The sequence below is a fragment of the Shewanella aquimarina genome (assembly GCF_023349185.1).
GTDB lineage: Bacteria > Pseudomonadota > Gammaproteobacteria > Enterobacterales > Shewanellaceae > Shewanella > Shewanella aquimarina.
Genome location: NZ_JAKIKY010000012.1, coordinates 115344 through 159170 on the forward strand (window position 1 = coordinate 115344; position 43827 = coordinate 159170).

General features: G+C 55.2%; 46 protein-coding genes (1 of these 46 cut by a window edge). 30 read left to right on the forward strand and 16 right to left on the reverse strand.

What is annotated here, in order from left to right:
• The 10 genes from gspE to L2731_RS15225 all read left to right on the forward strand — a co-directional run.
• Positions 1-1163, forward strand: partial view of a type II secretion system ATPase GspE gene (gspE, locus tag L2731_RS15180; protein ID WP_239853579.1) — the 3' portion only. 406 nt of this gene lie to the left of the window's left edge; only the last 1163 of its 1569 coding nucleotides appear in the window; its start codon lies off the left edge, out of view; its stop codon occupies positions 1161-1163.
• A 2-nt stretch (positions 1164-1165) separates the two neighbouring features.
• A complete protein-coding gene (gene gspF, locus L2731_RS15185) occupies positions 1166-2386 on the forward strand; it encodes a type II secretion system inner membrane protein GspF (protein WP_041508815.1) in 1221 nt (406 codons plus the stop codon).
• A 71-nt stretch (positions 2387-2457) separates the two neighbouring features.
• Complete coding sequence (gene gspG / locus L2731_RS15190) at positions 2458-2892, forward strand: type II secretion system major pseudopilin GspG (protein ID WP_041508816.1); 435 nt, start codon at positions 2458-2460, stop codon at positions 2890-2892.
• Between the two features lie 20 nt (positions 2893-2912).
• Positions 2913-3494 carry a type II secretion system minor pseudopilin GspH gene (gspH, locus tag L2731_RS15195; RefSeq protein WP_239853577.1) on the forward strand — a complete coding sequence of 194 codons (582 nt, stop codon included), beginning with the start codon at positions 2913-2915 and terminating at the stop codon, positions 3492-3494.
• Positions 3487-3891 (forward strand): type II secretion system minor pseudopilin GspI, encoded by a 405-nt coding sequence (gene gspI, locus L2731_RS15200; protein ID WP_239853575.1) that lies wholly within the window; start codon positions 3487-3489, stop codon positions 3889-3891. The genes gspH and gspI overlap by 8 nt, the downstream gene beginning before the upstream one ends.
• Positions 3872-4621 carry a type II secretion system minor pseudopilin GspJ gene (gene gspJ, locus L2731_RS15205; RefSeq protein WP_249254058.1) on the forward strand — a complete coding sequence of 250 codons (750 nt, stop codon included), beginning with the start codon at positions 3872-3874 and terminating at the stop codon, positions 4619-4621. The genes gspI and gspJ overlap by 20 nt, the downstream gene beginning before the upstream one ends.
• Positions 4614-5612 carry a type II secretion system minor pseudopilin GspK gene (gene gspK, locus L2731_RS15210; protein ID WP_249254060.1) on the forward strand — a complete coding sequence of 333 codons (999 nt, stop codon included), beginning with the start codon at positions 4614-4616 and terminating at the stop codon, positions 5610-5612. The genes gspJ and gspK overlap by 8 nt, the downstream gene beginning before the upstream one ends.
• A gap of 84 nt (positions 5613-5696) precedes the next feature.
• A complete protein-coding gene (gene gspL, locus L2731_RS15215) occupies positions 5697-6887 on the forward strand; it encodes a type II secretion system protein GspL (RefSeq protein WP_249254062.1) in 1191 nt (396 codons plus the stop codon).
• A 1-nt stretch (position 6888) separates the two neighbouring features.
• Positions 6889-7365 carry a type II secretion system protein M gene (locus L2731_RS15220; RefSeq protein ID WP_041508821.1) on the forward strand — a complete coding sequence of 159 codons (477 nt, stop codon included), beginning with the start codon at positions 6889-6891 and terminating at the stop codon, positions 7363-7365.
• 20 nt (positions 7366-7385) lie between these two features.
• Positions 7386-8147 (forward strand): type II secretion system protein N, encoded by a 762-nt coding sequence (locus L2731_RS15225; protein ID WP_249254064.1) that lies wholly within the window; start codon positions 7386-7388, stop codon positions 8145-8147.
• Positions 8148-8225: 78 nt separating this feature from the next.
• Here L2731_RS15225 and L2731_RS15230 read toward each other — a convergent pair whose 3' ends face one another.
• Positions 8226-8516 (reverse strand): DUF1145 domain-containing protein, encoded by a 291-nt coding sequence (locus tag L2731_RS15230; RefSeq protein WP_249254066.1) that lies wholly within the window; start codon positions 8514-8516, stop codon positions 8226-8228.
• Positions 8516-9103, reverse strand: a complete 588-nt coding sequence (gene rsmD, locus L2731_RS15235) for a 16S rRNA (guanine(966)-N(2))-methyltransferase RsmD (RefSeq protein ID WP_249254068.1) — start codon at positions 9101-9103, stop codon at positions 8516-8518. Before rsmD ends, L2731_RS15230 begins: the two co-directional genes overlap by 1 nt.
• A 239-nt stretch (positions 9104-9342) precedes the next feature.
• Here rsmD and ftsY point away from each other — a divergent pair, with 239 nt between their 5' ends.
• From ftsY to rpoH, 4 genes are all read left to right on the forward strand, one after another.
• Positions 9343-10890, forward strand: coding sequence for a signal recognition particle-docking protein FtsY (gene ftsY, locus L2731_RS15240; protein WP_249254071.1), 1548 nt, complete (start codon positions 9343-9345; stop codon positions 10888-10890).
• Positions 10891-10973: 83 nt separating this feature from the next.
• Positions 10974-11675 (forward strand): cell division ATP-binding protein FtsE, encoded by a 702-nt coding sequence (ftsE, locus tag L2731_RS15245; protein ID WP_220079350.1) that lies wholly within the window; start codon positions 10974-10976, stop codon positions 11673-11675.
• 14 nt (positions 11676-11689) lie between these two features.
• Entirely contained in the window at positions 11690-12655 is a 966-nt protein-coding gene (gene ftsX / locus L2731_RS15250; RefSeq protein WP_041508827.1) for a permease-like cell division protein FtsX, read from the forward strand.
• Positions 12656-12887: 232 nt separating this feature from the next.
• Entirely contained in the window at positions 12888-13745 is an 858-nt protein-coding gene (gene rpoH, locus L2731_RS15255) for an RNA polymerase sigma factor RpoH (RefSeq protein ID WP_041508828.1), read from the forward strand.
• Positions 13746-13785: 40 nt separating this feature from the next.
• On the opposite strand, the gene menE is transcribed toward rpoH, so the two are convergent.
• The 5 genes from menE to L2731_RS15280 form a co-directional block, all read right to left on the reverse strand.
• Positions 13786-15216 carry an o-succinylbenzoate--CoA ligase gene (gene menE / locus L2731_RS15260; RefSeq protein WP_415837040.1) on the reverse strand — a complete coding sequence of 477 codons (1431 nt, stop codon included), beginning with the start codon at positions 15214-15216 and terminating at the stop codon, positions 13786-13788.
• Positions 15217-15257: 41 nt separating this feature from the next.
• Positions 15258-16316 carry an o-succinylbenzoate synthase gene (gene menC / locus L2731_RS15265; RefSeq protein ID WP_249254077.1) on the reverse strand — a complete coding sequence of 353 codons (1059 nt, stop codon included), beginning with the start codon at positions 16314-16316 and terminating at the stop codon, positions 15258-15260.
• Positions 16313-17098, reverse strand: a complete 786-nt coding sequence (menH, locus tag L2731_RS15270) for a 2-succinyl-6-hydroxy-2,4-cyclohexadiene-1-carboxylate synthase (RefSeq protein WP_249254079.1) — start codon at positions 17096-17098, stop codon at positions 16313-16315. The genes menC and menH overlap by 4 nt, the downstream gene beginning before the upstream one ends.
• A complete protein-coding gene (gene menD / locus L2731_RS15275) occupies positions 17098-18801 on the reverse strand; it encodes a 2-succinyl-5-enolpyruvyl-6-hydroxy-3-cyclohexene-1-carboxylic-acid synthase (protein ID WP_249254081.1) in 1704 nt (567 codons plus the stop codon). The genes menH and menD overlap by 1 nt, the downstream gene beginning before the upstream one ends.
• A gap of 122 nt (positions 18802-18923) precedes the next feature.
• Positions 18924-19352: an Lrp/AsnC family transcriptional regulator gene (locus L2731_RS15280; RefSeq protein WP_041508831.1), complete on the reverse strand. Its 429-nt coding sequence runs from the start codon at positions 19350-19352 to the stop codon at positions 18924-18926.
• Positions 19353-19520: 168 nt separating this feature from the next.
• Between L2731_RS15280 and yjeH the strand changes: the two genes are divergently transcribed.
• Positions 19521-20780, forward strand: a complete 1260-nt coding sequence (yjeH, locus tag L2731_RS15285; protein WP_239853533.1) for an L-methionine/branched-chain amino acid transporter — start codon at positions 19521-19523, stop codon at positions 20778-20780.
• Between the two features lie 77 nt (positions 20781-20857).
• Here yjeH and L2731_RS15290 read toward each other — a convergent pair whose 3' ends face one another.
• Complete coding sequence (locus L2731_RS15290) at positions 20858-21478, reverse strand: energy transducer TonB (protein WP_249254083.1); 621 nt, start codon at positions 21476-21478, stop codon at positions 20858-20860.
• Between the two features lie 267 nt (positions 21479-21745).
• Between L2731_RS15290 and L2731_RS15295 the strand changes: the two genes are divergently transcribed.
• Entirely contained in the window at positions 21746-22459 is a 714-nt protein-coding gene (locus L2731_RS15295; protein WP_249254085.1) for a class I SAM-dependent methyltransferase, read from the forward strand.
• Positions 22460-22551: 92 nt separating this feature from the next.
• Here the strand turns inward: L2731_RS15295 and L2731_RS15300 are convergent, their stop codons facing one another.
• Positions 22552-23004 (reverse strand): tellurite resistance TerB family protein, encoded by a 453-nt coding sequence (locus L2731_RS15300; protein ID WP_041508834.1) that lies wholly within the window; start codon positions 23002-23004, stop codon positions 22552-22554.
• Positions 23005-23095: 91 nt separating this feature from the next.
• Positions 23096-23614, reverse strand: a complete 519-nt coding sequence (locus L2731_RS15305; protein WP_249254088.1) for a DUF2780 domain-containing protein — start codon at positions 23612-23614, stop codon at positions 23096-23098.
• A 164-nt stretch (positions 23615-23778) separates the two neighbouring features.
• On the opposite strand from L2731_RS15305, the gene L2731_RS15310 reads away from it, so the two are divergent.
• The 3 genes from L2731_RS15310 to L2731_RS15320 all read left to right on the forward strand — a co-directional run bounded on the left by L2731_RS15310 (position 23779) and on the right by L2731_RS15320 (position 27335).
• Entirely contained in the window at positions 23779-24492 is a 714-nt protein-coding gene (locus L2731_RS15310; RefSeq protein WP_239853527.1) for a hypothetical protein, read from the forward strand.
• Positions 24493-24538: 46 nt separating this feature from the next.
• Entirely contained in the window at positions 24539-25957 is a 1419-nt protein-coding gene (locus L2731_RS15315; RefSeq protein ID WP_249254090.1) for a tetratricopeptide repeat protein, read from the forward strand.
• 139 nt (positions 25958-26096) lie between these two features.
• Positions 26097-27335 (forward strand): hypothetical protein, encoded by a 1239-nt coding sequence (locus L2731_RS15320; protein ID WP_249254092.1) that lies wholly within the window; start codon positions 26097-26099, stop codon positions 27333-27335.
• Here L2731_RS15320 and L2731_RS15325 read toward each other — a convergent pair.
• The gene (locus L2731_RS15325) at positions 27325-27675 is read right to left on the reverse strand and encodes a hypothetical protein (protein WP_249254094.1); all 351 of its coding nucleotides are present in this window, start codon (positions 27673-27675) and stop codon (positions 27325-27327) included. The two genes, L2731_RS15320 and L2731_RS15325, sit on opposite strands and share 11 nt — an antisense overlap.
• Positions 27676-27853: 178 nt before the next feature.
• Positions 27854-28846 carry a LysR substrate-binding domain-containing protein gene (locus L2731_RS15330; protein ID WP_249254096.1) on the reverse strand — a complete coding sequence of 331 codons (993 nt, stop codon included), beginning with the start codon at positions 28844-28846 and terminating at the stop codon, positions 27854-27856.
• Positions 28847-28957: 111 nt separating this feature from the next.
• On the opposite strand from L2731_RS15330, the gene L2731_RS15335 reads away from it, so the two are divergent.
• Entirely contained in the window at positions 28958-30160 is a 1203-nt protein-coding gene (locus tag L2731_RS15335; RefSeq protein WP_249254098.1) for a multidrug effflux MFS transporter, read from the forward strand.
• 173 nt (positions 30161-30333) lie between these two features.
• Positions 30334-30936, forward strand: a complete 603-nt coding sequence (locus L2731_RS15340; RefSeq protein ID WP_249254100.1) for a tRNA-uridine aminocarboxypropyltransferase — start codon at positions 30334-30336, stop codon at positions 30934-30936.
• Between the two features lie 188 nt (positions 30937-31124).
• On the opposite strand, the gene L2731_RS15345 is transcribed toward L2731_RS15340, so the two are convergent.
• Complete coding sequence (locus L2731_RS15345; protein ID WP_239853514.1) at positions 31125-33230, reverse strand: putative bifunctional diguanylate cyclase/phosphodiesterase; 2106 nt, start codon at positions 33228-33230, stop codon at positions 31125-31127.
• Between the two features lie 267 nt (positions 33231-33497).
• Here L2731_RS15345 and L2731_RS15350 point away from each other — a divergent pair, with 267 nt between their 5' ends.
• Both L2731_RS15350 and L2731_RS15355 read left to right on the forward strand, forming a co-directional pair.
• Positions 33498-33845 (forward strand): hypothetical protein, encoded by a 348-nt coding sequence (locus L2731_RS15350; RefSeq protein ID WP_249254102.1) that lies wholly within the window; start codon positions 33498-33500, stop codon positions 33843-33845.
• Positions 33846-33856: 11 nt separating this feature from the next.
• Positions 33857-34507, forward strand: coding sequence for a class I SAM-dependent methyltransferase (locus tag L2731_RS15355; RefSeq protein ID WP_249254104.1), 651 nt, complete (start codon positions 33857-33859; stop codon positions 34505-34507).
• On the opposite strand, the gene L2731_RS15360 is transcribed toward L2731_RS15355, so the two are convergent.
• Positions 34497-35207 (reverse strand): flagellar brake domain-containing protein, encoded by a 711-nt coding sequence (locus tag L2731_RS15360; protein ID WP_249254106.1) that lies wholly within the window; start codon positions 35205-35207, stop codon positions 34497-34499. The two genes, L2731_RS15355 and L2731_RS15360, sit on opposite strands and share 11 nt — an antisense overlap.
• Before the next feature lie 217 nt (positions 35208-35424).
• Between L2731_RS15360 and L2731_RS15365 the strand changes: the two genes are divergently transcribed.
• The 4 genes from L2731_RS15365 (at position 35425) to L2731_RS15380 (ending at position 39434) form a co-directional block, all read left to right on the forward strand.
• Positions 35425-36756, forward strand: a complete 1332-nt coding sequence (locus L2731_RS15365; protein ID WP_239853507.1) for a M16 family metallopeptidase — start codon at positions 35425-35427, stop codon at positions 36754-36756.
• Between the two features lie 53 nt (positions 36757-36809).
• Positions 36810-38201: a M16 family metallopeptidase gene (locus tag L2731_RS15370; RefSeq protein WP_415837041.1), complete on the forward strand. Its 1392-nt coding sequence runs from the start codon at positions 36810-36812 to the stop codon at positions 38199-38201.
• Positions 38202-38374: 173 nt separating this feature from the next.
• Complete coding sequence (locus tag L2731_RS15375) at positions 38375-38941, forward strand: hypothetical protein (protein ID WP_249254110.1); 567 nt, start codon at positions 38375-38377, stop codon at positions 38939-38941.
• Positions 38925-39434: a hypothetical protein gene (locus L2731_RS15380; RefSeq protein ID WP_249254112.1), complete on the forward strand. Its 510-nt coding sequence runs from the start codon at positions 38925-38927 to the stop codon at positions 39432-39434. The genes L2731_RS15375 and L2731_RS15380 overlap by 17 nt, the downstream gene beginning before the upstream one ends.
• Before the next feature lie 52 nt (positions 39435-39486).
• On the opposite strand, the gene L2731_RS15385 is transcribed toward L2731_RS15380, so the two are convergent.
• Complete coding sequence (locus L2731_RS15385; RefSeq protein ID WP_249254114.1) at positions 39487-40515, reverse strand: GGDEF domain-containing protein; 1029 nt, start codon at positions 40513-40515, stop codon at positions 39487-39489.
• 190 nt (positions 40516-40705) lie between these two features.
• Positions 40706-41170 carry a tRNA (uridine(34)/cytosine(34)/5-carboxymethylaminomethyluridine(34)-2'-O)-methyltransferase TrmL gene (trmL, locus tag L2731_RS15390; RefSeq protein ID WP_249254116.1) on the reverse strand — a complete coding sequence of 155 codons (465 nt, stop codon included), beginning with the start codon at positions 41168-41170 and terminating at the stop codon, positions 40706-40708.
• Between the two features lie 289 nt (positions 41171-41459).
• Between trmL and L2731_RS15395 the strand changes: the two genes are divergently transcribed.
• The 3 genes from L2731_RS15395 to L2731_RS15405 all read left to right on the forward strand — a co-directional run bounded on the left by L2731_RS15395 (position 41460) and on the right by L2731_RS15405 (position 43569).
• Complete coding sequence (locus L2731_RS15395) at positions 41460-42011, forward strand: GNAT family N-acetyltransferase (protein WP_249254118.1); 552 nt, start codon at positions 41460-41462, stop codon at positions 42009-42011.
• Positions 42012-42431: 420 nt separating this feature from the next.
• Positions 42432-43025, forward strand: a complete 594-nt coding sequence (locus L2731_RS15400) for a cysteine dioxygenase family protein (RefSeq protein WP_249254120.1) — start codon at positions 42432-42434, stop codon at positions 43023-43025.
• 151 nt (positions 43026-43176) lie between these two features.
• Positions 43177-43569, forward strand: a complete 393-nt coding sequence (locus L2731_RS15405; RefSeq protein ID WP_249254122.1) for a hypothetical protein — start codon at positions 43177-43179, stop codon at positions 43567-43569.
• Positions 43570-43827 lie beyond the last annotated feature (258 nt).

Genomic DNA, 43827 nt, shown 5'->3' on the forward strand with positions numbered 1-43827 from the left:
GGGACGACGATGCGCCTATCATCAAGCTGATCAATGCCCTCTTGTCCGAGGCGATCAAAGAGGAAGCCTCTGATATCCATATCGAGACCTATGAGAAGCAGCTGGTGGTGCGTTTCCGCGTCGACGGTGTGCTCAAAGAGGTGCTCAAGCCGAATCGCAAGCTCTCGTCGCTACTGGTTTCGCGTATCAAGGTAATGGCGCGTCTGGATATCGCCGAGAAGCGTGTGCCGCAAGATGGCCGTATCTCCCTGCGTATCGCCGGTCGTGCGGTCGATGTGCGTGTGTCCACCATGCCATCTAGCCATGGCGAGCGCGTGGTACTGCGTCTGCTGGATAAGAACGCCGGTAATCTAGATCTTAAACAGCTGGGGATGACTGACACCATACGCGAACAGTTCGATGAGCTGATCCGTAAGCCTCACGGTATTATTTTGGTGACCGGTCCTACCGGTTCGGGTAAGAGTACTACCCTGTACGCGGGTCTTACCGAGATCAACGCCATCGACACCAACATTCTGACCGTCGAAGACCCGATCGAATATGAATTGCCTGGCATAGGCCAGACCCAGGTGAATACAAAGGTCGACATGACCTTCGCCCGTGGCCTGAGAGCCATTCTACGTCAAGACCCTGACGTGGTGATGATAGGTGAGATCCGTGACCTTGAAACGGCGCAGATCGCGGTGCAGGCTTCACTTACTGGTCACTTGGTGATCTCGACCCTGCACACCAACACCGCCTCGGGCGCCATTACCCGTCTGCAAGACATGGGGGTTGAGCCCTTCCTAGTCTCCTCGAGTCTGCTGGGGGTGCTGGCACAGCGCCTGATCCGTACCCTGTGTCCTCAGTGTAAGACGGAACACACGCCAGACTTGCGTGAGCGAGAGCTGCTGGGGATCAGCGAAGACGATCCGCGCACCATCTACCGCGCGACAGGTTGTGCTGCTTGTGGTCACAACGGTTACCGTGGCCGTACCGGTATCCACGAGCTACTGCTGGTGGATGACTATGTTCGTGAGCTTATCCATACCGGACGCGGCGAGCTGGCCATCGAGAAGCATATTCGTAAGACGGTACCTAGCATTCGCCATGACGGCATGATTAAAGTCCTCGACGGGGTGACTACCCTGGAAGAAGTGCTGCGCGTCACTCGCGAGGAGTAGCCATGCCAGCATTTGAGTACAAGGCGTTAAACGCCCAGGGCAAACAGCAGAAAGGGGTTGTCGAAGCCGACACGGCGCGTCATGCCAGGGGCCAACTGCGTGAGCAGCGTCTGATGCCGCTGGAGATCACCCCAGTAGTCGAGAAGGAAGCCAAGGCGAAGAGCGGTGGTTTCAGCTTCAAGCGTGGCATCTCGGTTGCCGAACTGGCACTGATCACCCGTCAGATAGCGACTCTCGTGGCCGCAGGTTTGCCGGTGGAGGAGGCGCTCAAGGCCGTAGGTCAGCAGTGTGAGAAGGACAGGCTTGCCAGCATGGTGATGGCGGTTCGCTCGCGCGTGGTCGAGGGTTACAGCCTGGCCGACTCGATGGCGGAATTTCCCCATATTTTCGACGATCTCTATCGCGCCATGGTGGCTTCGGGCGAGAAGTCGGGCCATCTCGAGATAGTGCTTAACCGCCTCGCCGACTATACCGAGCGTCGTCAGCAGCTAAAGACCAAGATGACCCAGGCGATGATCTACCCCATAGTGCTGACGCTGGTTGCCATCAGCGTTATTGCCATCTTGCTGGCCGCCGTGGTGCCTCAGGTGGTGGGTCAGTTCGAGCATATGGGCCAGGAACTGCCCTGGACGACACAGTTTTTGATCGCCTCATCGGATTTTGTTCGCGACTATGGCCTTATCGTCATGGGTATCATCATAGTCCTGGTGGTCGGTGCCAAGCAGCTACTGCGCAGCGCGGCCAATCGGATGAAGTTCGACACGGCAATACTCAAGATGCCGGTTGTCGGACGGGTGAGTAAGGGACTTAATACGGCGCGATTTGCGCGCACCTTGAGTATCTTGACCGCCAGTTCGGTTCCGCTACTCGATGCCATGCGTATCGCCAGCGAGGTCTTGATGAATGTCAGGGTGCGGGCGGCGGTTGAGGAGGCCACCGCCAGGGTACGTGAAGGCACGAGTCTAGGCGCGGCGCTCGCCAATACTAAACTTTTTCCCCCTATGATGCTCTATATGATCACCTCGGGTGAAAAGAGCGGTCAGCTTGAGCAGATGCTAGAGCGCGCCGCCGACAACCAAGACAGAGAATTTGAGTCTAATGTCAACATCGCCCTGGGGGTGTTCGAGCCTATGCTGGTGGTCAGCATGGCGGCCGTGGTCCTGTTTATCGTCCTGGCGATTCTGCAGCCGATCTTAGAACTCAACAACATGATTAGTGGTTAACGTCCAAGCGTTAACTACCAACAGCCGTCCTAACTCCAGACGTTAGGGTATTTTTTATAGAGGAAGTATTAATGCAAGCAAGAAACAAGCAAAAAGGTTTTACCCTACTGGAAGTCATGGTGGTTATCGTTATCTTAGGGATCCTTGCTTCCATGGTTGTACCTAACCTTATGGGCAACAAAGATAAAGCCGACATCCAAAAGGCGGTATCTGACATTGTTGCACTGGAAAATGCCTTAGACATGTATCGTCTGGACAACAGCGTCTACCCGACGACAGAGCAGGGACTGGAAGCCCTGGTACAGAAGCCAACTATCTCACCCGAGCCACGCAACTACCGTGCCGATGGCTACGTGAAGCGTCTGCCACAGGATCCATGGCGTAACGATTACCTGCTATTGAGCCCGGGTGAGCAGGGTAAGATCGACATCTTCAGTGCTGGTCCTGACGGTCAGCCGGGTACCGAAGACGATATCGGTAACTGGAACCTGCAAGATTACCAATAAGCCTTAGGTCGAGTCTGTCTATGCGTGGCGTTCGCCAATTTGGTTTCACCCTGCTAGAGGTCCTGCTGGTCGTCTTGCTGATGGGATTGGCTGCCGCCGCGGTGACTTATACTACCAGCGGCGCCGATCAGCATAAGGCGCTGGAGCGTACGGCGCGACAGTTTATGGCGGCGACCGAGCTGGTGTTGGATGAGACCATACTCAGCGGTCATTTCATCGGTATCGTCATCGATGAGAAGCACTATGAGTTCGTTTATTACGATGAAGGCAAATGGAAGCCACTGCAGCAAGATCGCCTGCTGGCGGCCAAAGAGATGGAACCTGGAGTCGAGATGCATCTGGTGCTCGATGGTTTGCCTTTAATCCAAGAAGATGAAGAAGATGATGAGTCCTGGTTCGACGAGCCGCTCATCGAGCGCAGTGAAGATGAGAAGAAAAAGTTTCCCGAGCCTCAGGTGATGCTGTTTCCCAGCGGCGAGATGAGCGCCTTCGAGCTGACCTTCGTCGGTAAGGATGAGCGAGGCCAGGAAATAGAGGCCCTGGTGGTGGGTGATGCCTTGGGGCGTCTGACCCTGGGCAGAGAGGATGGATTCGATGAGTAAGCCCAGGCTAGGCCCGAGTATCAAGGCCAGAGGCCGCAGCGCAGGTATGACGCTGCTTGAGGTGATCGTTGCCCTCATGGTGTTTGCCATCGCCGCCGTCTCCATCACTAAGAGTCTGGGTGAGCAGATGGCCAATATGCCGATACTCGAGGAGCGCACCCTGGCACAGTGGGTGGCCAGCAATCAGATGGTGGACGCCCGCCTGGAGAAGAAGTTTCCCGACCTTGGCCGTAAAGATGGCAGCGTCGAGCTGGCGGGAAAAGAGTGGTATTGGCGCAAAGAGGTGGTGAAAACCACAGATGATAATTTTCGCATGATACGCATCAGTGTCAGTGACGATGATCGCTACCAACGCGTCATCGCCCAGGTGAGTAGCTATGTCCTTAAAGAAGAATAAGACTACTCGCGGTTTTACCCTGCTGGAGATGCTGATCGCCATCGCCATCTTTGCCATGTTGGGTCTGGCGGCCAATGCCGTGCTCAGCACTGTGATGAAAAACGATGAGGTCACCGCCGAGTTTGCCCAGCGGCTGAAGTCGCTGCAACAAGGATTCGGGGCTTTAGAGCGAGATTTTGGCCAGATGGTGGCCCGCACCCCACGCCTGTTGGAAGGCGGACGGGGCTCGACCGTGATTCAAACCGGTAAAGATATGTTCGACTCTGAGTCGGAGGCCATCGTCTTCTATCGCATCGGCTGGCTGAATCCCGATGGCTTGTTGCCGCGGGGCAGTCTGCAATCTGTGGCCTATGTGGTGCAGGAAAATAACCTGGAGCGTTGGTATTTTCCCTATCCCGAACCGGAATTTGGCGCCGAGCCGATCAAGACTGTGGTGATTAAGAATGTCCTCTCGGTGGAGTATTCCTTCTATGTAGAGGACAAGTGGGAGCGTAAGTTTGACGCTACCAGCCTGCCCAAGGCGATTGCCATGGCCGTTGAGGTGGAAGGTCTGGGCAAGGTGCAGCGCAAGTTCCTGTTACCGCTAGGGGCAACGCTTAGCAAAGATAATTCGGGTAACAATAACGGCAACAATAACAACGGCAACAATAACGGCAACAACTCGGGCGGTAATAATACTGGTGGCAACAACAGTGGCGGCTCCGGTGGCAAGGAAGATGGCGATGAATAACCTGCCAGGAAAGCAGCGTGGCGTGGCGCTGATCGTCGTTTTGCTGATTGTGGCGATGATCGCCATCATTGCCACTAACATCAATAGCCGCAACCAGATATCTGTGCGTCGCACTATTAACTTGGCGCAGTATGATCAAGCCTATTGGTATGCGATATCGGCCGAAGAGCTGGTCAAGAAGGTGCTTAAGCAAGATTTAGACGATGCCGATGATGGCAAGGTGCATCGGCAACAATATTGGGCTCAGGCCGATGTGGTATTTCCGGCAGAGCAGGGGGAGATAGGTGGTCGAATCAGCGACCTGCAGGCCTGTTTTAACCTTAATGCCCTGGCTATTGAGACCACAGTGGTGGAAAACGGCCAACCTAAGCTGCCATTGGCGGCGATACAGTTTAAGGGGCTGCTGGTTGCGCTGGGGATGGATGATTTCTCCGCCGAGCGTCTGACCCATACGCTGAAAGATTATATCGATGAGGACACGGTCGCCAGCCCCTTCGGCGCCGAAGATGCCGACTATGAGTCGCGAACCGTGCCCTATCGCGCCGCTAACACCTTGATGAGTCATCGCAGCGAGCTGCGGGCGGTGATCGGCTTTAGTCAGGAGGTCTACCTTAAGTTGGCCCCCTATATCTGCGTCATCCCCGGCTATGATCGCCAGGTGTTGAACGTCAATACCATAGAGGTGGAGCAGGCGGCGCTGCTGGCGGGTATGTTTGATAATAAGATCAGCGTGGGCGAGGCCGAGAGCATCATTAATCAGCGTCCTGGCGATGGCTATGACAGCATGGAAGACTTCTGGTCCAATGGCTCCATCTCAGGTCTGCGTCAGCAAAAGAACCTGGAATCGAGCTTTAGCCTCAAGAGTAAGTATTTTCTGTTAGAGGCGGGTGCTAAGGTTGATAGTGCCACCTTTAGGGTGCAAAGTGTATTACGTGTGGGCGGTAACAACCAGCTGGACGTCTTGACCCGTCAATATGGCGGCCAAAAATAATCACTTAGGTGGGCCATGCTCGTCTAGGCTAATAAAAGGACAAGCTCATCGAGAGCAACTTCATGAGACTTGTGGAGAAAGACATTGAGTGAAAGATTATTTATCCGATTAGGAAGAAGCGCGGAGCAGAGCTGCTCCTGGCTGGTATGGTCGGAACAAGAGCAGGAGATCATCGCCTCGGGAGAGCTGAGCGACGCCCAGGGGCTGTCGACGCTGACCGAGCGCGCCGGTAACCGTCCGGTAGATATTCTGGTGCCCGCCTCTGCCATTACCCTCACCTCGGTGGAGCTGCCGGAGAAGGGCCAGCGTCAGGCGCTGAAGGCGTTGCCTTTCATGCTGGAAGAGAGTCTGGCCGAGAATGTCGATGAACTGCATTTTGTCCCGGGTCCGCGCAGCGGCGAGTCTCTTAGCGTTGCCGTGGTGGCCCACGAACAGATGCAGACCTGGCTCTCCTGGTTGAGTGAGGCTGGCATCAAGGCGCGTCAATTGGTGCCCGACTGTCTGGCCCTGCCACTGCAGGAATGTCAGTGGGCGGCGATGAAGTTTGGCCCGGATTACCTGCTGCGTACCAGCGCAGGTAGCGGTGTCAGCCTGGATGCCAGCTGGTTCCAGGCCGCCCTGCCTAAGCTTGCGGAGGGGCAGGAAGAGACGCCTATCACCCTGGCCAGTTATAGCGACATGGATATTCAAGGCGTCGAGGTGAAGCCTCAGCCGCTGGATCTGCCTATGCTGGTGTTGGCTAAGGGGATCCTTAACGCACCGTTAAACCTACTCAGTGGTATCTATACCCCTAAGCGTGAATACAGCAAGCATCTGCTACTGTGGCGTAATGCCGCCATGGTTATCTTGGTGGCCCTGGTGCTGGCCTTGGTGAACAAGGGACTCAACATTCATCAGATGAACGTCGAGCGCGAAGGCTTGCAGCAGCAGACGGGTGAGATCTTCAAACTGGTGATGGGCAGCTCGCGCATGGTCAACGTGCGCTCGCAGATGCAGAGTCAGCTGCGCACCCTGCAAGGGGCTGGCGGTGGCATGGCCTTCTTTACCATGCTGGACGATCTCGCCGAAGGTTTCGCTAAGGTGCCGCAACTTAAGCCGACCAGCCTGCGTTTCGACAGTGGCCGTAACGAGCTGCGCATGCAGATCACCGCCAAGAGCTATGCCCAGATCGAACAGTTTAAGGAGCTGATCTCGCCTAATTTCCAGGTGGATTCCGGCGCCATGAACAGCGGCGAGGATGAAGTGACCAGTACCTTAACCCTGAGGAGCAAGTAAGATGGACAACATTAAGACGTGGTGGAATGGCTTAGTGTTGCGCGAGCAGCAGCTCGTGGCGGCTTGCGCCATAGTGTTGGGGGTCGGCATCCTCTATTGGGGGATCTGGACACCGATCAGTCAGGCTGAGGCCGATGCACGGCGCAACCTGACTGCCCAGGAAAGTACACTCAATTATGTGAAGCAGACTGCCAACAAGATCGCCGGTCTTAAGCAGGCCGGTGGTAAGAAGGGCTTCTCAGGCAGCCTCAGCACTGTGGTGACTCAGAGTGCCAAAAGCTATGGCCTGGAAATCACCCGCATGCAGCCACAGGGTAACAAGATCCAGGTGTGGATGGACGAGGTGCCCTTCGATTCACTTCTGGATTATCTGAGCGACCTGGTGCAGCAGAAGGGTCTCTCCCTGGATAATCTCGATCTGGCCGATGGTGAGGCCGAGGGCTTCGTCAAAGTACGTCGCATCCAGTTCTCGCAGTAACTAAGTAGTAAGGGTTTTTTGTGGGTCTAGTGAAAAAAATTGTTATCGGCGTTTTCGTCTATCTGGTGTTTCTGATCGCCCTGTTTCCGGCGAGTCTGGCGGTTAAGTTGGCCCCCTTGCCTAAGCAAGTCAGTGTTTCGGGGATCTCGGGCACCATCTGGTCCGGTGAAATAGACACCTTAATGCTGCAAAAGCGTCGCCTGGAGCAGGTGAGCTGGCAATTGAGCCCTTGGGGGCTACTGACGGGCAAAGCTAATATCGACTTCGTGGTGGGCAGCCGTGCTACCGCAGTTAACGGTAAGGGATTCGTCAGTCTCTCTATGTCTGGCATCGATGCCAGCGGCGTGCGTTTCGACGCGCCGAGCGAGTTCCTGGTGGGCAATACACGTCTGCCGTTTCGTACTCAGGTGGGGGGCAACTTCAGCCTGATGCTGCAAGACCTGGAGCAGGGCGTGCCTTGGTGTCAGCAGCTTACGGGTAAACTCTTTGCCCAGCAGCTGCAGGTGAACAATCAGTTCGGCAAGTATCCTCTGGGGGATGTCGCCGTGGCGCTGAGCTGTGTCGATGGCAACATCAAGGTGCAGACGGATGACAGCATGAACGCCTTAGGCCTCAGTGGCCATGCGCTGCTTAAGGCCGACAAGCTGGTGCAGGTCACCGCCAAGATCAAAGAAACTCAGGCCCAGCCCGACGATCTTAAGCAGGCGCTAAGCTTCCTCGGTAAGCGCGACAGCCAGGGCTACTACCCGATCAATTATCAGGGACGGGTTCCCGGCCTCTAGTGGTTGAGATTAAGATACAAAAAAGCCCCTTTATGGGGCTTTTTTAATGCCTGCTTCTCTTTAGCAAAAGACCAGCGTTTAGGCCTGATTGTCGGTGACGCCTTGCTGCATAACGCGCTGGCGATATTCCAGCAGACTGAATACACCGAAGAGCATGACATTCAGGTACTGGCGGAAACCTAGGGTCATCAGTGGCTTAAACAGGGTGCGGAAGATCAGCGTCTGCAGGCCGTGCATCACCAGGGTGATCGCCAGCAGTAGGGTCAACAGCATGCCTATGTTGCCTTCCGCTGGCGCAAATAGGTTGTAGATCATGACGGCCCAGGCAAATAGGGTGATCGCCTTGCCGATAAGAATCACCAATTTCATTAATCTGTCTCCGTGTGTTCGACTCGATACAGGCGATAGGTCACCTGACCGGCTTGTTTCTCTTTCAGTGGCATCCAGCCGCTGGGCAAGCCGAGGGGCGGATGCTCTTTCTCTGTCTCCACATAGACCAGAGCATCCTGATTGAGCCAGCCTTGGGCGACCAGCGCATCGATACAAGCCTGGGCGAGCCCTTTGCGAAACGGTGGATCGATAAAGACGACATCGAAGCCCTCGGCGGGTGGCGTCTTGAGCTGCACTAGGGTGTCGCCCTGAACTACATCGGCGCAGTCGCACTTGAGGGTAGCGAGGTTTTGTTTGAGCTGCTTGGCCGCGCTGGCCTGTAGCTCAAATACCTTGGCGTACTTGGCATAGCGAGAGAGCGCCTCGAAGCACAGGGCACCACTGCCGCCGAAGCAGTCGAGCACGCGGGCACCTGGAAGATCGCCTGCGATCCAGTTAAACAAAGTTTCCCTGACTCTGTCCGTGGTGGGCCTTAGCCCCTCGAGATCATGTATCGGCAGTTTTCTAGAGCGCCATTGTCCGGCGATGATCCTTACCTGTCCGCTTGCGGGTCGATTTCTTGCCATTTTCTACCTGTATTGTGTGGATTCATTTAGCGGAATTTGGCCTGACCAGATTAAGTGTTAGACTGTTGCGCTAAATTGAGGTCGCTATTTTAACGTAAAGCATCAGAAAAAGGTGCAAAGCCCAGGGCATTAACGAAAAAAATGCCGTGTTTTTCTGCGTCGTTAGCTTGTTATAATGACGAGCGCAGCATGACTTTATAGCGAATTTTGAATCAGTTAATTGAGTACTGGTATTACACATGGCAAAAAAAGGTTTTTTTTCTTGGTTCCGCAAAGATAAATCTAAGCAGGAAGCGGCGGCACCAGAAGTAGAAGTTTCGACTCAGGCAGATGCCGAACAGGCTAACGTCGAAGAAGAGAATGTACGGTTGGCTGCCGAGCAAGCAGAGCAGGAGCATTTAGCTGCGGAACAAGCTGAGCAGCAACGCATCGCAGAGGAGCAGACTCGTGTCGAAGCAGAGAATGCCCGTCTGGCAGCAGAGCAGGCAGAGCAAGAACGCCTGGCCGCCGAACAGGCCCGTCTCGAAGCAGAGAGTGAGCGTTTAGCTGCGGAACAAGCTGAGCAAGAGCGTCTAGCCGAGGAGCAGGCCCGCGTCGAGGCTGAAAATGCCCGTCTTGCTGCCGAAAAGGCAGAGCAGGAACGCCTAGCTGCGGAACAAGCTGAGCGGGAGCGTCTAGCCGAAGAACAGGCCCGCGTCGAAGCTGAGAATGCCCGTCTTGCTGCCGAACAGGCCGAGCAAGAGCGTTTAGCTGCCGAGCAGGCAGAGCAGGAGCGTCTAGCGGCTGAGCAAGCAGAACAGACAGGGCAAGAGGAGCAGGTTGAACAACAGCCCGAGCCGCAGCAGAAGCCGACCAAAGAGGGCTTCTTTGCCCGTCTGAAACGTGGACTGAAACGTACCAGCGAAAATATCGGTAGCGGTTTCATCGGTCTGTTTAAGGGTAAGAAGATCGATGATGAGCTGTTCGAAGAGTTGGAAGAGCAGTTGCTGATCGCCGATGTGGGGGTGGAAACCACCAGTCGCCTGATCGCCAGCCTGACAGAGCAGGCGAGTCGCAAGCAGCTTAAAGATGGCGAGGCACTCTACGAGCTGATGCGTGAAGAGATGCAGAAGACCCTGGAGCCGGTGAGCATCCCTCTGGTACCTGAAAATAGCGATGGCCCCTTCGTTATCCTCATGGTCGGTGTCAACGGCGTGGGTAAGACCACCACTATCGGTAAGCTGGCCAAGCAGTATCAAGCACAAGGTAAGTCGGTGATGTTGGCGGCGGGTGATACCTTCCGCGCGGCGGCCGTCGAGCAGCTACAGGTTTGGGGTCAGCGCAACGACATTCCGGTTATCGCCCAGCACACAGGCGCCGATAGCGCCTCGGTACTCTTCGATGCACTGCAGGCGGCGCGTGCCCGTAAGATAGACATCTTGATCGCCGATACAGCGGGACGCCTGCAGAACAAGGCTCACCTGATGGATGAGCTGAAGAAAGTGGTGCGGGTGATGAAGAAGCAAGACGAGAGCGCCCCTCACGAGGTGATGTTGACCCTGGATGCGAGTACGGGTCAGAATGCCATTAGCCAGGCGCAGCTGTTCAAAGAGGCGGTTGGCGTCACGGGTATCACCATGAGCAAGCTCGATGGCACGGCCAAGGGCGGTGTGATCTTCGCCATTGCAGATAAATTTGGCATACCAATTAGACACATAGGTGTCGGTGAGCAGATCGACGATCTAAGAACTTTCGATGCGAAAGACTTTATCGACGCCCTGTTCAGCCATGAGGATGAGGCCAAGTAGCAAACGGCTAGGCGTAAAGCCAGGGCCAGTCGAATTCGGCTGGTCCATCAAAACACTATTGCAGCATCTAAGATTGGGTACTTATGATTCGATTTGAGCAGGTTAGCAAGGTTTATCCCGGTGGTCAGAAGGCCCTCACCGATGTGAGTTTTCATTTGAAACGCGGTGAGATGGCGTTTTTAACCGGCCACTCCGGGGCGGGCAAGAGTACCCTGCTTAAGTTGATCACTGTGATCGAACGGGCCAATGCCGGTCGTGTCGCCATCAATGGCCATGACATCGCCAACATCAGACCCAAGGATGTACCCTTCCTGCGCCGTGATATCGGCATGATCTTCCAAAACCATCACCTACTGATGGACCGCAGCGTCTTCGACAATATAGCCTTGCCGCTGGTTATCGAGGGTTTCGCCCTGCATGAGATCAAGAAGCGTGTGCTGGCGGCGCTGGATATGGTGGGCCTGTATGGCAAGGAGCGTCATTATCCCATCATGTTGTCTGGTGGTGAACAGCAACGGGTGGGGATCGCCCGCGCCATTGTTAACAAGCCGCCGCTGTTGCTGGCCGACGAGCCCACGGGTAACCTGGATCCTAAGTTGTCCATGGATATCCTGCGCCTGTTTGAAACCTTTAACGATGCCGGCACGACCGTGTTGATCGCCACCCACGATCTGGGACTCATTGCCAGAATGCGTTATCGCACCCTGACCCTGAAACAGGGCCGTATCCTGGGTGGTGACGAGCTGGCGAGCACTCACACTACTGCCAGTGCCTTCGGCCAATAATTGAGGAGAGTCAGATGAGTCAGCAACCTCAATTGGTGCGCAGTAAATTACCCATCAGCGGCCGCATAGTGATGTTTTTTATTCGTCATATTCAACATGCCATGGGCAGCATGGGGGAGTTGTGGCGCAATCCGGTTTCTTCCCTGATGACCATGGCCGTGCTTGGGGTCAGCCTGAGCCTGCCAGCGGCCCTGCAGGTACTGGTGAAGAACGCCGAGACAATTACCCAATCCTGGAACAGCGCCGCCGAGATCTCCCTGTTTATCGATGAGGGGCGCAGCGAGCGCAGTATTCAAAGCCTCATCAGCCGGATTAGTGCCTATTCTGAAGTGAGTGCGGTCAGCTATATCGACCGCGATAAGGCCTTGGAAGAGTTCCAGCGCCTCTCAGGTTTTGGCGAGGCACTGGCCTACCTGGATGAAAACCCGTTGCCGGCGGTGATTACTGTGACCCCAAGTATCAAGTATGCCAGCCCTAACGGTGCCCGCGAGCTGCTGAAGAAGCTGGAGCTCGAGCCTGAGGTGAGTTTTGGCCGCCTGGATATCGAGTGGCTGGAACGTCTGCAGGCCGTTGTGAGGCTGCTGGAGCGTACCGTGATGGCCATCGCCGCCTTGTTGGTGTTGGCCGTGGTGCTGGTGATCGGCAACACCATACGCTTGGCCATCATGAACCGCCGCACCGAGATCGAGGTGATGAAGCTGGTGGGCGCCACCGAGAGCTTTATTCAGCGCCCCTTCCTCTATACCGGGATCTGGTTCGGGGTAATTGGCGGCATTCTGGCCTGGGTGATCATCAATCTGTTGGTCTGGTATCTCGACGGTGCCTTGGCGAGTCTGTTGGGCCTCTATGGCAGCACGCTGGAGATGCAGTCGCTGACATTGGTGGAGCTTGGCGAACTGATTCTGTTGGCCTCGTTTCTTGGCTGGCTGGGCTCCTATCTCTCGGTGCGCCAACACCTGCGGGCGATAGAACCTTCCTAGTCGACACCGGGGTTTTTATGAACTAATTTTCACTTGCACTGTCTATAGAATCGGGTGAAATTAAACCCTGTTCAGCTTCGAGTGTTGACATAGACTGTCAGATAGTTAATAGTTCATCAGCTTGTCCCTGGGCGTAAATTCCTTTCCAAAGACTCCCACGGAATGCCGTTTTCAAGCGGCGCAGAGCACTCAAAGCGTTAAATTTAAGCAAGATAAGAAGTTAGGAGCGTTAATGACAAGTCAAACGCAATCAATGGCACTAATGGTACCTCAAAGCAGCAGTAGCTTAGAGGCTTATATCCATTCTGCGCACAACATTCCAATGTTGGAGGCGAATGAGGAGTATGAGCTGGCGAAACGTCTGCAGGAGACCGGTGACATTCAGGCTGCGAAGCAGTTGATTATGTCTCATCTTCGTTTCGTTATTCATGTCGCCAAAGGTTACGCGGGTTATGGTCTGCCACAGGCGGATCTCATCCAAGAGGGGAACATTGGTCTGATGAAGGCGGTAAAACGCTTTGATCCCGACGTGGGTGTACGTCTTGTCTCGTTTGCCGTGCATTGGATTAAGGCCGAGATCCACGAATACGTGCTGAAAAACTGGCGTATCGTTAAGGTAGCGACCACCAAGGCGCAGCGTAAACTGTTCTTCAATCTTCGTAAGGCCAAGAAGCGTCTCGGTTGGTTTAGCGACGAAGAGGTGACCATGGTTGCCGAAAACCTTGGCGTCTCGAAGAGCGATGTGACCGAGATGGAATCACGCATGGCGGCGCAGGACCCAGCCTTCGATCTGGCCAGTGACAACGATGACGACCAGGATTATGCACCTGTGCATTACCTCGAAGATCATTCGTCGGATATTGCCTCTCAGGTCGAAAACGACAACTTCGAAGCCGATAACCAAACCCGTCTTCTGGCGGCCATCAAGACCCTTGATGAGCGTAGCCAGCATATTCTACAGGCGCGTTGGTTGGACGAAGAGAAGACCACGCTGCAAGAGCTGGCGGCAACCTATCAAGTCTCTGCCGAACGTATCAGGCAGCTCGAGAAGAATGCCATGAACAAGCTCAAGGGCCGCATGGAAATGTAACGCGCCTAGCTCTTAGGTCAATGCAAAGAAAAACCTGCTATCAAGCAGGTTTTTTTATGGCTAATTTATGTTGCTTGGCTACCGCCTGGATCACCTGCTTGCGTGCTAACTTGAGTCCGGTCTGCTCGACCTCGGGCCAGGGGATATAGCGTCGTGGTCGTTTAAAGCGGGCGATAGTCTGGCAGAGAAATCCATCGAGCACCTCGGGTGACGCGACTTCCCCCTTGATGATGGCCGCCGGCAGCAGGCCGAACTCCTCATCGGCTACGCCGAACACCAGCGCCTCTTCTATTCCGGGATAGCTTCTTAGCAGCGCCTCTATCTCCTCGGGTTGGATGTTCTCACCGCCGCAGATAAACATGTTGTCTGTGCGTCCCAGAATGAGCAGCTCGCCTTCAGGCGTTAACCTGCCGCGATCTTGAGTGCAGAACCAACCCTCTTCATCCAGTGGCCTGGTGATCTCATGGGGAGACTTATCGCTCAGGTAGCCGAGAAACAGGGTCTCGCCACGCACATAGATCACCTCATCGACAATTTTTAGCTGACGCCCAGGCAGAGGCATGCCGCAGCTGCCCTGAGCGTTGGCCCTGGCCGTGGTGATCTGAGAGCTCATCTCCGTCATGCCATAGCTGGTAAAGGCGGGAATTCCCATAGGCACCAGGCGCTCGATCAGCCGCTCATCTATGGCGCCGCCACCCAGAAGCAGCGCCTTGAGGCCCTTTAGTGTCTCGGGGGCGTCGTTAAGCAATCTCACAAGTTGGGTGGCCACCAGAGAGAGGTGGGTCAGGGGAATCGCCTTGAGTTGCTCCGCCTGTGAAAGTCTTGGTGCTGGCAGGGTCAGGGCTGCGCCAGCCAAGGCGCAGCGATTGACTATCGCCAGGCCGCCGATGTGAAACAGCGGCAGGGAAAGCAGCCAGTTGTCCCCTCGATGTAAGGGGATCTTCTGGGTCGAGCCTAGGGCGCTGGCGATATGATTGTTTAGGCAGTGAACGGCCGCCTTGGGCATGCCGCTACTGCCCGAGGTGAGTATGATGTTGCAGGGCCGCGCCGTGTCTATCTTGATTGCTTCTGTTTTGGTTGCTTTCTTGCTATCGCGCGTCTTGGTGAGTGGCGCCTTGGCATCTAAGGTCAGCGTCAGGCCAGGCTCAGGAAGCAAGTCTTGATAGGCCTCGCCAGCCCAGAAATAGTTGAAATCGTAGCGCTCGGCCAACCTGGCTATCTGCGCCCTGGGGAATCTGGGATTTAACGGACAGAAGATGGCGCCGAGCTCGATACAGGCCCAGTAGAGGATCACCAGTGCCAGAGAGTTCTGGTCGATGCAGGCCATCTTGTCGCCAGGTCTTACCCCTAGGCTATCTAGCTGCTGCGAGCATTGTTTTACCCTTCGAGCCAGCTGAGCATAGTCGATGGCGCAGTACTCGCCATCATGCCAGTGATGCAGTGCGATTTGTGCTGGTGCCTGAGTTGCCATCAGGTGCAGCGGTGAGGTGTCTATGCTTTCCTGGCTGTGTTTCAAACCGCCTCCCGGGCGACCTGCTTCAGGCAGATCAGGTTTTCCAGGGTCAGGCAGCGGTTCTTGCCGGTCGACACCAGCAGATCGGCGCTAAAGGCGCTTAAGGTGTCCAGCCCCGGTACCTCATCTGGCGTTAGGGCCTCGCACAGATCCCTCAGGGCATTGATGCCGAGGCTGGCTTCCAGGCTGGCGCTGAGGATCACCCTGACCCCAGCCTCATGGGCCTGCTGAGTCATGGCCTGTAGGTCTGGTAGCGAGCCTAAGATCATCGGCTTGACGATAAGGGCGGTGAGACCTGGTGCCATGGTAAATCGATAGTCAGGATGGTTCAGGCTCTCATCCAAGGCAAAGCCCACACCTAAGGCCCGGTACAGGGCGGAGTTGTCGCCAGAGTCTTGGCAAGGCTCCTCGACATATTCGATCGCCTCTAGCGGCAGACAGGCGAAGAAATCGATGGCCGCTTCTAGGCTGAAACAGCGATTGGCGTCCAACCTAAGCTTGAGATCTGGGCGGCGCGCCAGGATACGGTGGATCATGGCGATCTCCTGGGCCATGGAGGTCTGTCCCACCTTGACCTTTACCGCGTGTACCGTGTCATCTAGGCCATCGATGCGGGCATCCAACGCCTGAGGCGCCTCATCCTGCGCCTGATAGATGAGGGGGATGGTTCGCGCTTGCTGTCTGGCGGCGGGCAATCGTCCCGAGAGTCTTGCATGAAGCAGCGACAGGCCAAAGGCCAGCGAGGGCAGCTTGGTCGCCTGGGCAGAGGTCACCAAGGTGTCGACAGCCTCGCCGACCAGGGTGTCTAACAGGGGGAGCAGCTCGTCGATCACCTGAGTCAGCGACTCCTGGCTAAAGCCTTGGAGGGGCTGTTCATCTACATCTAGGCCACTCAGAGGCGATATCTCGACCTCGCAGCAAACAGACTCGCCCAGTTCGTCTGCTGTGCAGGCCCTGAGGACCAGCCCCTGACGGTTATCGATACGCTGTTTGCCTACCGGCAGCAGCTTGTCTAGGGGGATCTGGTAGCGATAGAGGCTGAGTTGACTGAGTATCATGCTTGTATCCTGAGCTGAGCGATGAGGAGATCACAGAAGGCCTCTGGCTGTGCCAGATGCACGTTGTGGCCTGCCCCCGGTACCCGATAGAGGGCAATCTTTTGTTTAGCCTGCCAGGCTTTGGCCAGGGTGAGAAACTTATCGTCTTGCAAGCCTACATAGTAATGCCAATTTAAGGTTGATTGTTCAGGTTGGCTCGACAAATTAGCCTGGTGGCCTAAGGATGTTGGCAGATAGATGCTGGCCAGCGCGCTGGGGCGATTGTGGGAGCGCGCCTGAATGAGCTTCTGCCTTTGTTCATCATTGAGGGAGGCAAATACCCCCTGTTGGTACCAGAGCGATAGAAAGTCTGTGATGGGCAGGGAAAGCAATTTCTGTTGCCACGCTGCGTCCTGCTCGAGTCTTAATTTACGCTCGTCATCGCTGGCAAGACCCGGGTGGCAAGACTCCAGATGGATACTGAGCAGGCGCTCCTGTGCCTGTTCGGCCAGATGCAGGGCGATGCGGCCACCCAGGGAGTAGCCCAACAGATGAAAGCGATTTACCTTTAGCTCCTCCAGTGTCGAGAGGATCTGCGCCACGACGCGATTGAAGCCTGGCGAGTGTGGCTCCCCTTCAAGTGCTGGGCTGTCACCGTGCCCGGGCAGATCTAAGGCGATACAGTGAAAATGCTGGCTGAGTCTGGCAAGGACACCCTGCCAGTCATGCTTGTCACCCAGGAAACCATGCAACAAGACCAGTGCCGGCTTGCTGCGGTCGCCTTCACTGCGATAGGCCAGCATCAGCTTTGCTTTATCCAGGCGGCGAGGTGAGCTATCTGTTCACTGGCCTGATCTTGCGCCACACAGACCTCGATAACCGAGGCGCCCTGGTAGGCCAGGGCGTCGTCGTAGGCCTCGTTGAAACTCACGATATCCTCGACGCGATTATAGGGCAGGCCAAACATGGCCGCGCCATAGCCAAACTCCAGGCCGTGGGCGAGGCGATAGTAGCCGCTGCGCAGCTTCTCATCGGGCACAGGCAGCAGGTTGAAGATGTTGCCGCCGTCGTTGTTGAGGATAACTATGACGAATGGGCCCTGCTGCTTCGCCGCTAAGGCCAGGGAGTTGAGATCGTGCAGCTGTGACAGATCGCCGATGATCAGCGTGGTCGGGCTGGCCTTGTGGGCCGCGATCCCGCAGGCGGTGGCCAGCAGACCGTCGATGCCCGAGGCGCCACGGTTGGTATAGATGCGAGGAGCGACTGGCGTGATGGGCGCATACATGTCGTAGAGACGCACCGGCAGGCTGTTACCGATAAACAGCTGCTGCTCGCCGCGCCCGGCGATGGCGCGCACCACCTGGGCCTCGCCAAATTCGGCGTCGTCAATCTGTTGCTGGAACAGGGTTGCCAGTTGCTCATTGGCCTCTATCAGTTGCAGCGCCCAGTTGGCTTCGGAGGATCTCGGCCAGGGAAGCTGGGTAAAGGCGCTAAGTGGGCTTATCCAGACTTGTTTGGCCGAGTGACTCGGGTCGAGGCGGGTCTGCTGGGGCAGCACTTGCCAGTAACGTTTCCATTTCTGCTCGCTAAGATAGCTAATCAGACGTTTCGACAGCAGACGTCCGCCGAACACCAGTACTGTATCGGCTTCCTGCAGCAGCGCCTTGGCCTTGGGTTGCAGCAGGAGTTGATCTATGTTGCCGATGGCTGCACCATGTTGTCTCAGCTGAGACTGAGCGTCGGTCAGCAGCGGCCAGCCGAGCTTCTGCGCCAGTTCGATAAGCTGCTCGGGTTGCTGCTCGGGCGCCAGAGTACCTGCGATGATCACGCCCTTACCATGAACGAAGCGCGCCAGGGCATCTGGCGTCGGCGCGCTGATAAGCTGGGCGTCGGCAAACTGGTTATAGGGCAGGGCGCTATGTTGCCAGTTGCCCAGCGGGCTCAGATAGTGGGTGAAATCGGCGCTCATGGAGCCTGGATAGAGGGGCTCTCGGTACATGCAGTTGACGTGTATCGGCCCCTTGGTGTTGGCGACCGACTCATCCAGCAGGGTGAGCAGCGCCTGGGGCGGTATTGCCATATCCGGAGTCGGCAGATTGACCTGTTTGGCATAGTCGGCAAAAATCGCCGGCTGCACTATCGCCTGATTGGCGCCGCAGCCCAGCAGCTCTGGCGGGCGATCGCCGGACAAGACGATTAGCGGTACCTGGGTCAGCCAGGCTTCGACTATGGCCGGATAGAGGTTGGCGACCGCCGTGCCCGAGGTGGTGATGATGGCGACTGGGGCGCGGCTGGCCTTGGCCAGTCCCAGGGCGAGAAAGCCCAGCCCACGCTCATCGAAATGAAGATGCTGCTTGAGCTTGGTCTGTTTGGCCGCCGCCAGGGTAAGGGGGGTCGAGCGAGAGCCGGGCGCCATGCAGACATGTTGCACTCCAAGGCGTGCCAGCTCCTCGAGGATAAGCGAGCCCCAAAGAAGGTTTAATTCGGCGGTTTTTTCAATCTGCATAATGGTTTAACCAATGAAAGAGTTAAACGATAGTCTATCGTTAAGCATATAGTAAAGGAAACCACAGGCCTAAACTGTTACTCATGTTCAGGCATGAGAAATATCCATGTTAGTGGCGGTCTTCAACCGCGATTGTCGATCCATTCGCTCATCACCACATGGGTCTTGAGCTTGATGATGTCGGTCTGGGCGTCGATATATTCGCGGATCTCGTGCAGGCGGCGCATGGAGTCGGCCTGCACATAGACCAAAAGATCCATGTCGCCCGTGATGCCGCGGCAGGTGATCACCTCTGGGATAGACTGGAACACATGCACCACATCGGCGCAGCGGGGACAGCGGTGTTGGATCTCGAAGTAGGCGGAGACGCCCTCTTTCTGCGACTCGCTGAGCAATACCTGATAACCGCGGATGATCCCTGTCTGCTCCAGCTTCTTGATCCGTTCGGAAACCGCGCTGCGAGACAGGCTGACGCACTCGGCGATGCTGGAAACGCTCTGTCTGGCGTCTTGTCTCAGGGCGTTGATGATGGCCTTATCAAACTTGTCCAAGCTATCCTCTCTTGTCTCTGACAAAGTTAGTACCGACAAAATGTCGGTGAAACGATAAAATCCCGTCAAAGTGTCGGCTCTAATTTGAGTTTCGGCGGAAATCTTTGACAGATTGTTTGACCCGCTAAGTCTATACTATCGCCATAGATAACCCTAACAGAACCTAAGATGGAACATAATCACGGTACTATTGGTCGCTGGCAAGGTGCCGGTCTGATGGCCACCACTTTGCTTGGTACAGGCGTATTTATCCTGCCGGAGATGACGATTGCCACTGCGGGCAGTGGTGCCCTGCTGGCGTGGATACTACTCACTCTGGCGATCATCCCTGTGACCCTGGTATTTGCGCGCCTGGCGGGGGTATTCCCCCATGCCGCAGGCCCAGCCTACTTTGTCGAGAAGGCCTTCGGCCGCACCGCCGGACGCACGACCGGACTCATTTTCCTCCTGGTGGTGCCCATAGGTACGCCCGCCGCCATCTTGATGACCTTTCAGTTTATTAACGCCCTGGTGCCCTTGGTGGGTTGGCAGCAGTTGATGACTGAGCTGGCGCTGTTGCTGCTCCTGCTTGCACTTAACCTCAAGGGAATACAGGTGTCGGCCAAGTTGCAGTTTGCCCTGACCCTGGCCATCGTCTCCGTGGTGGTGATCCTGTTCGGCGCCGGTGGTGCTAAGCTTGGCGATCTCGAACTGGCGGCGCCCCAGGCGGGAAGCGATATGGGACTGGTGATGGCGGCGGCCGGTATCGCGTTTTGGAGTTTTCTCGGTATCGAGGCGATGACCCATCTGGCCAACGACTTCAAGCGTCCGGACAAAGATATGCTGCCGGCGATGATCATAGGCACCATCTTGGTGGGCCTGGTCTATGTCACCTGCACCTTACTCCTGCTGTTTGTGCCTAAGGGGGAAGGGCTCGCCATGGTCAACGCCTTCGATCATCTGCTTGGGGGCTATGGCGCTCAGGTGATAGGTATTCTCGGGATCGCCGGCGGGCTCTCTACGGTCAACGTCTATACCGCCAGTGTGGCCAGGCTGATCTGGAGTTTCAGTCGCGAAGGCGTACTGCCCCGTTATTTCGACAAGCTCAATCAACACAGGGTGCCGGTGCGGGCGCTGGTGGCCGTGCTGCTCACCATGGCCACAGTGATCTGCCTGACCTATCTGTTTGGGCAGGAGCTGGAACATCTGATCGCCTGGACCAATGGGGTGTTCGTGCTCATCTATCTGGTGTCTATGCTGGCGGCGGCCAAGCTGTTGAGTAAGCGCTACCTACCACTGGTGATCACGGGTGTTGGCTTCTGCCTGGCCATGACCCTGGCGCTGGGGGCTAACATGCTCTACGCCTTGCTGCTGGTCTCTGTACTCGCCCCGCTACTCTGGTGGCAGAAGACCCATCTGGTTCGTAAGCAGACCTGCCGTGTGGGATAGACGGCTTAATAGCCTAGCCGAGTCTAACATGGCGAGGAGGCTGCTTTAGCAGCCTCCTTGGGAAAAGGCGATATGATTCAGATCTGTTGATCTAGCTTGAAGTCGAGTCTCACCTGCTGCCTGGTTTGTGGCGTGACCCGTCCCTCTTCCATCTTAGGTTTATACTTCCATTTCTTTAACGCGTTGACGGCCGCACGGTTAAAGATGCGTTTTGGATTAGCCTCAATCACCTTGATGTTCTCGACCGCGCCGCTGGCCGTGATATCAAATTCCAGCAGTACATAGCCCTCCTTTCCTTCCTGTGCAGCCGATACGGGATACTGAGGCGATACCTGAATGATAGGTAGGGCATCGCTCGTGTCGTTTACCGCAGGTGAGTCTTGGGTGGTATTGACGACCTTAGGCATCTCGATGACACCCGGGAGTACTCCAGTTTCGCTGGTTTCACTCTCTTCGAAGCCTTCGACGCGCCTAGGGGGCTGCACCGGATCTTGTTTAGGTTCGATGATGGTTTCCCGCTGCTTCTCTATTGGTGGTTTAGGCTCGAAGGAGAGGTTAAGGTCTGGCGTTGCAATGGCGTATGTTTGCGTGGGCTGTTCGTTATCGATCAGTTTGGCCATGAAAGCGAACAGAGATAGGGTGATCACGCCGCCGACTATGGCGATAAAGGTTCGTTTTAATAGTGCAGTTTCTTTCATAAAGCATCCTTACCTTATTATCTTTGCTACAAGTGATACCGCCTATTTGTAAGCAAATGTAAATAACGAACTTATAGGGTTATCACCCTTTTTTAGCCTTGGCTAATAAAAAATCACTTCGAGGCTCAATTGAGATATTTTTAATTACATTTTAATAACCAATGGTTTACATTTTAGAGCTTATCCTTGGGCGAAACAGATCACTTGGATGGGACATGTGTGAAGACTATTAATCTTATTGTGTTATCACTTTTTGGGGGATTGATCTTGGGTGGCATCAATTCGAGTTATGCAGGGGAAGCTTCAGCGATACGGGCGGCGGTCGACAGTCAAGACAGGTTGGCCCGCGACAAGGGGCGCGATGGCAGCCGGCATCCCGAAGCCATCTTGAACTTCTTCGAGGTGGCGCCTGGGCAGAGAGTGCTCGATCTCTTCTCCGGTGGTGGCTACTACAGCGAGCTGCTGGCCCGTGTGGTGGGCGAACAGGGTAGTGTGCTGGTACACAATAATCAGGCCTATCTGCCCTTTGCCAAGGAAGATCTGGCCGAGCGTCACTATCAAGAACGTCTGCCCAATGCCGAAGTGATTATCAGCGAAGCCGACGAGCTGCAACTGCCCGCGGCGAGCTTTGACCGCATCTTCTTCATTCTAGGCTTTCATGACACCTATTATCATGAGCCAGGCTGGCCGGCGATCGACAGGGAAAGGCTATTAAAGCAGATGTTTAGCAGCCTAAAATCCGGTGGTCTTGTGGCAATTATCGACCATGATGCCGCAGAGGGCAGCGATACCAGCACGGCCCACGAACTGCACCGTCTGGCCAAGCAGCATGCGATCGATGCCATGGAGGCGGCCGGATTTAAACTGCAAGGGAGTCTGGCTGTGCTGGAAAACCCAGAGGATAAGCTGACCCTGTCGGCCTTCGATGAGGCGGTGCGCGGCAAGACCAGTCGCTATGTGTTGAAATTTGTGAAGCCTTAGTTGTGAAGCTTTAGTTTGTGAAGCCCTAGCATTTGAGAGCGAGTTTGAGAGCGAGTTTGAAAGCTGGGTGTTGAGATTGAGAGTCGGCACTCCTAACGCGTCTTGTTGATCGCGGCGTTTCTCAGCTGGATCAGCTCGCTGTGCTTGAGGTAGAGGAGTTCGGCGGTGCGGCGGATGATCTGATCTTCATAGCGGCATAGGCTGCCATCGGCGTAGGCCAGGGTCCACATGGCGAGGATCAGCTGCTGTTTCTGCTCCAGAGAGCACTGGTCGTTTATCTGTTTGGTAAATTCAAACAGTGAGGTGGCGTTGCCCTGCACCTGTTTCGCCTCGGCAATCAGGCTCTGGGCCTCTTGCATGCTCAGTGATAGAGCCGAGGTGAGCAGCTCAGGCAGCAGTGCGGCTTCCTGATCGTCTAGGGTCTGATCGGCGTAGACGACTTCCAGCAACAGACAGGCGGCGGCCAACTGTAGGTGTTTGGCCTTCTCCTCGGGTGACTCGGCGTGAGTCTGGGCGGTGAGAAACTGTTTCAGCTTGGCGATCATCACGCATACCTTTCAAGACTTAGTTAGGGGTTAGAGTCCCCTAAAAGGCCAGAGTTCATCCTGTGCAGATGAACTCTGCTTCATGGAGCGGTTAGAGCAGGGCGCCAAGTCCTTGCATCAGCAGAGCTGTGGTGCCGGCACCGGCGTTGGCATCGAGGTAGCCCTTAACGATATCCACCATAGGTTTTGCCAGCTCTTTGGAGATGCCCAGTTTCTCGAAAGAATCATAGACCTGGGCACCACCCTGCAGCGAGCTGCCAAGATCGCCAGCCTTAGACAATAGGCCCGACATGCCTGAGTCGCTGTCGAGCTGCGGCGCCGCCGACAGCAGGCCGTCGATACCAGGAATCGCCTCGGCGATAGGGCCGAAGCTGTCGCCCCCCAGAGTCGTTTTCGCCAGCGAGAGCAGGCTACCCAGTCCACCTTCGGCCTGAGTCTGGTTGAGGCCGAGCTGAGACATCACAGTGCCGACAAGGTCGTTGTTTTGTGTCTGGGTGGCGACCTGAGGCGCCTCTTCTTTCTTGGTGAGGTCGTCAAACCAGCCGGCCGACGCCGGGCTGCCGAGTAGTAAAGAGCCTAAGATAACCGCGCTGATAGTGGATAATTTCATGAATCGCCATCCCATGGTGATAAGTGCTAAATATGCGGCCTATTCTAGCCTAGCCGGGCAATAACTTTGTATCTATTTTTAGACATGTGTTGTGCATTGGCGTTGAAATTTCGGTATCCTGTCGAACTCACAAGTTGGTTTACATATATCTAATGGAAAGTCACATGTCATTATCAGCGATTTTGACCGAAGCTTATAACTTCTTTCGTAACCATATCCGCCAGTTAGCGGCGCTTACCGTGCCTATCTTGTTTCTACAGGTAGGGATTCAGATGTGGTTAGGAATGGAGATCAATAGCGCAGATCTGGAGAATCCCCAGTTTGGCGTGCCTCACATGCTCGCCATGATGGTGCTCTTGCTGGTCTTTTCACTGCTTATCGCCGCCCTGACCCTGTTTATGGAGGTGAGATCCCATGGCCACGAGCCTTCTACCGGCATCTTGCTTAAGACGAGTCTGAGTTTCGTTCCGCCGCTGTTGCTGGCCGGTGTCTTCTCTGGTCTGGCGATTCTGGCTCCTGTCATGCTGTTTGCAGCCTTCGGCCCCATCTGGTTAGTGGGACTGGTGATCAGCATCTATATCTTCGCCCGTCTGGCCTATGTGAATTTCATGGTAGTGGTCGAGCGCCTGACGCCGCTGGAAGCGATCAAGGGGAGCTTCAAGTTCAGTGGCCCCATCGCCTTCAAGACCCTGCTGGTACTCATGCTATACATCCCGCTGTCGCTTATCGGTGGCACCCTGTCTAGCCTGGCACAGTCTGTGGGTTTCCCCCTGGTCTTGGTGGTCGAGGTGCTGGTGGCCTTCTTTGGTCTGTTCGTTAACGTGGCCCTGTTCCGTCTTTACATGGTGTCGCGTCCCAGCGTAGACGAGCAGGTCTGATCCGCGAGAGTCCCCCTTTTAATATTACAACCACGGAGTCCTCACCTTGCTCAGCGATATCGAACTGGTTAGCCAATTTTCGCAGGAACTGGGTGAAGACTACCGGGTGGCCAAGAGCTATGTGCGTGACGTGCCGACCCAGGCGCTGCTGCACGTGCGTAGCTTCACCCATAGGCTGACGGACAAACTGGCGGCCTCCCAGCAGCTGGTCTTCGATAGCCCCAACCTCTACGATCGTATCGAGCTACTCAACCGACAACGGGTGATCAATGTACGGCTGACCCGCGCCCTGCATCGGCTGCGCAGCGATGGCAACCGCGGCGCGCATCCCGAGAAATATCACCTGACCGCCGAGGCGCTCGAGCTGCTGGCCGAGAAGGCGACAGAGCGTCTGGTCAAGCTGGTGGAAGATCTCTATCCGCTGCTCTGCAATGAGCCAGCTCCCGAGTATCGCTTCGAGCCTTTCGATGCCTTCGCCGGGCGGGATCTCTGCTACCGGGCCGTGATGGAAAACGATCCTCAGGCGCAGTATCTGGTGGGCATGTCGCTCAAGGCCCGTGCCCTGATGCAGAAGGAGCAGGAGCAAGCCCTGCATGAGGAGGCGGAGCAAGAGCTTGACCCTCAGAGCGAGGCCAACTTTAAGCAGGCGGCCCACTGGTTTGCTCTGGCGGCGCCCCATCTACCCGAGGCGCAGTATGAACATGGCGTCAGCCTGCTGCACGGCTATGCCGGCAAGGCGGACGTGGCGGCGGGTGAGAGCGCCATCATAGCCGCGGCGAAGGCCGGGGTGGTGAATGCCATGGCCCTGCTGGGCTATTTCTATCTGGTGGGCGGCGAGCAGATAAGCATAGATACTCAACTCGCCTATCGTTACCTGCAGGCGGCGGCGGATCGCGAGCAGTCGGAAGCCATGGCTAACCTGGGGGTGCTCTACTATCAGCAGGCCAACTATGCTCAGGCGTTTCACTATATCTCCAGTGCCGCCCAAGCCGGATTCCCCCATGCCCAGTATCACCTGGCACTCATGTTGGCGCGGGGCGAGGGCTGTGAGGCCGATCCCCTGGCCAGCGAGCAGTGGATGGCCGAGGCTGCAGAGCAGGGACAACTCGACGCCATGCTGCACTGCGCACAGCAGATGCTCAACAACGAGAATGCCCTGGGCAACGACTTCTCTCTGGCCGAGCGCTACCTGAGAGAGGCGGTGAAATATGGCCACAGCGTGCCGGCCATGATAGAGCTGAGCATCGCCTTGGCCGATGGCATACTGGGACGCATAGATGTGGTGGGGTCGGCGGCGCTGCTTAAGATGGCGCGCCAGCGTGGCAATGAACGCGAACGTGAGGTGATAGCCCCGCTGTGGGAGTCGCTGTCTCTGCAGATCGATAAGGTCTTGAGCGTCACCCTAGACGCCGAGGAGCAGAGAGCCCTGCAGCGCGCTCGGGAACTGTTGAGCGATCCCGCCTAATAGCTAACAATTATTGCATACAATATCCATTTGTGGCTAAATGTGCGCCTCTGTTCTCAGCCGGTGTGGAGTCGCCTTGTCACAGCCCCAATCCGAAAGCCAATCCGTTAGCTGTCAATTCTGTCACCTAGATGTTTGCGTGACGCGGTGCATTGAACACAACCACACTCTTAATCAATTGGCGGCGGCCTACGTCAAGCTGGTGCTGGCCATCGGCCATCATGATCCCCTCTATGTGGATGCCTATTATGGGCCGGCTGAGTGGCGGGCAGAGGCTCAAGCTCAGGGCTTGTCGCTTGATACTCTGGCAGAACATAGCGCGGACCTCCTGTCTCGGCTTGAACAGGCGCGTCATGGCTTGCCATGTCAGTCGCTACGGGATCGCCACTATTTTTTATTTAAGCAACTCGCTTCGGTAGCTGTCTATCTAAAGCGCTCGATGGGGCAGCGCCTGAGTTTCGACGCCGAATCACAGGCCTTATATGACACCAGGGCGCCAGGGCATAGTCTTAGCGATTTTAGTGAGGTACTCGCCAAACTAGATAACCTGCTGCCGGGAGAGGGGAGTCTGACTAAGCGGTTTGACGCCTACAGAAGCCAGTTTATCGTGCCGGCCGACAGAGTGTCTCAGGTGTTCACCGCCGCGGTGGAGCAGGCGAGGCTGTTGACTAAGCGCCATCTGGCCCTTCCGGAAGGGGAGCAGTTCAGGGTCGAGTTCGTTAAAGATCAGATTTGGACCGCCTATAACTGGTACCAGGGAAATTACGCCAGCCTGATCCAGCTCAATCAAGACCATCCCTTGCATCTTGAGCGTGCCCTTGATCTGGCCAGTCACGAGGGCTATCCGGGGCATCATGTGTTCAATCTGTTGCAGGAGCGTGAACTGGTGAAGGGGCTTGGCTGGTGGGAATATGCCATCTACCCCCTCTATAGTCCCATCTCATTTCTCTCCGAAGGCAGCGCCAACTATGGGCTGTCGCTGCTGATGACCAAGGAGGAGAGAATCGATTTCGAGCAGCGGGTGTTGATGCCCATGGCGGGGATAGAGGGGGATCTGCGGCATTATCATGAGGTGATGGAAGCCTATAAAGCCCTGGCTAATCTGGATACTCTGGTGTGCAGACAATTGATCGACGGCGAGATAACTCGCGAGGAGGCGGCGCGATTGCTAGTGGAATTTGCCCTCTACACGCCTGAGAAGGCGGCCCAGCGGGTGCGTTTCTATCAGGCTAATCGTAGCTATGCGATCAACTATCATCACGGCGAGGCAAGCGTCGGGGAATATGTTACGAGAAAGGCCCGTGACAGTGCACAGGCCTGGGAAGTGTTTGCCGCTTTGTTGGCAAGGCCGCGGGTGGCGAGCGAGATTACTCGTTAGGGTCGTGCTCGAAGGTGCGACCCTGACGTGGGGCTTGGGCCTTGCCAAAGGGCGAAGCGGTCTCAAACGGCCGCGACGAAAACCCCTTTTGGTCAAAACCTTGTGTCTGCGCGCCGAAGGCGGCATTCCCCTGCTGGCGGAACTTGGCCAGCTGGCGCTTAAGAAAGACCCGGCCAAACAGGCTCAGGATGATGAAACTTAAGGCGCCGACAAGAATGACAAAGGGGAGCGCTAGCAAGACCAATGTCATTACCACTAAACCGATCGCGAAGGCCATCCAGCCCTTAGTACCCGAGAACCTATGCTGGAAAGGTGTCTGTTGAAATTGTTGATAAATCATAGTTTCTCCCTAGGGACTCTTTATCTTTCAGGCTTAATCTCTGTTCAATAGTCCCTGCGTTGATGGCTCGATTGTGCACATATTCGCCCCATGAGATCACGTTAAATTCGTTTAATCTTCTTTGTTAACTGTTACCAAATGTCTCGAACAACTTAATGTTAGCCGGAGCAAGGTTAACCTAAGCTGAACCGGATACCGATAACGCATCCTCGGGCAGATTAACGGCCTGGGCGACACGCTTACAGATGGTCTCGCGGATCCACTTGTGCCCCGGTTCGTCGTCGTTGCGCTCGTGCCATAGCAACACATAGGCCAGCGAGTGGAAATCGAATGGCAGTGGCAACTCCTCCAGCGCATAGAGCTTGCGGGCGTGGGCGGCGAAGCTGGAAGGCAAGGTAAAGATAAGATCGCTATGGGCGCATACGCTGGCTGCGCCATAGAAGTCCGGTACCGTGGTACTCAGGTGTCGCCTGTGGCCAGATTTTGCCAGGAAGTAGTCCAGCGCCCACCATTCGTTACCCTCGCAGCGCACCTGCACATGGGACATCTCAAGATAGATATCGAGATCCCACTGATGATTCCTGATGGCCGGCAGCATGGGGTGGCCTTGGCGTACCAGGCAGACCTGATGATCGGTAAACAGAGTCTGATGAGCGATCCCTTCCGGCAGCCTGTCGATGATGAGATCCGACTGGGGGTTGATGTCCCGTCCCGTGATGCCGAAATCGATCTGCCCCTTCTGTAAGGAGGAGAGGGATTTCTCGGTCCACAGATAGGAGTCCAGCCTGAGGTTGGGCGCATTGTTGAGCAATGGGCCGATGAAGTAGGGGAGCAGCGTCTCGTAGGCACTCTCGACCATGGCAAAGGAGAACTGACGCCGACTGCTAGCGGGATTGAAACTCGGTGGCTGAGTCAGCTGGTAGAGCCCCTGCAACATGTCCGGCAATTGCTGGCCCAGCAGGGCCGCGTGGGCGGTGGGCTTGAGGCCGTGGGCGGTGCGGATAAACAGGGGATCACCTAAGGTATCGCGCAGCCGGTTGAGGCTCTTGCTCAGGGCCGATTGACTCAGATGCAGGCGGCTGGCGGCGCGGGTCACGCTGCGCTCCTCCAGTAGCACCTGTAACATGACCAAGAGGTTGAGATCGATACGCGCCAGGTTGTCGAGATTCATTAGATATTCCTTACTGGAAATTAGCTTTTGAAATTATACCATTTCTGTTCATAACTTGGCTGGTCTAAAATAAGCCTCATTACCCTTACCCCTACATAAAATTAGAGAAATATGCGTCGGAACCTGTTACCCATACTCATGTCTATGGTGGTCTTGAGCCCCCTAGCCATAGATATCTATCTGCCCTCTATGCCCGTGATGGCGGCCGAATTTTCCGTGTCGGCCAGTCAGGTGCAGTCGACGCTGGTGCTGTTTCTGTTTGCCATGGGGGTCGGTCAGGTTCTGATCGGTCCGCTGGCGGATCGCTTCGGGCGTCGCCCCATAGCGCTGGGAGGCCTGCTGCTCTATATCGCCAGCAGTCTGTTGGCCGCGGTGGCGATGGACTTTCATTGGCTGCAACTGGCTCGCGTGCTGCAGGGCTTAGCGGCCTGCTCGACCTCTATCGTGGTATTCAGTGCCGTCAGAGACTGTTTCACTCCTAAAGAGGGCGCCCGCTACTACAGCTATCTTAACGGTGTGATCTGTGTGATCCCGGCACTGGCACCGACCCTAGGTGGTCTGCTGGCGCTGCAATTTGGCTGGCGCTCTACCTTCGTGTTTATGACGCTGTATGCCATCATCATAATGATCATCGTCGGCTATCGCCTGCCCGAGACACGTCCGGCCAACACAGTGACCCAAGGGGGCCTCTATCGCTGGTCGCGCTATAAGCCTGTGCTGATGGATGCGCATTTCATGTTTTATGCCTTCGCCTGTATGGCGGGCATGGCCGCCATTTTGACCTATGTGTCCTATTCGCCTGTATGGCTCATCGAGACTATCGGCGTGTCTGAGCTGACCTTCAGCGGTCTGTTTGGTCTCAATGCTCTGGTGAACATCGGCGCCTGTTTCGCGGCACCTGTGGTGATTCAGAAGCTGGGCAACCGCCCGACCGTGATTCTCGCCCTGAGCGCCTTGTTGGTCTCGGCCCTGTTACAACTTGCGATGCAGTGGGCCGGCCCACAGACCGGACTCGCGGCCGCCTTCGGTTTCATGTTGCCCATGATGCTCTTGTGTATCGGCTTCGCCCTGCTGCTTGGTCCTGCGACCAGCATGGCTCTGGCGGGCTTTGGTGAGCGCGCCGGCACCGCAACCGCCATGCTGGGCTTTATTCAGATGAGTGGCGCCTCGATTCTGGCAGGCCTGATCCAGCAGACCGACCTGGCGGCGCCTTATGCCGTGGTGGTCGTCATGGGTGGCCTGGCGAGCCTGCTGCTGGTGGCCATGAATATGAGCCGTCTAGATACCTGGCACCAGGAACGCCACGCCCACTGATAGGCGCAACCTGATCCATTAGCAACACCCTTTTAGCCTGCATTAGTGACCTCAATGCAGGCTTTTTTTGTTTCCTTAATCAGGTAAGTGGCCAATTGTCATTCGGCACATGACATACTTATGCCATCAAAGGCGTTACACTAAGGCCAAGCCTGCTAACTAGTGAGGATCTCGTGAGTCGTCCCGTTTGCCCCCAATGCCAATATCCAGTCAATGCCTGCCTGTGTGACAGCATTCGGCCACTCTCGACCCGTGTCGAGTTGATAGTGTTGCAACACCCCAGCGAGGTGTCTCATGCCAAGAACAGCGTCAAGCTGATGCAGGCAGTGATGGGAGATAAATTGCGCTTAGTGGTAGGGGAGAGCCCCGAGGATTTTACCGAACTGAGGGACTACCTAAAGGCGCAATCCCGGCCCGTGTATCTGCTCTACCCCAGCGAAACCAGCCAGCCGCTCGAGGCGTCGGTGCAGCACCATGATGCGATCTTGTTGCTGCTCGACGGCACTTGGCGTAAGGCCTATAAGTTGCTGCAGCTAAATCCTTGGCTGCTTGAGTTTACCGGGGTACATCTAGATCTCGATGCTCCTTCTAAGTACACCATACGCAAGGCCAAGCGCGACGATAGCCTGTCGACCCTGGAGGCGGCGGCGCTGGCCATCGAAACCCTGGAGCCGAGCTGCGACGTGTCGCCACTACACGATGCCTTGGCGGCCCTGGTGCAGCAAAGGTTAGCGGCCATGCCGGCATCTGTGAGGCAGAGATATGAGCCTGAATAGCCCAATGATAAAACTGTGAACCAGCCATGGGTTACCGGAAAAGCCTATGGAGTAGATCACGATAATCTGAGAGAAATTAGGGTCTAATAGCCTGAGTCACTCAACATAGAGTGGTCAGATAGCTGTGTCAGTTTACTGTCCATGCAGGGAGGCAGTATCGCCTTCGAGGCGCTGACACAGTTATCGGTTCAATGCAGGATGAAGTTGGCCTTGGTAAACTGCTCCGCCGCCGTCGGATAACCATAAAAATAGCCCTGGGCAAATCCTTGTCCCATCCCCGCCAGTATCTGTTTCTGCGCTAGTGTCTCGACACCTTCCACCACAAACTGAATCTTGAGTGCCTGGGCCAGTTGTATCATCGCCTGACACAGCTCGCGTCCCTGTGGTTCGTTGAGTCGCTCGGCAAAGCCCGCATCTATCTTGAGCGTGTCTATCGGCAGGCTGCCCAGCTTGCTGAGGGAGGAGAGGCCGGCACCGAAGTCGTCGATGGCGATTCGCACGCCCAAGGCCTTGAGGTGAATGAGGGTGGCTTTGACCCGTTTTGGTTGGCGTAGCAGGGCCGACTCGGTGATCTCCAGCACCAGGGCAGTGGCAGGCAGGCCACTGGCGATTAGGGCGCGGGTCACCTGCTGGACAAAGTCCGGGTGTTCCAATTGGGTCGCCGAGACATTCACGCAGGCCTGAAGCGGCCTATCTATCTCATCGCGCCACTTGGCGACCTGCTCGCAGGCGGTGGTAAGCACCCACTGACCTATGTTGATCAACAGGCCCGTCTCCTCTAGCAGGGGCACGAAGTCACTGGCCTCGATGATCTCCTCGTCACTCTTGTGCCAGCGCAGCAGCGCCTCAACCCCTAATACCTGGTTGCCATCGAGGTTGACGATCACCTGATAGGCCAGCTGGAACTGATTCAGGTTAAAGGCATGACGCAGGTCGTTGATGGTCTTCAGCTTGTACTGGGCATCTCTGTGCATCTGGCTGTCGTAGAAGAGCACATGGTTGGGGCTCTTCTTGGCGCAATACATGGCGGTGTCGGCAAAGCTGAGCAGCTGTGCGGCCTGATCGCTGTGTTCGGGGAAGAGGGCTATGCCTATGCTGGTGCCCAGAAAGAATTTCTGACTGTTGATCTCGAAGGGGGCGTCGAATATCGCCAGTAGCTGCCGGGAGATCGCCTCTATCTCCGCTCTATCCTGGCAATCGCTCAGCACTAAGGTGAACTCGTCGCCGCCGAGGCGGGCAATGCTGGCCTTGTCGATGCAGCTGGCCTCGAGGCGTGCCGCCACCAGTTGCAGTACCTTGTCGCCTGTGGCGTGGCCGAAGCAATCATTCACATTCTTGAAGCCATTAAGATCCATGAATATGACGGCGCCAAGCTTGCCACTCTCCTTCTGAGCACTCGCCAGCGCCTGATCCAGTTGCTGCTTGAGCTGATGACGGTTGGGTAGGCCGGTTAGGGTATCGACCATGGCCTGCTCGGTCAGGCGCGACTCAAGGCGCTTCTTGGCGCTGATGTCGCTGAACAGGGTGACATAGAAGAGCTCGCCGTCGATCTGTAGCTTACGGCAGCTCTCCCAAGCAGGAAACTGGCTGCCGTCGGAGCGGGTCTTGAGGGTCTCGCCCTGCCAGCTGCCGCGATCTTCCAGGCACTGCAGGAAGTCGGATTGCCTATTGCTGACCTCACAAAATCCCTGTAGATCCAGCGGGCTCTTGTTAAGCAGTTGGTCGGCGCTATAGCCACAGATGCGACACATCGCCTTGTTGACCGCGATGATCTCGTGCTGGTGGTTGCTGATGTAGACGGCCTCTGCGCTGTCTTCCAAGATGCTGGAAACCAGCTGAGCCGGCAGGCGGTCGAAACCGTTGGACACCTTTTCTCGGTGTTTGGCGCGGCGATCGGCGGTATCGAAACGTACCAAGATCACCTGACTCTCCTCGAGGCGTGCCGGTAGCATGGTGACTCGGGTGGGAAGCTCGCGCCCCAGTTGGCTCATGTGCAGCCAGTTGACGCTGACGACCTCGCCCTGGTGCACACGTTCTATCAGTTGCTGCGCCACTTCTATGCTGTTGATGCCGCTGGCCTGAATTCGCGGCGAGAAGTCGTAGGGGGTGGCGGTGATAAAGCTGTCGCGCTGGGTGTCGAAATAATCCAGTGTGCCCTGACTGGCGCCGATGAAGGCGTGTCCCTTGAGTATGGCTAAGCATGCGTACTCGTCCCGGCGCCAACTGTCGAGTTGCCGCTGAATCTCAGGCTGCGCGCTGCTAAGCTGCGTCAGTTTGGTTAACCAAGGGCCCATAGGGTGCTCCATGAGGTGGCTCGCAAATGGGGCAATGAGCAGCGCTTATGGTGCCTTTGCTGGTTTTCTCTTTGCCAATGGGGTTAAAAATACCGCGAATCTAAACGAGACTCAAACCTAAGGATAGGTATTTGCACGGTTTTTCAATCATTTTTATGATCTTTGTTAACAAATCGCTTAACTGAGCCGGATTTGAGGTTTTTCAGTTTTGTGGCGCCGATAGTGTTAGAATCTGCACAGACCCTCATCTGGTTAAGGATAACTGTCATGTTGACTCGCTCAATTTCTTGCATCGTCTTGGTATTGTTGACCAGCCTGAGCTGGGATCTCGCGGCGAAAGAATATAAGCGCATGAGCCCTAAGGCCGAAGAGGCCGGCAAGATTGCTCGCCAGACGGAGGCGGAGCAGTTGGAGAAGGCCAGAAAGGCGGCCAATGCTACTCAGGCACGGGAGCAGGAGGTGCTTGAGCGTCAGCAATCGGGCGAGTGGCAGGAGTCGCAGCGCGAAAAGGCTCAGCGTCAGTTTAACGAGCGTGAGAGTCGAGAGTCGAAATACCTTAAAGAGGCGCGTGAAGCCGCCGCCCAAGATCGAAAAATTCCCAAACCTCAAAGTTAATTGGATATCGTGTGAGTCATTGCCCCCTTTGTCATAGTGAGAACCTGGCGTGCTTTCATCGCGATAAGCACAGAGCGTACAAGATCTGCCAGCAGTGCCAGCTGGTGATGGTTCCCGACGAGTACCTCTTGAGTGCCGAGGAAGAGAAGGCGTTTTATGACCACCATCAAAACGACAGTGCGGATCAGGGCTACCGGCGTTTCCTGGGGCGCACCTGGTTACCCCTGCGGGAGCGATTAACCAGTGATCATAGCGGGCTGGACTTTGGCTGTGGCCCGGGGCCGACCATCAGCGTGATGGCGGGCGAGGCGGGGATCGCCATGGACAACTATGATCTCTACTACTTTCCCGACGAGAATCTGCTAGAAAAGCAATATGACTTTATTACCATGACAGAGGTGATAGAGCATGTGGCCGATGCCTCGGCCCTGTTAAAGCGCCTGGATGCCATGTTGAAGCCGGGGGCCTGCCTGGCAATTATGACCAAGCGGGTACTTGGCGAGGCCGCCTTTGCCAACTGGCATTACAAGCAGGATCAGACTCATATCCGTTTCTACAGCACCGCCACCTTCGAGTGGATCGCTAAAGAGTTTAACTGGCGGTTAGAGGTGATCGACAAGGATGTGGTCTTCTTCACTAAGCTGGCTGCCATTAGCTCTTAGGTTGCTGCATCAGGTGGTTGATGATCACCTTCTGGGCAAAGTCGCTGGGCACTTCTTCCCCTTGGGTCTCGTCTAAGATGAAGCCATATTGATACTGGCTGCGCCCCGGCTCGGGCGGCTGAATATTTTTCAATACGATGGGCACGCTGAGCGTCTCGGGTGTCTGTTCAAATTTAACCTCTAAAAGGTAGCCCTTGTTCAGGCTGCCCCCCTCTATCTCTTCGCCCATGTAGGCGCCCCCTTTTACCGAGACATCCTGCAGGTAGCCGCTGGAGCAGACATGGCTGGTGTGCCCCTCTGCCGTGCGCTCATGTATCGAAGCGGCCAGGTGGACAGGGATGCGGCTGTGTTGTCGCAGGGCCACACTCTGCAACTCCTTGGGATAATTCACCACCAACCAGCGTCCGGCATTGTTGAGCAGGGTCTTGATCTTGCTGCGAAAGGCGAGGATGTTGGCCTCGGGGTCGTCGCTGTTGATCAGGCGCACCACCACCCCTTGTCCCTGGATGATGTAATCCTGGGCGGCCTGCCAGTATTTGTCTTGTCCTAAGGCGAGGATGATGGCGTTGTCCGGGTCTATGCCGATCAGCCGGGTCTTTAGCCTGATGGGCCTGAGCGGCGTGAGAACTTGCAGCTGGGCCTCTGTGTTGCAGTTGATGCGGTTTAGGTAGGCTAAATCGATCTCTGTGGCTTGTGGCAAGGCGTACTCTCCCTCGGGTTAGGTATCGTCATACTTGTGTCTTAGCATGGCACAAAAGCAATAAGTTACAATTCTCTTAATCGATTGTTGCTACAACAGGCTTGATCTTATTTATAATTTCGCCTCTTATAGTTCTCGAATAAACGTAGGCGGCTCGCGTGAATCGCCACCGGATATCGAGATAAATTCTATCTGCTCACGAATGAGGGAACGACAGATGATGCGAAAGATTATCGCGCTGTGCCTCTCCATTGGGGGAATCCTCTCCTCCATGGGGGCGCAGGCAACTCAAGCCGAAGACATAAAAAGCTTCACGTTAGATAATGGCATGAAAATCATGGTGCTAGAAGACGCCTCGATCCCAAATGCCAACATGTATCTATTTTGGAAGGTGGGATCCCGCAACGAGGTGCCGGGCATCACGGGGATCTCCCACTTCTTCGAACACATGATGTTCAATGGCTCGAAGAAGTTTGGTCCTAAGATGTTCGACCGCACCATGGAAGCGGCGGGCGGTGCCAACAACGCCTACACCACAGAGAACCTGACCGTCTACACCGACTGGTTCCCGGCCAACGCGCTGGAGACCATCTTCGATCTCGAGGCCGATCGTATCGCTCATCTGGATATCAATCCTGAGATGGTAGAAAGTGAGCGTGGCGTGGTCGCCTCCGAGCGCACCACAGGCCTGGAAAACTCTAACTGGCGTACTCTGCAAGAAGAGATCAAGGGCGCCGCATTTCGCGCACACCCTTATAGCTGGTCTGTCATAGGTCACGAGTCGGATATCGCCGCCTGGACCCAGGACGATCTGGTGCAGTACCACAAGACCTACTATGCGCCCAACAACGCCGTGGTGGTGATCGCCGGTGATGTGAAGCTTAACGAAGTCAAAGCCTTGGCCAACAAGTACTTTGCGCCAATTCCTGCCCAGACACCACCGCGTGAGGTGAAGACGGTTGAGCCGCTGCAGAAGGGTGAGCGCCGCGTCTTCGTACAGAAGGCCTCGGTCAGCACGCCGAACGTGATGTTGGCCTACCATGTGCCGGCGACCTCGAACCAGGACTACTACGCCCTGGACTTGTTGTCTTCTATCCTGACTACGGGCAACAGCTCGCGCCTCTATCAAGGCCTGGTGGAGAAGCAGGTGGCCATCGAGGTGGAAACCTATATGCCGATGAGCTTCGACCCTAACCTCTTCTACGTGATGGGCGTTGCCAACCCAGGCGTTAACGCTCAGGAGCTGGAAGGCGCCATGATAGGCGAGATCAACCGCATCGCCCGTGAAGGCGTGACCCAGGATGAGCTTGAGAAGGTGAAGAATATCAAGTTGATGAACTTCTACCGCGCCATGGAAACCATTAACGGCAAGGCCAATACCTTAGGGACTTACGAGCTCTATTTTGGTAGCTTTGAAAAGCTATTTAACGCGCCTGAGGCCTATAACAAGGTAACCCCTGAAGATATTCAGCGTGTTGCGCAAACCTACCTACGTCGTGCTAACCGCACGGTTGCAGTACTGGCGGCCACAGAGGAGAGTGACCAATGAAGACCCTATTGACTCAGATTCCCCAAGGCTTTGCCAAGCTGGGCACGGCGGCCATGGTGGCCGGCGCCCTAGCACTCTCGGGCTGCGCCGCGACGACAAGTAGCCAGACGGTCGACACCGGCAGCTTCAGCATGCCCGCCTATGAGCAGTATCAACTGGCCAACGGCATGACTGTCTATCTGATGCCACAAACCGAGGTGCCGCTGATCACCGTCAGCGCCGTGGTGCGCGCCGGTGCGGTCAAGGACACCACCTCGGGTGTGGCCAGCATGACCGCCAAGTCGCTGCTGCTGGGGGCTAACGGCAAGAGTAAGTCTGATATCGAGCAGATGGTCGACTTCCTCGGTGCCTCGATTGCCGCCGACGCCGGTAAAGAGGGCAGCTTCATCGACGCCGACTTCATGGCGAAAGACACAGAGAAGATGCTGCCGCTGGTGCGGGATCTACTGCGCGCGCCGGATTTCGATGGCGGCGAGTTCGATAAGCTGCGTCAGCGTGAGATAGCGGGCCTGGCCCAGGAGAAGGAGAGCCCACGTCAGGTGATCCATCGCTACTTTGACAAGCTGGTGTTTGGCGATCATCCCTATGGCAATCCGGCATCGGGTAATAGTGATTCTCTGGCAGAGCTGACGGTTAACCAGCTGCGCGCCTTCCACAAGAGTTATTATCAGCCGCAAAACGTCGCCATCTCTGTGGTCGGCGATTTCGAGCCAGGCAAGATGAAGGCAAGGCTCGACAAGCTATTTGGCGATTGGCAAAACGGCGAGGCGATCGCCAAGCAAGACCTGGCCAAAGATCAGCCTTCGCTAGACGCAAGCAAGGTGCTGTTGGTCAACAAGGGTGACGCCATCGAGACCACCTTCCTGATCGGCGGTAAGGGCATTAGCCGCAATAATCCTGACTATGTGGGGCTACAGGTGGTCAACACTATCCTGGGTGGCCGCTTCACCTCCTGGCTCAATGACGAGTTAAGGGTGAACGCCGGGCTGACCTATGGCGCCCGCTCGGCCTTTACCCCTTACTCCCAGGGGGGCGTGTTTAGGATCAGCACCTTCACCAAGAGCGAGACCACCAAGGAGGCGATCGATCTGGCGCTGAAGACCTATTCACGTCTATGGCAGGCGGGGATAGATCAGCCTACCCTGGACTCGGCCAAGGCCTATGTGAAGGGGCAGTTCCCACCTAAGTTCGAGACCAGTGCGCAACTGGCCGGCCTGCTGTCGAGCATGTACCTCTATGGCTTCGACGACAGCTTCATCAACGACTTCCAGAAGAATGTCGACGGCCTGACCCTGGCGGAGACTCAGCGTCTGGTGCAGAGCTACTTCCCTCAGGATAAGCTGCAATACGTGCTGATCGGCAACGCCAGCAAGATCGCCGATATCGCCGCCCAGTATGGTGAGGTGAAGCAGGTGGAGATCGATGCGGTCGGCTTCTCGCAGTAAGCCTTCTCAATAAGAGATAGTTAGGCTAAATCGATAAAGGCTCGTCGGCTAACGCTGACGGGCCTTTTTTTATCGGCTATTGGCGCCAGCGTTATCGGGCGAGCGGTTCGCATTTCGATGGGCTTTCATCTAGGGTTAATAAAGCCTAGGTTAAGCCCTATCCGGAGATGCCCATGACCCAAGACATATCAACCCGTTTTGATGCCCGTGCATGTGATGCCTGTGCGTGTGATGACGCGGATTGGTGTCATCTGCAGGAGACCACCAAGCTGCTGCTATTGGCGACGGCGCAGATAGAGCTATCGCTCACCGATGGCGACCATAACGTCACCGGCCTCGGGCAGCTGTTTACCCAGATGGCCGGGTATCTCACCGAGGTTAATCGTCACCTTCATGGCACGGCCGATACGCCAGCGGCGATTCTGGCCCACAGCGACAGCCTGATGCAGGCTATCGACAGCGGGGTGATGGCGTTTCAGTTTTACGATCGCATCTCCCAGCGGCTTAATCATGTGATCACCGCGCTGAGTCTGATGGAGGCCATGTTGGGAGATGAGAAACGGCGCCACTCCCAGGCGGCCTGGGAAGATTTGCAAGGGGAGATACAGGCGCATTATTCTCTGGACTGTGAACGGCAGATGTTCGCGGCGCTGCTTAAGGGCGTGCCGATACATGAGGCGCTTAATGCATACAGAGAAAACCATTTACAGCAAACGAAACAAGATGTTGAACTATTTTAAATCGCTCATTTTATTCTCCGCTATCTTGCTCTCGCCCTCGGTTTCGGCGGGCAAGATAGCCCTGCCCGCCTTCTGTCAGGCACTGGCGGGGAGCTGGCTGGGGGAGGCCTCCAGGCCCAAGGGACAGGTGAAAGCGGTACAGGTGCAGGGGCTCTGTAGCGGCGATCGGCGTCAGCTGACGCTCTCGGTGAGCGAACACGCCAGCCATCCGCTGAGCGAGACCTGGTGGTTTCGCGAGGGAGATGGCGAGATAAAGCTCACCTATTTCAACGGCGTCGACCCGGATAAGACCCTTTTCTTTACCCTGTATCGGGAGGAGAGCGGCTTCTCCTTACTAGGCAAGGGCTTGGTGCAGCAGCGCCCGGCGTTGATCCGCCTCAGCTTCGCACCACAGGGGGATGGCTGGTTATGGCTGCAGAAGGTGCAATACCTGGATCAGGACGATGACGACTATCAAGTCTATCGTGGCATCGCCCTAAACCCTGCCTCATAAATTCCACCACCAAGTAGCAACAGGCGCTACGATAGCCCTAGGTTGCTGGCGTCTAGGCGCTCACCTCGTGATAACTCACCCGGTTGCGACCGCCATCTTTGGCGTTATAGAGGGCACTATCGGCCTGTCTTATCCAGTCATCCTCTTTTATGTGTGGCAGCGCCATGCTGATGCCTATGCTGACGGTGACAGGGTAATGGTCTAAGATGGCCTGCTCTGAGATGCTCAGGCGTAGCTTTTCCGCGACCCTCCTTGCCGACAGCAGGTCGATATCATGCATCAGGAGGATGAATTCCTCGCCGCCCACCCTAAAGAGCAGGTCCGTCTCGCGGATCTGATTGAATATGGTCTGTGTCACCCGTTTGAGTACGCGATCCCCCATGGCGTGGCCATAGGTGTCATTGATCTGTTTGAAGTGATCGATATCCAGTAGCAAAATCACCGAGTCTATGCCGTGACGCTGTTTTCGCGCCAGGCAGTTCGACAGATGACTGCTGAGCTGGCGTCGATTCAGTGCATTGGTCATGGGGTCGCGTATCGACTCCTCTTTTAAGCTCCTTTGCAGCCTGCGCATGTGTTGGGCGATCAGGCTAGAGATGAACATGGTCAAGCTGAGGGCGACGCAGGTTCTCAGTGCTGTGCTGGAGTCCACCTGAGTGAAGGTCTCTACGCCGACCAGGGCCAGCATGAGGCTAAAGAAGAACATGGCCGTCTTTAATGGCACTATATAGAGAATCGCTATGGCGATGGGAAAAGCCCAGAAGATAGCGCTGATATCGACCTGATGAATGGTAAGCCCCAGGCAGATGAGTAATAGGGTGACGACGATATTGGTGTGGATCGGTATGGTCTTGCCTTTATGTAGGGCGATCACATCGATCAGTACCAACAGGGTAAACAGGCCGAGCAGGCTCGCCAGCAGGTAATGGTCAAATAGAAAGTTTTTCACTGCCAGCGACAGCAAGAGGCTACAGGCGAGGCCCAAAATAATGTAGAGAGGCGTCTTACTGCCGGTAAAGAGCACGGCGACCTCTGCTTCATGCTCGCATATGGTCTGTTGGAATTTCTCGAGTATGCCCATACGCATTTTCTGTGCTGACGCTCAATCTGTCTGGGTCTATCGTGCTGATATTCAATGGCTTAACAGGCGCCATTTTATCGAGGATGTAGGCTTGAGTATGGGAGCCGATGGCGGACTTTACAAATTGAGCCATCGAGAGTGGTTAAAACCTGAGCAGATCATACTTGATAATCTGCTCAGCTGCCTCTGTTTAGCTGGCGCCCTGATAGTCGAGCTGACGCCAGGCTTCGTAGCTGATGATGGCTACCGAGTTAGACAGATTCAGGCTGCGGCTGCTGGCGGCCATGGGGATGCGCAGGCGCTGGCTGGTGGGAATAGATTCTATGATTTCCATCGGCAGGCCGCGGGTCTCGGGGCCAAATAGCAAGACATCGTCCTTCTCGAAGGCGATCTCGCTGTGGGGGCGACTGCCCTTGGTGGTGCAGGCCATGATGCGCTTGCCGGCCATAGCGCTCAAGAAGCTCTCGAAGTCCTTATGGCGGGTGACCCGGGTCAGATCGCTATAGTCCAGCCCGGCGCGGCGCAGTTTCTTCTCTTCAAGATCGAATCCCAGAGGCTCGATAAGGTGTAGCTGGCAGCCGTTGTTGGCGCACAGGCGGATGATATTGCCGGTATTGGGGGCAATCTCTGGCTCATAGAGGGCGATATGGAACATCTTGGCTTACCTTTGAACGGATGAGCGGCGATTATAAGGGAAATGACTATGGGGGGAAACCTCACGGTTTTAGTGGGATTTTTGCCTGGTATCCATGTCCGCAGATGCATCTTTACCAGCTTATTCTATCTCTTCGATTTAGCTACACCTGCTGCTAGCAAGTTTTTCAGTTGGTTTGTTTGAGTGAATGCTGATAAGTTCTATGAATTACAGATAGTTAAGACTTGGCGTTTTTCTCGGCTCGCAGAGAAAGGTACATGGGCACTATAGAAGGTTAGGTGTACTAGATATGAGCATCAATTTCCGGCCGTTTAATAAGAGTGATGGTAACTACTCGAAAGTGATCGATCTTTATAAAGAGGCATTTCCCGGTGCGCAACGCATACCGACATTTCTGCTTCGTTTTAAACTGAGAAAGGGTAAGAAGGGCTTTAGCGTACTTTATGATGGAGAAGAGTGGATTGGTCTTATCTATCTCACTCAATACAGAGATATTGTATTTGTACAATTCTTGGCAGTAACGGCATCAATCCGTTCTAAGGGCTATGGAAGTAAGGTCATGGATGCCTTAGGTGATCTGTACCCAGAAAAAAGGATGGTATTGAACATTGAAGAAGTTAATGAGCAGGCAAGAAATTATCAGCAACGAATAAAGCGCAAAGCCTTCTATGAAAAAAATGGTTTTATTTCTACTGGTTATCTCGTTAAAGAGCCAGACCAAATGCAAGAGATGCTCATACGTGGGGGAATTATAAGTAAGGAAGAAATAGAGCTAATGTACAAGGAGTTACTTGGTAATATTATTGGTTCTCTCATTCGCCCGAGAGTAATCAAGGTCTGATCAATATTCTTGCCTATGGCGAGACTTCAACAATCGGCATGGCAGGAATTTTAGGGCGATACATGGAAGAGCCCAATCTCGTGATCAAAGGGTCGGTGACCTTCCCGACATCAAGCGGACATTTTCCATATCCCAATGGGTTAGATGTGAAGGAACGACGCATCTGTAAGCACTCTTTTGGCACGCCACAAGCACACCCATGTGGGCTCCGCGAAAGCTTCCTTGATTTCGAGGGCCAAAAGTATGCTTGCTCCGAGTTGTTCCCCTCTATTGATTTGGCGGCGTTTGGTATCACGCACTTACTCACTCCCTGTTACTCTTCCATAGGTTGGCTTTTATCTGCTATCGACCTATTGCCTATTTATTGCCTAAGGCGGATCACCTAGCCTTGATTGATAGTATTTTGGGTAGAGTGTGTATATGGAAAACATTGGTAGATTGCGGTATTTCATTCAGTCTTTTACCCGGCTGGTCGAGCAGGTCGGCAGCGAAGAGGTGCGTATCTTTACCGACGGTCAGGCGCTGCTGTCGGAGCTTATTGCTCATGACGACTGGCTACCCCATGCCTTTGCCAAACCAAGTACTGAGAGCTATCGGCAGTATCTGCTGTATTGCGATCCTCTGGAGCGTTTCTCTGTGGTGAGCTTCGTCTGGGCGCCTGGGCAGACTACACCCATTCATGATCATACGGTATGGGGCATGGTGGGCGTGCTGCGCGGCGCCGAACGCTGTGAGGAATATGAGCTGGATGAGGAAGTTAGCTGTCTGCGGGCCAGCGGCAGTCATGAGTTACCCGTCTGCGGTGTCGATCTGGTCTCGCCAGATATCGGCGATATCCATAGGGTTTCTAATGCTCTATTGGAGGGAGTATCTATCAGCATTCATGTCTATGGCGCCAACATAGGTGCGGTGCAGCGGCATGTTTATGACCCCGATACCGGGGGGAAGAAGCCATTTATATCTGGGTATTCGAATAGTGTGGTGCCGAATATATGGGATCGCTCCGGCGAGTAGGCCGATAGTGATAGCTTGGCGACTAGCGCCTAGACTGAATATCCTTTACTGTGGCCATGCATCACGAGTTAGCCAATTGGTGCAATTAGCTTAGAATGATGCATTGGCTAAGTAATAGATTAAGTAACGGACTAAGTAACGGATTGAAGTCATGGAAGAAAATGTTGTAAAGCAAGAAGGCTGTTACCTCTCCACATTAGAGCATATGCAAACCTTTGTCGGTCGATGGTTTTATATCTATACCGACAGGGGTGAGCTAACGCTGACAGCTGAATCGATAACATTTAAGAGTCAGAAAAACGCATTTGTTATCCCCTTGAATTCAATCTCTAATATTGAATCTGGGATTTACCCACGCACGGCTAAACCTTTTCCTCTCAAGTACATAAAGATCACCTACAGTGATGAGGGAGAAAGCCACGCTTTGATGTTAACGCCCTGCAAGTCAGGTTTCTCGTCTGTATGGACAACGAATAAGTCGGTAGAAAATTGGTTGTCGGTATTGGATGGGGTGGTGTCGACACTCCAGGGTATTCATAGCTAACCTCACTACATTAGGGCTCTAGTTGTCACGGCTTAGCGTCTGACTGAGCTAATGTTTGATAGGGATTTGAAGGTCGATCATTCAAATTCTGTCAATAGCCTGCGGCTCGCTTATGTGCAGATAGATCTGCTACACGCCGTGAATCCGTATATGGACACCTCGATAGATTCAATAGCTAATTTGTTAGTAACAAAAGATATTACTGCATCCGTATATCCGACCTGTTTATGAGCATCTTTGTGCTCTGGCCTTAATGAG

Excerpts from the sequence above, each read along its gene's own strand:
- gspF (WP_041508815.1), top strand. The coding sequence starts at position 1,166 with ATGCCAGCATTTGAGTACAAGGCGTTAAACGCCCAGGGCAAACAGCAG.
- gspG (WP_041508816.1), top strand. The coding sequence starts at position 2,458 with ATGCAAGCAAGAAACAAGCAAAAAGGTTTTACCCTACTGGAAGTCATG.
- gspH (WP_239853577.1), top strand. The coding sequence starts at position 2,913 with ATGCGTGGCGTTCGCCAATTTGGTTTCACCCTGCTAGAGGTCCTGCTG.
- gspI (WP_239853575.1), top strand. The coding sequence starts at position 3,487 with ATGAGTAAGCCCAGGCTAGGCCCGAGTATCAAGGCCAGAGGCCGCAGC.
- gspJ (WP_249254058.1), top strand. The coding sequence starts at position 3,872 with ATGTCCTTAAAGAAGAATAAGACTACTCGCGGTTTTACCCTGCTGGAG.
- gspK (WP_249254060.1), top strand. The coding sequence starts at position 4,614 with ATGAATAACCTGCCAGGAAAGCAGCGTGGCGTGGCGCTGATCGTCGTT.
- L2731_RS15220 (WP_041508821.1), top strand. The coding sequence starts at position 6,889 with ATGGACAACATTAAGACGTGGTGGAATGGCTTAGTGTTGCGCGAGCAG.
- L2731_RS15230 (WP_249254066.1), bottom strand. The coding sequence starts at position 8,516 with ATGAAATTGGTGATTCTTATCGGCAAGGCGATCACCCTATTTGCCTGG.
- rsmD (WP_249254068.1), bottom strand. The coding sequence starts at position 9,103 with ATGGCAAGAAATCGACCCGCAAGCGGACAGGTAAGGATCATCGCCGGA.
- ftsY (WP_249254071.1), top strand. The coding sequence starts at position 9,343 with ATGGCAAAAAAAGGTTTTTTTTCTTGGTTCCGCAAAGATAAATCTAAG.
- ftsE (WP_220079350.1), top strand. The coding sequence starts at position 10,974 with ATGATTCGATTTGAGCAGGTTAGCAAGGTTTATCCCGGTGGTCAGAAG.
- ftsX (WP_041508827.1), top strand. The coding sequence starts at position 11,690 with ATGAGTCAGCAACCTCAATTGGTGCGCAGTAAATTACCCATCAGCGGC.
- rpoH (WP_041508828.1), top strand. The coding sequence starts at position 12,888 with ATGACAAGTCAAACGCAATCAATGGCACTAATGGTACCTCAAAGCAGC.
- menE (WP_415837040.1), bottom strand. The coding sequence starts at position 15,216 with ATGGCAACTCAGGCACCAGCACAAATCGCACTGCATCACTGGCATGAT.
- menC (WP_249254077.1), bottom strand. The coding sequence starts at position 16,316 with ATGATACTCAGTCAACTCAGCCTCTATCGCTACCAGATCCCCCTAGAC.
- menH (WP_249254079.1), bottom strand. The coding sequence starts at position 17,098 with ATGCTGGCCTATCGCAGTGAAGGCGACCGCAGCAAGCCGGCACTGGTC.
- menD (WP_249254081.1), bottom strand. The coding sequence starts at position 18,801 with ATGCAGATTGAAAAAACCGCCGAATTAAACCTTCTTTGGGGCTCGCTT.
- yjeH (WP_239853533.1), top strand. The coding sequence starts at position 19,521 with ATGGAACATAATCACGGTACTATTGGTCGCTGGCAAGGTGCCGGTCTG.
- L2731_RS15290 (WP_249254083.1), bottom strand. The coding sequence starts at position 21,478 with ATGAAAGAAACTGCACTATTAAAACGAACCTTTATCGCCATAGTCGGC.
- L2731_RS15300 (WP_041508834.1), bottom strand. The coding sequence starts at position 23,004 with ATGATCGCCAAGCTGAAACAGTTTCTCACCGCCCAGACTCACGCCGAG.
- L2731_RS15305 (WP_249254088.1), bottom strand. The coding sequence starts at position 23,614 with ATGAAATTATCCACTATCAGCGCGGTTATCTTAGGCTCTTTACTACTC.
- L2731_RS15310 (WP_239853527.1), top strand. The coding sequence starts at position 23,779 with ATGTCATTATCAGCGATTTTGACCGAAGCTTATAACTTCTTTCGTAAC.
- L2731_RS15325 (WP_249254094.1), bottom strand. The coding sequence starts at position 27,675 with ATGATTTATCAACAATTTCAACAGACACCTTTCCAGCATAGGTTCTCG.
- L2731_RS15330 (WP_249254096.1), bottom strand. The coding sequence starts at position 28,846 with ATGAATCTCGACAACCTGGCGCGTATCGATCTCAACCTCTTGGTCATG.
- L2731_RS15335 (WP_249254098.1), top strand. The coding sequence starts at position 28,958 with ATGCGTCGGAACCTGTTACCCATACTCATGTCTATGGTGGTCTTGAGC.
- L2731_RS15345 (WP_239853514.1), bottom strand. The coding sequence starts at position 33,230 with ATGGGCCCTTGGTTAACCAAACTGACGCAGCTTAGCAGCGCGCAGCCT.
- L2731_RS15350 (WP_249254102.1), top strand. The coding sequence starts at position 33,498 with ATGTTGACTCGCTCAATTTCTTGCATCGTCTTGGTATTGTTGACCAGC.
- L2731_RS15365 (WP_239853507.1), top strand. The coding sequence starts at position 35,425 with ATGATGCGAAAGATTATCGCGCTGTGCCTCTCCATTGGGGGAATCCTC.
- L2731_RS15370 (WP_415837041.1), top strand. The coding sequence starts at position 36,810 with ATGGTGGCCGGCGCCCTAGCACTCTCGGGCTGCGCCGCGACGACAAGT.
- L2731_RS15375 (WP_249254110.1), top strand. The coding sequence starts at position 38,375 with ATGACCCAAGACATATCAACCCGTTTTGATGCCCGTGCATGTGATGCC.
- L2731_RS15380 (WP_249254112.1), top strand. The coding sequence starts at position 38,925 with ATGTTGAACTATTTTAAATCGCTCATTTTATTCTCCGCTATCTTGCTC.
- L2731_RS15385 (WP_249254114.1), bottom strand. The coding sequence starts at position 40,515 with ATGGGCATACTCGAGAAATTCCAACAGACCATATGCGAGCATGAAGCA.
- trmL (WP_249254116.1), bottom strand. The coding sequence starts at position 41,170 with ATGTTCCATATCGCCCTCTATGAGCCAGAGATTGCCCCCAATACCGGC.
- L2731_RS15395 (WP_249254118.1), top strand. The coding sequence starts at position 41,460 with ATGAGCATCAATTTCCGGCCGTTTAATAAGAGTGATGGTAACTACTCG.
- L2731_RS15400 (WP_249254120.1), top strand. The coding sequence starts at position 42,432 with ATGGAAAACATTGGTAGATTGCGGTATTTCATTCAGTCTTTTACCCGG.
- L2731_RS15405 (WP_249254122.1), top strand. The coding sequence starts at position 43,177 with ATGGAAGAAAATGTTGTAAAGCAAGAAGGCTGTTACCTCTCCACATTA.